The sequence below is a fragment of the Streptomyces sp. NPDC003943 genome (genome assembly GCF_053605265.1).
On the sequence record NZ_JBSGIW010000066.1, the window covers coordinates 1 to 46,047 of the forward strand.

Here is a 46,047-nt window from a genome sequence, read left to right on the forward strand (position 1 = left end):
TCCCCACCCGGGGGTCGCCGGGCCCGCGCCCCGCTTGTTGGGCGGGCCCCGTTTGGCCCGGCCGGCCGGCGCCGGCCCCGGCCGGGCGGGGCGGGGGGCCGGCTCCGGGTCAGGCGTACGAGAGTCCGTACCCCACCGGGTAGAGCACCCGCGTCGGGTCGTCCGCGCTCTGCACGGGCACGGGCAGCCGCCCGCGCGGCACGTCCTGGCCGGCCAGCACCCGTACGGCCGCGCGCAGTTCGACGTCGGTCCAGGAGTAGCCGGCGAGCGCGGCCCGCTGGCCCGTCGTCCGGGCCACGTCGTACGGGTTGCGGAGGGCGATCGTCACCACGGGCACCCCGGTCGCGACGAGCCGGGCCACGAGGGTGCGCTGGGTGCTGGTCGCGGAGACGTTGTACGTGCCGACGACGACCAGGTCCTGACCGGCGGCGGCCGTCACCGCCTCCTCGATCCTCGCGGCGGTCGGGGCGCTCCCGGTGGACAACGCCGTGGCGGAGAAGCCCAGTTCGGTGAGCGCGCCGACGATCGTGGTCGTCGGCGGGCCGGTGGTGCCGGACGGCGAGGCCGGGTCGGCGCCGACGACGAGCACCCTGGGGTGGCTGAGCCGGCTGACCGGCAGGAAGCCGCCCTCGTTGACGAGCAGGGTGGTGGTGGCCCCGGCGATCCGGTCGGCGTGCGCGAGGTGGGCGGCGGTGCCGACCACGCGGTCGACTCCGGCGTCGGTGACGAACGGTTCCCGGAACAGGCCCAGCTTCGCCTTGAGCCGCAGGATCCGCAGGATCGATTCGTCGAGCCGGGCCTCGGTCAGCTCGCCGTTCTTCACGGCGGCGAGCACCGCGTTCCAGGCCACGGCCAGGTCCGGCGGGTTGAGCAGCTGGTCCACGCCCGCCTTGAGCGCGAGGACGGGCACCCGCTCGTCGCCGTACTTCGTCCGCACGCCCTCCATGCTCAGCGAGTCCGTGACCACGACCCCGTCGTAGCCGAGCTCCTCGCGCAGGATCCCGGTGAGGATCGGCCGGGAGAGCGTCGCCGGATCGCCGTTCGGGTCGAGCGCCGGCACCACGATGTGCGCCGTCATGATCGCGTCGATGCCGGCGGCGATCGCCGCGCGGAACGGCGGCGCGTCGAGCTCGGACCACTGCTCGCGGGTGTGGTTGATGACCGGCAGGCCGGTGTGGCTGTCGACGGCCGTGTCGCCGTGCCCCGGGAAGTGCTTGGCGGTCGCCGCGATCCCGGCCTGCTGATAGCCCTTGACCTGGGCGGACACCAGGGCGGCCACCGCCGTCGGGTCGGCGCCGAAGGAGCGGACGCCGATGACCGGGTTGGCCGGGTTGACGTTGACGTCGGCGACCGGGGCGTAGTCCTGCCGGATGCCGATGGCGCCGAGCTCCGCGCCCGCGATCTGCCCCGCCTTGCGGGCGTCGGACAGCGAGCGGCCCGCGCCGAGCGCCATCGCGCCCGGCATCAGCGTGGCGGGCTTGCCGACCCGGGCGACGACGCCGTGCTCCTGGTCGACGGAGATCAGCAGCGGAATCGGGGTGGGCTGCGCGAGACCGGCCTGCTGGATGCCGTTGGAGAGCGCGGCGATCTGGTGCGGGTCGCGGGTGTTGTGCGCCCAGGCGAAGTAGATGATGCCGCCGACGTGGTAGCGCTCGATCAGCTCGGCGGCGGTGCGGACGCCGATGTCCTTGAGGTTGGCGTCGATGTCGGCCTGGTCGGGGGCGGTCGCGGAGTGGCCGTAGACCCGCATGACGAAGAGCTGGCCGACCTTCTCCTCCAGCGACATGCGGGAGAGGACGTCGGCGACCTTGACCTCGTCGGCGTGGGCGACCGGCACGGTCACACCGGTGACGGCGGCGGCCGCGGCCGCCGCCGTCACCGTGAGGACGGTGCGTCTGGAGGGGGTCGGTGCGCGGTGGTGCACTGGTGCTCCTTCCTTGAAGGAAACTTCCAAGGTGCCACCGATAGCCGGAAAGTAACTGCCAGGTCAAGGATCGGCGCAAGAATCGCGGCCCCCGGGCCCGCCGTCACCCGGTCGACGCGACCTCGGGCCACAGCTCCTGGAGCGTGCGCACGGTCTCCGTGATCGCCGGCCGGCGCGCCGCGCCCGTCCGCCACAGCGCCCGCAGCCGCCGCGTCGGGATCGGTTCGAGCCGCAGCGGCACCACCTCGGCCGGCAGCGTCCCGCGCCCGAGCCGCGGCACGAGCGCGATGCCGAGGCCGGCCGCGACCAGCGCGACCTGGGTGTGGTTCTCCTCGGCCTGATGGGCGATCAGCGGCTCGTCACCCGTCGCCCGCAGCGTGCGCATCAGCCAGTCGTGGCACACCGTCCCCGGCGGCTGCGTGATCCACCGCTCCCGCGTCAGCTCCTCCCGGCGCACCGCGGCCCGCTCCGCCAGCGGATGGCCGAGCGGCACGAGGATGTCGCACAGGTCGTCGCCGATCACCGCCTGCTCCACTCCCGGCGGTACGGGCAGCGGCGCGATGTCCCAGTCGTGCGCCACGGCCAGGTCGAGCACGCCCTGCGCCACCAGGTCCACCGACAGATGCGGGTCGACCTCCGTCAGGCGCGCGTCCAGCGACGGGTGGCGGCGGGCCAGGTCCGCGAGCACCCGGGGCATCAGACCGCGCGCCCCGCTCGCGAAACAGCCGATCCGCAGCCGCCCGGCCGGCAGCCCGCGCCGCTCCTCCAGGCGCACCTCCGCCTCCTCCACGAGGGCCAGCAACCGCTGTGCGGTGTCGGCGAGTTGACGGGCCTCGTCGGTGAGCCGGACGCCCCGGCCCTCGCGTTCCAGCAGGGTCGTGCGGGTCTCCCGCTCCAGCTTGGCGATCTGCTGCGAGACGGCGGACGGGGTGTAGCCGAGGGCGGTGGCGGCGGCGCCGACCGTACCGTGCACGGCGACGGCGTGCAGCGCCCGCAGACGTCCGAGATCGAGCACGTTCCCAGCCCCTTTCTGTAGCGGTGCTTCATCCAACCATGAAGGAATCCGTGCTGGTGCTACACAGTCCCGGCGGGCGATCCTCATCCACATGCGCCCCGCTCACATCGCCCTCGCCGCCCTGGTCGCCGCCGTCTGGGGAGTCAACTTCGTCGTCATCTCGATCGGCCTCGACCACTTCCCGCCGCTGCTCTTCTCCGCCCTCCGCTTCCTCGTCGCCGCCCTGCCCGCCGTCTTCTTCGTCGGCCGCCCGAAGGTGGCGTGGAAGTGGATCGTGGGGGTGGGCCTGGCGCTGGGCGTCGCCAAGTTCGGCCTGCTCTTCACCGGCATGAGCCTGGGCGCCCCGGCCGGCCTCTCCTCCCTGGTCCTCCAGGTCCAGGCGGTCTTCACCGCCCTCTTCGCCTTCCTCGCCCTCGGCGAGCGCCCCGGCCGGACCAAGCTGCTCGGCATGGGCGTCGCCCTCGCCGGCATCGCCGTCGCCGCCGTCGACGAGGGCGGATCGGGCTCCATGACCGGCTTCGCGCTCGTCATCGCCGCCGCCGTCTGCTGGGGCGTCTCCAACGTCCTCACCCGCAAGGCCGCCCCGCCCGACCCGCTCAACTTCATGGTCTGGGTCAGCACCGTCCCCGTACTGCCGCTGCTCGGCCTCTCCCTGCTCCTCGAAGGCCCGCGGCGGGACCTCGACGCCCTGCGCGGCCTCGACTGGACCGGCGCCGGCGTCATCGTCTACGTCGCCTGGATCACCACCGTCTTCGGCTTCGGCGCCTGGGGCTGGCTGCTGCGCCGCCACCCGGCCTCGTCCGTCGCCCCGTTCTCCCTCCTGGTCCCCGTCTTCGGCATGTCCTCGGCCGCGCTGTTCCTCGGCGAGCCGGTGAGCCCGCTGCGGTGGTGCGCGGCGGCGCTGCTGGTCGGGGGAGTGGCGCTGACGTCGGTCAATTTCCGGAGGCGGGAGCAGGGCGCAGCCGGTACGGTGCGGTCCGAACCCGTCCGCCTCGCAGTGAACGAGCGTGCATGACCTCCGAGAACCCCGAGACCTTCGAGACCTTCGCGAACATCGCCGTCGACAGCCCCGAACCAGCCCCCGGAACCGTCCTGTTGGCCGGCATCCCCGGCAGCGGCAAGTCCACCGTCGCGGCGGCCCTCGCGGCCCGGTTCGAGCGCTCCGCGCACATCGAGGTCGACCGGCTCCAGGAGCTGATCGTCCGGGGCGGCCACTGGCCGAGCCCGGACGGCGACCCGGAGGCGGACCGCCAGATCTTCCTGCGGGCCCGCAACGCCTGCCTCCTGGCGGGCAGTTTCGTCGCGGCCGGCTTCGTGCCGGTCGTGGACGACGTCGTGGTCCGCCGTTCCCATCTCGACTGGTACCGGTCGCAGATGAAGGCCGGACCGCTCCACGTGGTCTTCCTGGCGCCCGGCCCGGACAAGGCGTGGGAGCGCAACAACGCCCGCCACAAGCGCCTCACGACCAACTGGGCCTTCCTCGACGAGGCGATGCGCGACGAGCTGTCCGGGGAAGGCGTCTGGATCGACAACGCGGAGCAGACGGTCGAGGAGACCGTGGACGCGGTCCTGGCCGCGACGGGTCTGGCCTGAACCGGGAAGCCCGGATCGACGAGAGGGAGCACATGCGGGAGCAGCGGAACGACGGGATCGTGTCCCGGCCGGTCGCCCGGGTCGTCGGCGGCCGCGCCGACGTGCGCGACGACGAGTGGGGCGGGGTCACCGCCGTCATCCGGCTCAACGCCGAGAGCTTCGGCCCGGAGGCCCTCGCCGGGCTCGACGCCTTCTCGCACCTTGAGGTCGTCTACCACTTCGACCGGGTGCCGGAGGAGAAGATCGAGACCGGCGCCCGCCACCCGCGCGGCAACACCGACTGGCCGCTGGTCGGCATCTTCGCCCAGCGCGGCAAGAACCGCCCCAATCGCCTCGGCGTCTCCCGCTGCCGCCTCCTCCGCGTCGACGGCCTCGACGTCCACGTCCAGGGCCTCGACGCCGTCGACGGCACCCCGGTGCTCGACCTCAAGCCGTACCTCGCCGAGTTCGGCCCCCAGGGCCCGACCGAACAGCCGGCCTGGGCCACGGAGATCATGCGCAGCTACTACTGACCGCTGCCGGCCTCCGTGGCCCGGGGCGTCAGCCCACCCGTGTGCGGACGGTCACGGAGTTGTTGACCGGGTTCGGGTCGGCGGTGGTGCTGGTGACCTTCGCCCTGTCGGTGACCGTGGTGCCGGCGGCGGCCCGGACGGTGACGACGATCGTGGTGGCCCGGCTGGTGTTCGCGGCGAGGACGCCGAGCTTGCAGGTCACCGTGTCCGTCGAGCCGGTCGGCGGGACGACGCAGCTGCCCTGGCTCGGGCTCGCGCTGACGAACTCGCCTTCGGCGGGGAGGGTGTCGTCGAAGACGACGTTCTCGGCGGCCGAGGGGCCGTTGTTCCTGACCGTGACGGTGTAGGTGAGGTTGCCGTTCGGGGCGACGGGGTTGGGCGTGGCCCTGAGGGAGATGGCGACGTCGGCGCTGGGGTGGGTGGTGGCGACCGTGTGGAAGTCGCCCGCGTTGAGGAAGCCCACACCGTCGAGGAGGCGGGCACAGGGCGCGGTCTCGCCGGCGGCGCAGACCCGGACGGGTACCGTGCTGGAGGCCGTGGTGCCGTCGCCGAGCTGGCCGAGGCCGTTGGCTCCCCAGCTGCGTACGGTGCCGTCGGTGCGCAGCGCCACGCTGTGTCCGAAGCCGCCCGACACGGTCGCGATTCCGGTCAGGAAGGCGGTGCAAGGGGCGGTCTTGCCGGGCGCGCAGACCTGTGCGGGGGCGTTCTTGTCGACGTCGGTGCCGTCGCCGAGCTGGCCACGGTCGTTGGCTCCCCAGCTGCGGACGGTTCCGTCACTCTTCGCCGCCAGGCTGTGGGCGTAGCCGGCACCGACGGACGTCACCCCGGTGAGCCCGCTGACCTGGACCGGTGTGCTGCTGTCGGTGTTGCTGCCGTTGCCCAGTTGGCCGGCGGAGTTCGCGCCCCAGGCGACGACGGTGCTGTCGGTGCGCCGCGCCAGACTGTGCGTGCCGCCCCCGGCGAGGGCGGTCACGCCGCTCAGGACGCTGCCGCAGGGCGAGGTCGCGCCGGAGGCGCAGACGTACACGGGGACGTTCCTGTTGACGTTGGTGCCGTCCCCGAGCTGGCCGTGGCTGTTCAGGCCCCAGCTGCGGACGGTGCCGTCGGTCATCGCCGCCAGGCTGCTGCTGTCGCCGGCGGCGATCGAGGCCACGTTGAGGATGTCGCTGACGACGACGGGCACGCTGCTGCTGGTGTTGGTCCCGTTGCCCAGCTGGCCGACGCCGTTCGCGCCCCACGCGACGACCGTGCCGTTCGTGCGGAGGGCCAGGGTGTAGTGGAAGCCCGCGGCGACGGCGGAGACCCCGGTCAGGAAGCTGGTGCAGGGCGCGGTCTGTCCTACGGCGCACACCGGCACGGGCGTGGTGCTTCCGGTCGTGGTGCCGTCACCCAGCTCGCCGTAGATGTTGCTTCCCCAGGTCCAGACGCTTCCGTCGGACCGCAGCGCCACGTTGTGCTCGCCGTCGCCGTCGGCGGCGACCACCTGGTCGAAGGGCTTCGGGCACGGCGAGCCGCCGCACACCCCGACCGGCGTGGTGGACAGCTGTGTCGTGGCGCCGTCGCCGAGCTCACCGGCGGTGTTGGCGCCCCAGGCGACGGCGGCGCCGGGCTCGGCGGTCTGCCGGTCGGCGGCGCGTCCGACCGGTGTCCGTGCGGCCTGCGCCCCGGCCGCCGGGGCGAGACCGATCGCCAGCAGCGCCGCCGCGCAGACGGCCGCGAGCCGCTTGCGGACTGATCCGGATCTGCCCGGCGGCAGGGGGCTTCCTCCCATGGTCACCTCTCGGTTCGGGGGCCCTTGATTCGGGGCTTTCGAGAGGAAGCCTTCGGGCGCGCCGCCCGGTCTGCCAGTCGCGCAGGGCAACCGGCTGATCACTCGCCTGGCGCCCGCGTCACCCGCGCGGCGGCGCCGTCGACCCCCGTACCACCAGCTCCGCCGGAACCACCGCCGTACCGCCCGCCGGTGCCGCCTCCGCGCCGAGCGCGAGCCGCCCGGCGCGCGCCCCCGCCTCGTGCAGCGCCAGCCGTACGGTCGTCAGCGCGGGCACCACGTCCACCGAGAACGGCAGGTCGTCGAAGCCCGCCACCGAGACGTCCCCGGGGATGCTCAGGCCCTGTTCGCGCAGCGCCGCGCAGACGCCGAGGGCGACGGTGTCGTTGGCGGCGACGACGGCGGTCAGGTCCGGGGCGCGGCTGAGGAGTTCGACGGTCGCGGTGTGGCCGGAGGCGCGGTCGTACGGGCCGTGGACCGTCGGTCCCTCGGGCACCCCGGCCGCGGCGAGGGCCGCCCGGTGGCCCTCCAGGCGGTGCCGGGTGGTGGTGCGGTCGGCCGGCCCCGCCACGTAACCGATCCGCCGGTGGCCGAGGGCGAGCAGGTGCTCGGTGAGCAGGCGCGCCCCGGTGCGGTTGTCGAAGGCGAGCGTGGCGGCGGCGACGTCGGGTACGGGCGGCCGGCCGCACAGCACCACCCGGGTCCCGGCCTCGGCGAGCCGCGCCAGCTTGGCCGTGACCGCCGCCTGGTGCTCGTCCTCCTCCAGGGAGCCGCCGGTGAGGATGACGGCGGCGGCGCGCTGGCGCTGGAGCAGGGTGAGGTAGGTGAGTTCGCGCTCGGGGGAGCCGCCGGTGTTGCAGACGACCGCGAGCTTCTCGCCCCCGGCCGGTCCCGGGCCGCCGGCGCCCATCGCGCTCTGCGCCGCGCCCGCCATGATCCCGAAGAACGGGTCGGCGATGTCGTTGACCAGGATGCCGACGAGGTCGGAGGTGGCGGCGGCGAGCGAGCTCGCGGGGCCGTTCGGGACGTAGTCCAGCTCGTCGACCGCGTGCATCACCCGCTCGCGGGTGGCGGCGGCGACCGGGTAGTTGCCGTTCAGGACGCGGGAGACGGTCGCGGGGGAGACCCGTGCGCGGGCGGCCACGTCCGCCAGGGTGACGGTCATCGCGTACGTACCTCCGGGGGCCTTGTCGACGGTGATGTCGGCAGGCTAGCGTCACGCCCGACAGAAAGCGCTTTCTATCTTTCCTGGCCTTCGCCTTCCCTGTCTCCGCTGCCTTCCCTGCCTTACGTGTCTTCCTTGCCTTCCCTGGCTCCCCGGCTTCTTCGTACGAGAGGAACACCGCCGTGACCCGCAGGACAGTCCGCATCGCCATGAACGGCGTCACCGGACGCATGGGCTACCGCCAGCACCTCGTCCGCTCGATCCTCGCCCTGCGCGAGCAGGGCGGCCTCGACCTCGGCCACGGCGAGACCCTGTGGCCCGAGCCGGTCCTCGTCGGCCGCCGCGAGCACGCCCTGCGCGCCCTCGCCGAGCGGCACGGCCTGACCGAGTGGTCCACCGACCTCGACGCCGTCCTCGCCGACGACACCATCGACATCTACTTCGACGCCCAGGTCACCTCCGCCCGCGTCGACGCCCTCACCAGGGCCATCGCCGCCGGCAAGCACGTCTACACCGAGAAGCCGACGGCCGGCGACCTGGCCGGCGCCCTCGAACTCGCCCGCCTGGCCGAGGCGAAGGGCATCCGCCACGGCGTCGTCCAGGACAAGCTGTTCCTGCCGGGCCTGCGCAAGCTCAAGCGGCTCGTCGACGGCGGCTTCTTCGGCGAGATCCTGTCCGTGCGCGGGGAGTTCGGCTACTGGGTCTTCGAGGGCGACTGGCAGCAGGCCCAGCGCCCCAGCTGGAACTACCGCGCCGAGGACGGCGGCGGCATCGTCGTCGACATGTTCCCGCACTGGGAGTACGTGCTCCACGAGCTCTTCGGCCGGGTCACCTCCGTCACCGCCACAGTCGCCACCCACATCCCGCGCCGCTGGGACGAGCAGGGCAAGCCCTACGAGGCCACGGCCGACGACGCCGCCTACGGCATCTTCCAGCTGGCGGGCGGAGCCGTCGCGCAGATCAACTCCTCCTGGGCGGTACGGGTCCACCGCGACGAACTCGTCGAGTTCCAGGTCGACGGCACCCACGGCTCCGCCGTCGCCGGCCTGCGCGGCTGCCGCGTCCAGCACCGTTCCGCCACGCCGAAGCCGGTCTGGAACCCGGACCTGCCGCTCGGCGCGGGCCCGTCCTTCCGGGACCAGTGGCAGGAGGTGCCCGACAACGACGAGTTCGACAACGGCTTCAAGGCGCAGTGGGAGCTGTTCCTGCGCCATGTCGTCCTCGGCGAGCCGTACCACTGGGACCTGCTCGCGGGCGCGCGCGGAGTGCAGCTCGCCGAACTCGGGCTCCGGTCGGCGGCCGAGGGCCGCCGGTTCGAGGTCCCGGAGGTGACGCTGTGAGCCCCGACCCCGTGCGGGCGAACCGCGTACCCGTGAGCCCTGAACCTGTAAGCCCCGAATCCGTAAGCACCGAATCCGTAAGCACCGAATCCGTAGGCACCGGACCCATGAGGCCAGAACGCGTGCCCCCCGGACCCGTGGCCCCCGGACCCGTCAGCCCCCTACGCCTGAGCCCCACCGTCATCCGGCTGCCCCAAGTCGGCGGCGAGCTACGGGCGTACGAGCCGCGCGCCGAGCCCCTCGCCCTCGCCGCGACCGGCCCCCTGACCTCCCGTACCGTCTTCTCCGCCGCGCACGTCGTCGCCGACCCGTACGCCGACACCACCCCCGACGGTCCCGCCGCCGTCGACTGGGACGCCACCCTCGCCTTCCGCCGCCACCTGTGGTCGCACGGGCTCGGCGTCGCCGAGGCGATGGACACCGCGCAGCGCGGGATGGGCCTGGACTGGGCGGGTGCCGCCGAGCTGATCCGCCGCTCGGCCGCCGAGGCGAAGGCGGTGGGCGGCCGGATCGCGTGCGGGGTCGGCACCGACCAGCTGACGTCTCCCGCCGACCTGCCGACGATCCGGCGGGCCTACGAGGAGCAGCTCGCCGTCGTCGAGGAGTCGGGCGCCCAGGCGATCCTCATGGCCTCGCGCGCCCTCGCGGCGACGGCGACCGGCCCCGAGGACTACCTGGAGGTGTACGGGCAGCTGCTGCGCCAGGCGGCCGAGCCGGTGATCCTGCACTGGCTGGGCCCGATGTTCGACCCGGCCCTGGAGGGCTACTGGGGTTCGCCGGACCTCGACGTGGCGACGGACGTCTTCCTGGACGTGATCGCGGCCCACCCGGACAAGGTCGACGGCATCAAGGTGTCGCTGCTGGACGCGGGGCGGGAGATCGCGCTGCGGCGCAGGCTGCCCGACGGCGTCCGCTGCTACACGGGCGACGACTTCCACTACCCCGAGCTGATCGAAGGGGACGCCCGCGGTTTCAGCCACGCGCTGCTCGGCATCTTCGATCCGCTGGGCCCGCTGGCGGCGGAGGCGGTGCGGGTCCTCGACACGGGCGACAGGGCCGGCTTCCGCGCGCTCCTCGACCCGACCGTCGAGCTCTCCCGGCACCTCTTCGAGGCCCCGACCCGCTACTACAAGACCGGCGTGGTCCTCCTCGCCTGGCTCGCCGGCCACCAGGACCACTTCGCGATGGTCGGCGGCCTCCACTCCGCCCGCTCCCTCCCGCACCTCGCCCGCGCGTACGAACTCGCCGACGGGCTGGGCCTGTTCCCGGACCCGGCGCTTGCGGCGGCCCGGATGCGTTCCCTGCTCACGGTGTACGGAGTGCCCCGGTGAACCTCGACCGCTTCAGCATCAACCAGATGACCGTCCGCCAGCTCCCGCTGCCCGACCTGGTCGCCCAGTGCGTCCGGCTCGGCATCCCGGGTGTCGGCCTGTGGCGCGAGCCCGTGCGGGAGTACGGGCTCGACGCCGCCGCCGCGCTCGTCCGGGACGCCGGGCTGAGCGTCACCACCCTCTGCCGCGGCGGCTTCTTCACGAGCGAGGGGTGGGAGGCGGAGAACATCGCGGCGATCGACGAGGCCGTCGCCCTCGGCACCGACACCCTCGTCCTCGTCTCCGGCGGCCTCCCGGCCCGCGGCCCGGACGCCCGCGACCTCCCTGGCGCCCGCGACCTGTCCGCCGCCCGCGCCCGCATCGCCGACGCGATCGCCACCCTCGCCCCGTACGCGGCCGAGCGCGGCATCCGCCTCGCCATCGAGCCCCTCCACCCCATGTTCGCCGCCGACCGCTGCGCGGTCTCCACCCTGGACCAGGCCCTGGCCATCGCCGAGCGCTTCCCCGCCGACGAGGTGGGCGTCGTCGTCGACACCTACCACCTCTGGTGGGACGACCGCGCCCCGGCCGCGGTGTCCCGCGCAGGCGCCGCAGGCCGTATCCACTCCTTCCAACTGGCCGACTGGGTCACACCGTTGCCGGCGGGCGTGCTGAACGGCCGGGGGCAACTCGGGTCGGGAGCGATCGACCTGGCCGCGTGGTGCGAGCTGGTGGAGAAGGCGGGCTACACGGGCCCGGTGGAGGTCGAGCTCTTCAACGACGGGCTGTGGGCGCGGGACGGGGTGGAGGTACTGGAGGAGACGGTGGAGGCGTTCCTGGGAGTGTGAGCGGGCTTGGGGGCATGGGGGCTTGGGGGCCTGAGCGCCTGGGGGCGGGGGCGGGGCCGCCCCTCCCTCCCCGGTTTTCCACAGCCCCCGCCCCCGCTGTCCGACCCCTTCGCTACCGTCGCCTCATGTCCAATCCCGCAGTGGTCGAAGGGGTCCTGGAGCGGATCACCTACGCCAACGAGGAGAACGGGTACACGGTCGCCCGCGTCGACACCGGCCGTGGCGCCGGCGAGCTGCTCACCGTCGTCGGGTCGCTGCTCGGTGCCCAGCCGGGGGAGTCCCTGCGCATGGAGGGGCGCTGGGGCTCGCATCCGCAGTACGGGCGGCAGTTCACCGTGGAGAACTACACGACCGTGCTGCCGGCCACCGTCCAGGGCATACGCCGCTATCTGGGCTCGGGCCTGATCAAGGGCATCGGGCCCCGGATCGCCGAGCGGATCGTGGACCACTTCGGCACGGACACCCTCGACGTCATCGAGACCGAGCCGAAGCGGCTCATCGAGGTGCCCGGCCTCGGGCCCAAGCGGACGAAGCTGATCGGCGCGGCCTGGGAGGAGCAGAAGGCGATCAAGGAGGTGATGGTCTTCCTCCAGGGGGTCGGCGTGTCGACCTCCATCGCCGTGCGGATCTACAAGAAGTACGGGGACTCCTCCATCTCCGTCGTGAAGAACCAGCCCTATCGGCTCGCCGCCGACGTCTGGGGCATCGGCTTCCTCACCGCGGACCGGATCGCCCAGGCCGTCGGCATCCCGCACGACAGCCCGGACCGGGTGCGGGCCGGGCTGCAGTACGCGCTGTCGCAGTCGTCGGACCAGGGGCACTGCTTCCTGCCGGAGGAGCGGCTGATCTCGGACGCCGTGAAGCTGCTCCAGGTGGACACGGGCCTGGTCATCGACTGCCTGGGGGACCTCGCCGAGGATCCCGAGGGGGTCGTGCGGGAGAAGGTGCCGGGACCGGAGGGGCTGCCGATCACGGCCGTGTACCTGATCCCGTTCCACCGGGCCGAGCTGTCCCTCGCCGGCCAGGTCCGCCGTCTGCTCACCACCGACGAGGACCGGATGCCCGGCTTCCGGGACGTGGCCTGGGACAAGGCGCTCGCCTGGCTCGCGGACCGTACGGGCGCCTCGCTGGCGCCCGAGCAGGAGGAGGCGGTGCGGCTCGCCCTGACCCGTAAGGTCGCCGTGCTGACCGGCGGACCGGGCTGCGGCAAGTCGTTCACGGTGCGGTCGATCGTGGAGCTGGCCCGCGCCAAGCGGGCCAAGGTGGTGCTCGCCGCGCCCACCGGCCGGGCGGCGAAGCGGCTCGCGGAGCTCACCGGGGCGGAGGCGTCGACCGTGCACCGGCTCCTGGAGCTGAAGCCGGGCGGCGACGCGGCCTATGACCGGGACCGGCCGCTCGACGCCGATCTGGTCGTGGTCGACGAGGCCTCGATGCTGGACCTGCTGCTCGCGAACAAGCTGGTCAAGGCGGTGGCACCGGGTGCCCATCTGCTCCTGGTGGGGGACGTGGACCAGCTGCCGTCGGTCGGCGCCGGCGAGGTGCTCGGCGATCTGCTCGCCCCGGGCAGCCCGGTCCCGGCGGTCCGGCTGACCCGGATCTTCCGGCAGGCGCAGCAGTCCGGGGTGGTCACCAACGCGCACCGGATCAACGCGGGCGTCCCGCCCGTCACCACCGGCCTGCCGGACTTCTTCCTCTTCGCCGAGGAGGAGACCGAGGACGCCGCCCGGGTGGCCGTGGAGGTCGCCGCCCGCCGGATTCCCGCCAAATTCGGCCTCGACCCGCGCCGCGACATCCAGGTCCTCGCCCCCATGCACCGGGGCCCCGCAGGCGCCGGCTCGCTCAACGGGCTGCTCCAGCAGGCGATCACCCCGGCCCGCCCGGACCTGCCCGAGAAGCGTTTCGGCGGCCGGGTCTTCCGGGTCGGCGACAAGGTCACCCAGATCCGCAACAACTACGAGAAGGGCGCCAACGGCGTCTTCAACGGCACCGTGGGCGTCGTCACCTCCCTCGACGCCGTCGAGCAGCGGCTCGTCGTCCGCACGGAGGAGGACGAGGAGGTGCCGTACGACTTCGACGAGCTGGACGAGCTGGCCCATGCCTACGCTGTGACCATCCACCGCTCGCAGGGCAGCGAGTACCCGGCCGTGGTGATTCCGGTCACCACCAGCGCCTGGACGATGCTCCAGCGCAACCTGCTCTACACGGCCGTCACCCGCGCCCGGAAGCTCGTGGTCCTCGTCGGCTCACGCCGCGCGATCGCCCAGGCGGTACGCACGGTTTCGGCCGGGCGCCGCTTTACCTCACTGGCCCATCGGCTCACAGGGGCCACTCTGGTGTGAAAGATCACGGAGGACTACCGGAACCGGGGCGAAGGGGGCAGGATGAGCAGGTTGGCGGCACTGAGTGCCGCCAAATGGCCCAATGGTCGACCCCGAGTGCACTCTCCTGAGCCAAATGGGGGATGGTAGAGACAGTCAGGGCACCTCGAAGAAGAGGCACTACGTCGGTGAGGGATGACGTGAGCGACAACTCTGTAGTACTGCGGTACGCGGACGGTGAATACACCTACCCGGTGGTCGAGAGCACCGTCGGCGACCAGGGCTTCGACATCGGGAAGCTCCGAGCCCAGACCGGGCTGGTCACCCTGGACAGCGGATACGGCAACACCGCCGCCTATAAATCCGCCATCACCTACCTCGATGGTGAGCAGGGCATCCTGCGGTACCGCGGCTACCCCATCGAGCAGCTGGCCGAGCAGTCCACCTTCCTGGAGGTGGCGTACCTGCTGATCAACGGTGAGCTTCCGAAGGCGGACGAGCTCACCACGTTCCAGAACGAGATCACCCAGCACACGCTGGTCCACGAGGACGTCAAGAACTTCTTCCGCGGCTTCCCGCGGGACGCCCACCCGATGGCGATGCTGTCCTCCGTGGTCTCCGCGCTGTCCACCTTCTACCAGGACAGCCACAACCCGTTCGACGAGAAGCAGCGCCACCTCTCCACGATCCGGCTGCTCGCGAAGCTGCCGACGATCGCGGCGTACGCGTACAAGAAGTCGATCGGTCACCCGTTCGTCTACCCGCGTAACGACCTCGGCTACGTCGAGAACTTCCTGCGCATGACCTTCTCGGTGCCGGCCCAGGAGTACGACCTGGACCCGGTCGTGGTCTCGGCGCTCGACAAGCTGCTGATCCTGCACGCGGACCACGAGCAGAACTGCTCGACGTCCACCGTCCGTCTGGTCGGCTCCTCGCAGGCGAACATGTTCGCCTCGATCTCCGCCGGCATCTCGGCCCTGTGGGGCCCGCTGCACGGTGGCGCCAACCAGTCCGTCCTGGAGATGCTCGAGGGCATCCAGGCCAACGGCGGCGACGTCGACTCCTTCATCCGCAAGGTGAAGAACAAGGAGGACGGCGTCCGCCTGATGGGCTTCGGCCACCGGGTGTACAAGTCCTTCGACCCGCGCGCCAAGATCATCAAGGCGGCGGCGCACGACGTCCTGTCGGCCCTCGGCAAGTCCGACGAGCTGCTCGACATCGCGCTCAAGCTGGAGGAGCACGCGCTCTCCGACGACTACTTCGTCTCGCGCAACCTCTACCCGAACGTGGACTTCTACACGGGTCTGATCTACCGCGCGATGGGCTTCCCGACCGAGATGTTCACGGTCCTCTTCGCCCTCGGCCGCCTCCCGGGCTGGATCGCCCAGTGGCACGAGATGATCAAGGAGCCGGGCTCCCGCATCGGCCGCCCGCGCCAGATCTACACCGGCGTCGTCGAGCGCGACTTCGTCCCGGTCGAGGCCCGCTGACCCGAGGCCACCGCCCGGTCGTGAGGCCGGCTGCGCCGTGAAGCGGAAGCGCCCCGCCGTCGATCCCCCCACGGGTCGACGGACGGGGCGCTTCCCATATCCCCGGTGCGGATTCCCCCCACGGGATCCGGGCCGGGCGCCGTGCGGCGCGGTCTGCCGGGGTACGCGTACGGGAGGGCCGCTCAAAGCTCCCCGGTGCACGTGCCCCGGCCGCGCTTGCCTGGGACGTCCCCCAAGACATCCCATGAACGTCCCCCAAGACGTTCTTGGCATCGCCCACTTAGACTCGCGAACGGCCCAGATGGTTACCCCCAAATATCTGTGATCTAGATCTCTTTGTGAAGGTCCTGTGAGTCACGTGTAGGTCAATTCACGAGAACCGGCGCAGCCGCAGGCTGTTCGTGACGACGAACACGGACGAAAAGGCCATCGCGGCGCCGGCGATCATGGGGTTGAGCAGTCCGGCCGCCGCCAGCGGCAGCGCGGCCAGGTTGTAGCCGAAGGCCCAGCCCAGGTTTCCCTTGATCGTCGCGAGGGTCCGCCGGGACAGCCGGATCGCGTCCGCGGCGACCCGCAGGTCCCCGCGCACCAGCGTGAGGTCGCTCGCCTCGATGGCCGCGTCGGTGCCGGTGCCCATCGCCAGGCCCAGATCGGCGGTGGCCAGGGCCGCGGCGTCGTTCACCCCGTCGCCGACCATCGCGACCGTGCGCCCCTCGGCCTGGAGCCGCCTGACCACGTCCACCTTGTCCTGCGGCAGCACCTCGGCGATCACCTCGTCGATGCCGACCTCCGCCGCCACCCGCTCGGCCACCGGCCGGGCGTCCCCGGTGAGCAGCACCGGCCGCAGCCCGAGGCCGCGCAGCCGGGCCACCGCCTCGGCGCTGGTCTCCTTGACCGCGTCGGCGACCGTCAGGGTCCCGCGCGCCCGCCCGTCCCAGGCCACGTGCACGACGCCGGGAGCGGCCTCCCCGGGCACGTCGACGCCCTCGGCCGTGAGCAGCCCGGCGCGTCCGACGAGCACCAGATGTCCGTCGACCGAGCCGCGCACCCCGAGGCCGGGCACGTTCTCGAAGGTCTTCGGTACGGGCAGTTCGCCGACCTTCGCGGCGGCGCCGGCCGCGATGGCCCGGGCCACCGGGTGCTCGGAGGAGTGCTCCAGGGCGCCCGCGAGCCGCAGCAGCTCCGCCTCGTCGGTGCCGCCGGAGCCGTACGCGCCCCCGTACACGTGTACGCCGGTCAGCTCCATCCGGCCGGTGGTGACGGTGCCGGTCTTGTCGAGGACGACGGTGTCGACGCGGCGGGTGGACTCCAGGACCTCGGGGCCCTTGATCAGGATGCCGAGCTGGGCGCCGCGGCCGGTGCCGACCATGAGGGCGGTCGGGGTGGCGAGGCCGAGGGCGCAGGGGCAGGCGATGATCAGGACGGCGACGGCGGCCGTGAAGGCGGCCGTGGTGTCGCTCGTGGTGAGCAGCCAGGTGACGAGGGTGCCGAGCGCGATGAGGATCACGGCGGGCACGAAGACGGCCGAGATCCGGTCGGCGAGCCGCTGCACCTCGGCCTTGCCGTTCTGGGCGTCCTCGACGAGCCTGGCCATGCGGGCCAGCTGGGTGTCGGCGCCGACCCGGGTGGCCTCGACGACGAGGCGGCCGGAGGTGTTGACGCAGCCGCCGGTCACGGCGTCGCCGGGGAGCACGTCGACGGGCACGGACTCGCCGGTGAGCATGGACGCGTCGACGGCGGAGGCGCCCTCGGTGACGGTGCCGTCGGTGGCGATCTTCTCCCCGGGCCGTACGACGAAGCGGTCGCCGACCGCCAGTCCGCCGACCGGGATCCGTACCTCCGTGACCCTGCCGCCGGCCCCGTCGCGCAGGACGGCCACGTCCTTGGCGCCGAGCCGCATCAGGGCGCGCAGGGCGGCGCCGGCCTTCCGCTTGGCGCGGGCCTCCAGATAGCGGCCGAGCAGGATGAAGGTGACGACGCCGGCGGCGACCTCCAGGTAGATGGTGGAGGAGGCGTCGTCGCGGGAGACGGTGAGGTCGAAGGTGTGCTGCATGCCGGGCATGCCGGCGTCGCCGAGGAAGAGCGCCCACAGCGACCAGCCGAAGGCGGCGAGCGTGCCGACCGAGACGAGGGTGTCCATGGTGGCGGCGCCGTGCCTCAGGTTCGTCCAGGTGGCGCGGTGGAAGGGCAGGCCGCCCCAGACGACGACGGGCGCGGCGAGGGTGAGCGAGAGCCACTGCCAGTTGTCGAACTGGAGGGCGGGGACCATCGCGAGCAGGACGACGGGCAGGGCGAGGACGGCGGAGACGGTGAGCCGCTCGCGGAGCGAGGCGAGTTCGGGGTCCTGCTCTTCGGGGGCGGCCGCTTCGGGCTCGGGCTCGGGCTGGGGCGGAGGGGGTTCCTCGGCGGTGTAACCCGTCCTGACCACGGTGGCGATGAGTTCGCCGACCGGGACCTCCGCCGGGTGTTCGACCCGGGCCTTCTCCGTGGCGAAGTTGACGGTGGCCGTCACCCCGTCCATCCGGTTGAGCTTCTTCTCGACGCGGGCCGCGCAGGAGGCGCAGGTCATCCCGCCGATCGTCAGCTCGGTGATCGTGGAGGTCATCAGCGGTTCCAAACGGGAGCAGGGCCGTACGTAGTCACCGTACGGCCCTGCGGAAGTGCTGCGGGAACGTGCCCGCCGGCGGTCAGGCGAGGCCCACGAGCTCGTAGCCGGCCTCGTCGACGGCGGCGCGGACGGCCTCCTCGTCGAGCGGGGCGGCGGAGACGACGGTGACCTTGCCGGTCGCGGCGACGGCCGTGACCGAGGAGACACCGGCGATCTCGGAGATCTCGCTGGACACCGCGCCCTCGCAGTGGCCGCAGGTCATGCCCTTGACCTCGTAGACGGTGGTGAGTTCGGTCTTCGTCTCGGCGGTCATCGGATCTCCTCTTCGAGGCGTTCGGGGTGCGTGGTCCCGCGCGTCGCGGGTCCGTACGCCGTACTACCACCCATTGTACCCCCAGGGGGTATTGACCCGCCCTGTGACCCTCCTCGCGCCGATCCCGTGGACGAGTCGGGCCCTATGGTATTCACCCCATATGTCGCATTCGGGGACCACGCTGATCCTGATCATGACGGTCGCCGTCCTGGCACCGCTGCTCGCCTACGCGGCCGGCCGCCGGCTCCCCGTGCCGCTCGTCATCTTCGAGATCCTGCTCGGCATCGTCATCGGCCCCGACGTCCTCGGCTGGGCGAAGCCCGACGCGCTCGTCGACGGGCTCTCCCAGCTCGGCCTCACCATGCTGATCTTCCTGGCGGGGTACGAGATCGAGTTCGGCAAGGTCCGCGGCGACACCCTGCGCCGCTCGGTGTGGGCCTGGCTGGCCGCCCTGGCGCTCGGCCTCGTCGCCGGCGTGCTGCTCGGCGGCGGCTACGACAAGGGCGTCTTCATCGGGGTCGCCCTCACCAGCACCGCCCTCGGCACCGTCCTGCCCGTGCTGCGCGACGCCGGCGACCTGCACGGGCGCTTCGGCTCGGTGGTCATGGCCTTCGGCGCGGTCGGGGAGTTCGGACCGATCATCGCCATGGCGCTGCTCCTCAGCGGCCGCAAGCCGGCCGAGTCCACCGCGCTGCTCGCCGTCTTCGCCGCGCTGACGGCGGCGGCCGTCTACTGGGCGCTGCGGCCGCGCCCGCCCTGGTTCTCCCGGATCATCGCCCGGACCCTGCACACCAGCGCCCAGTTCGCCGTCCGCTTCGTCTTCCTGCTGCTCGCCCTGATGCTGGGTGCCTCGCAGGCGCTCGGGCTCGACGTGCTGCTCGGCGCGTTCGCCGCCGGGCTCATCACCCGGCTGCTGCTCACCGGGGCCGCGCCGGAGAGCGGGCCGCAGATCCTGGAGAAGGTGGAGGCCGTCGGCTTCGGCTTCCTCGTGCCCGTCTTCTTCGTCGTCACGGGCATCGAGTTCGACCTCGACTCGCTGCTCGGCGGCGGCCGCACGCTGCTGCTCCTGCCGCTGTTCCTGGTGCTGTTCCTCGTCGTGCGGGGCGGGCCGGTGTGGTTCCTGGCGCCGCGCGACCTCGGCGGGCGCGACCGGGGCGCGCTCGTCCTCTACGGCTCCACGGCGCTGCCGCTCGTCGTCGCCATCACCACCATCGGCGTCGACGACAAGGCGCTGACGGCGGGCGAGGCGGCGGCGCTGGTGGGGGCCGGGATGGTGTCGGTGCTCGCGTTCCCGCTGCTCGCGATGCGGCTGCGGGCGGGGGAGGGGGGTCTGGTGCCCGAGCGCGGGGAGGAGCGGGAGCAGGAGCGGGAGCGGGTCACCGGCTCGGAGTCGTGGTGAGTGCCCGGTCCGTCAGGAGCGGGCCGAGGTAGCGCAGCAGGACCGTCTTCAGCTCGGTGATCACCGCCTGCCGCTCCGGGCCCTCGGGTGCGGCGAGGACGAGTGCGAGTCCCGCCTTCACGATGGCGAAGATCATGTCGGAGATCCGGGTGCGCTCGGCGGCCTCGCTCGCGGGCAGGTAGTGGGCCATCAGCTCGCCGACCTGGGCCAGCATCGAGGCGTGCAGGGCGTCGTGTTCCTCGGCGATCCGGCCCGGGATCTCGGAGCCGTGCATGAGCGCGAGGAAGACCGGGTGCTGGCAGTTGAACTCGATCAGCGGGTCCAGGACGGCGTCGACGAGCTGGGGGAGCGGCAGGCCCAGATTCGCGGGAGTGAACGCCTGGCCGTGGGCGGCCCGCATCTCGGCGAGCAGGCGGTCGCCCAGTTCGAGGGCGATCGCCTCCTTGTTCGGGAAGTACTGGTAGAGCGTGCCGGGCGAGACGCTCGCCTCGCGCGCGATCGCGTTGGTGCTCGCCGCCGTGTAGCCCTTCGCGCAGAAGACGTTCGCGGCGGCCTGGAGCAGCTGCGCGATGCGGCGCTCGCCGCGGGCCTGGCGGCGGCGCGGCTTCGTTTCCTCGGGGGTCGTCCCGGGAGTCTCCTCGGACATGGCTGTCCCCAGCTCTCTGAACGCGATTGACAAACACGAGAGGTCGCTCGCATTCTTGAAAAACGCGAGTGATCACTCGTGTTTGCCAGTCTATGGGCAATGGACGGGCACTGGACGACCCCGCACGGTATGCGTGGGGTCACGGTGAAGGGGACACCGCGTCATGGCCGAAGTCAAGAAAGCGCTGCTCACGGAGGGTGGGCCCCGGCCGGTGGGCGACGGGCCGGGCGGCTGGACGAGGTTCGTCACGGCCCGGCCGCGCCTCTCGCTCCTCCTCGCGCTCGTGATCACCGCGCTCGCCGTGTTCGCCGGCAGCGGCGTCGCCGACCGGATGGGCAGCGGCGGCTGGGAGGACCCGGACGCCCAGTCCACGTACGCCCTCAAGGCCCTGGAGCGGGAGTTCCCCGCCTCCCAGCCCAATGTGCTGCTGCTCCTCGACGCCGGCCGGGCCGGGGTCGACTCCCCGGCCGTCGCCGCCGAGGCCCGGCGGCTCGCCGGGCGGCTCGACGCCGAGCCCGGCGTCTCCGGCGTCGGCTCCTACTGGCAGACCGGCTCCCCGGCCCTGCGCTCCAAGGACGGGCACCAGGCCGTCGTAGCCGCCCGGATCGACGGCGACGAGAAGGCCGCCGGCGCGGTCCTGGAGCGCATCGCCCCCGAGTTCCGCGGCACCCACGGACCCGTGCGGGTCTCCGTCGGCGGCCCGCTCGCCGTCCGCCACGAGATGCAGACCCTCATCCAGGAGGACCTGCTGCGGGCCGAGCTGATCGCCCTGCCGCTCACCCTCGTCCTGCTCGTCATGGTCTTCGGCAGCGCCGTCGCCGCCCTGCTGCCGCTCGGCATCGGCGTCGTCGCCATCCTCGGCACCAACGCCGTGCTGCGCGGCCTCACCGAGATCACCGACGTCTCCGTCTTCGCCCTGAACCTCACCACCGCCCTCGGCCTCGGCCTCGCCATCGACTACGCCCTGTTCGTGGTCCGGCGCTACCGCGAGGAACTCGCCGGCGGAGCCGCGCCGGCGACGGCCGTCGCCACCACCCTGCGCACCGCCGGGCGGACCGTGCTCTTCTCCGCCCTGACCGTCGCCGTCTCGCTCGCCGCCATGATGGTCTTCCCGCAGTACTTCCTGCGCTCCTTCGCGTACGCCGGCATCGCCGTCGTCCTGCTGGCCGCCGCGGCCGCCCTGATCCTGCTGCCGGCCGCGCTGCTGCTCCTCGGCGACCGGGTCAACGCGCTCGACCTGCGCCGGCTCTTCCGCCGGAAGGCCGCCCGGGGCGCGGAGAGCGCCGGGGACGGGGCCGGCTGGGGGCGGGTGGCGGCCCTCGTGATGCGGCGCGCGCCCTGGTTCGCCGCCGCCACCGCCACCGGGCTCGTGCTGCTCGGACTGCCCTTCCTCGGCGTCACGTTCGGCACCGCCGACGACCGCCAGCTCCCGGCCACCAGCGAGTCCCGCGTCGTCCAGGACCAGCTCCGCGACGGCTTCCCCGGCAACCCCGGCGGCGCCCTCACCGTGCTCGCCGAGGGCCGGGCCACTCCCGGCCAGTACGCCGACTACCGGGACCGGATCGCCCGGCTCGACGGGGTCGCCCGCGTCGACGGACCGGTGACCTCCCCGGCCGGCGGGCGGGCCCGCGCCTACTTCACGGTCGTCCCCGACGGCGAGAGCGTCGGCGCCGGGGCCCAGCGGGTGGTCGGCGAACTGCGCACCGAGAAGGCCCCGTTCGACACCTCCGTCACCGGCGCCGCCGCCGTCCTCGTCGACTCCAAGCACGCGATAGGCGAGCGGCTGCCCTGGGCGGCCGGCATCATCGCCGTCGTCACCCTCGTCCTGGTCTTCCTGCTCACCGGCAGCGCCCTCATACCGATCCAGGCGGTCGTGCTCAACGCGCTCAGCCTCACCGCCATGTTCGGCGCCGTCGTCTGGGTCTTCCAGGACGGCCACCTCTCCGGACTGCTCGGCTTCACCCCGAGCGGGAACATCGAGACCACCCTGCCCGTCCTGATGTTCTGCGTGGCCTTCGGACTCTCCATGGACTACGGGGTGTTCCTGCTCTCCCGCATCAAGGAGGAGTACGACGCCACCGGCGACCACGAGCACGCCGTCCGCTTCGGACTGCGCCGCACCGGCGGTCTCATCACCGCGGCCGCCGTCATCCTGGCCGTCGTGATGGTCGCGATCGGCACCTCCCGGGTCACCAACACCAAGATGCTCGGCCTCGGGGTCGCCCTCGCCGTCCTCATGGACGCCATGGTGGTGCGCAGCCTGCTCGTCCCGGCCGTCATGAAGCTGACCGGCCGCCTCACCTGGTGGGCCCCCGGGCCGCTGCGCCGCCTCCACGACCGCTTCGGCATCAGCGAGAGCGGCGCCGGCGCCGGCGAGGGCGGCGGAATGCCGGAGGCGCCCAGGCCCGAGGGGGACCGGGCGCCCGAGCCCGTCGGTTAGGGCCTGTCCGGCGGATCGGGGCCGGACAGACCCTAGGGCCTGCGGTTCCCTGGCCGGCTGGCGACCCAGGCGTGGATGGTGTCCGCGTACCAGTAGGGCTTGCCCGACTCGACGTGGTCGGGCGCCGGGAGCAGCCCGTGCTTCCGGTAGGAGCGGACCGTGTCCGGCTGCACCCTGATGTGCGCGGCGATGTCCTTGTACGACCAGAGCCTTCTGTCCGTCATGCGTGGCACCTCTCCTGCGTGTCCGGCGGCCTCGGCGCGGGGGCGCCGTCGGGGGAGTCGCCGGACGTCACTGGTGATCACTGAGCCTGTGCCCGCAGAACGGCCCCTGCCGACAGGAGGAGGGCGGCTGTTGAGCGCCTGTGACGGAAAACCCGCGTAATGGAGATATGTGTGACGAAGAGGGGACGGACGGAACGAAAGTGACGCACCGTCGGCAGGCGGAGCCGGGCGGCATCGGCGGGGCGTCAGTAACCGCAGGAGCGGAGGAAGCGGCGGGTGCGCTCGGCGATCGGGTAGGGCCGGTCCGGGTCGCACGGGTACATGTCCTGCTCGACGATCGCGAACAGGTCGACGTCCAGTGCCCGCGCGGCGGCGAGGACCGGTTCGAGGTCCGGGATCCCGGCCGGCGGCTCGCACATCACCCCGCCGGCCACCGCCGGGCCGAACGGCACCCCGTCGGCGACGACCCGGGCCAGGACCTCCGGGTCGACCTGCTTGAGGTGGAGGTAGCCGATCCGCTCGCCGTAGGTCTCGATCAGCTTGACGCTGTCGCCGCCGCAGTAGGCGTAGTGCCCGGTGTCCAGGCAGAGCGAGACCAGGTCCGGGTCGGTGGCGTCGAGGAAGCGGGTGACGTTCTCCTCGCTGTCGAGATGGGTGTCGGCGTGCGGGTGGACGACGATCCGCAGGCCGTAGCGCTCCCGGACCTCGTGGCCGAGCCGCTCGGTCAGACCGGTCAGATGGCGCCACTGCTCGGCGCCGAGGACGCGGTCCTCCAGGACGGCACCGGTGCGGTCGTCCCGCCAGAAGGAGGGGATCACGACCAGGTGCTCGGCGCCCATCGCCTGGGCCAGGGCCGCGTTCTCGGCCACATGTCCCCAGGTCCGCTCCCACACGTCCTGGCCGTGGTGCAGCCCGGTGAACACGGTCGCGGCCGAGACCCTCAGCCCCCGGTGGGCGGTCTCCTCGGCGAGGACGCCCGGATCGGTGGGCAGATAGCCGTACGGGCCGAGCTCGATCCACGCGTATCCGGCGCCCGCCACCTCGTCGAGGAACCGCTGCCACGGCACCTGCCGGGGGTCGTCCGGGAACCACACCCCCCAGGAGTCGGGGGCGGAACCCACACGGATACGGGACGGCGGCGACGGGTTCGTCGGGTTCGTCATGAATGCCACCTTGGGACGGACCCGGAAAGGCGTCAAGACGTCGTCCGACGGGACGTCCGAATGTCAGGACATGTCGTTGACACCGCCGGGGGCCGTGGATAGACCTGGGGCGTGGGCCCGGGGGGCCGTGGCGAGAGGTGACGTGGCATGGCGGCGGAGCCGTACGACCTGATCACGATGGGCCGGCTCGGCGTGGACCTCTATCCGCTGCGGGTCGGGGTGGAGCTGGCCCGGGCCGAGACCTTCGGGAAGTTCCTCGGCGGCTCGCCGGCCAACGTCGCCGTCGCCGCCGCGCGCCTGGGCCGGCGCGTCGCACTCGTCAGCCGCACCGGCGCCGACCCGTTCGGCACGTACCTGCACCGCGAGCTGCGGGCGTTCGGGGTGGACGACCGCTGGGTGACCGAGGTCGCGGCCTACCCCACGCCGCTCACCTTCTGCGAGATCTTCCCGCCCGACCACTTCCCCCTCCACTTCTACCGCCACCCCAAGGCCCCCGACCTGGAGATCCACCCCGGTGAGCTGGACCTGCCGGCCCTGCGGACCGCGCGCGCCTTCTGGATGACCGGCACCGGCCTGAGCGCCGAGCCCAGCCGCTCCGCCACCCTCGCCGCGCTGCGCGAGCGCGCCGCGCACGCCGGCCCCGCCGCGCTGACCGTCTTCGACCTGGACTGGCGGCCCACCCTCTGGGACGGCGACACGCCCGCCGACGAGGCCCGGCCGCTCTACCGGGAGGCGCTGCGGCACGCCACGGTCGCCGTCGGCAATGCCGAGGAGTGCGAGATCGCGACCGGTGAGCGCGAGCCGCACGCCGCCGCCCGCGCCCTGCTCGCCGCGGGCGTGCGGCTCGCCGTCGTCAAACAGGGCCCCAAGGGCGTGCTCGCCCTCGCCGCCGACGGCACCGGCGCCGAGGTCCCGCCGCTGCCGGTCGACGTCGTCAACGGCCTCGGCGCGGGCGACGCGTTCGGCGGCGCGCTCGTCCACGGCCTGCTCGCCGGCTGGGATCTGGAACGGGTGCTGCGCCACGCCAACGCGGCCGGCGCGATCGTCGCGGGCCGGCTCGCGTGTTCCTCCGCGATGCCGTACGACGCCGAGATCGCCCTCGCGCTGGAGCACGGCACCGGCTCGATCCCCGAGAACCCCGAGAACCCCGACCCCGGTCCCGGGAACTCCGAGAACCCCGGTCCCGAAGACCCCGAGAACCCCGGGAGTCCCGGCGCCGTGGACCCCGAGAACCCCGAGCCCGGGGACCCCGAGATCACCCGGAACTCCCGGCGCGGCCGGTGAGGCCGCCGGACAACGGGTAGGCACAGATCATGGAAGTCACACCGCACCTGCACCTCCCGTCCGGGGCCGCCGCCCGCGGGCCGTACGCCGTCGACATCGAGCCCTCGCTGGCCGGCTGGACGCACAGTTCGCTGCGCGTGCTCGACCTGCCGCCCGGCGGGACCCACGAGTTCGAGGCAGGGAACAGTGAATGGGTGGTGCTTCCGCTGTCCGGGGGCGGTACGGTGCGCGCAGACGGGGAAGTCCTCGAACTCGTGGGGCGCGCGAGCGTGTTCGACGCGGTCTCGGACTTCGCCTATGTGCCCAGGGACGCCCACGCCCAGATCGCCTCCGGTGCGGGAGGCCGCTTCGCTTTGGCAGGAGCGAAGTGCGAGCGACGACTCCCCGCCCGCTACGGCCCCGCGCCGGAGGTTCCCGTGGAGACCCGCGGGAGCGGAAACCGCACCCGCCAGGTGCGGAACTTCGCCGCGGCCGGCGCGTTTCCCTGCGACCGGCTGATCGCCGTCGAGGTGCTCACCCCCGGCGGCAACTGGTCCTCCTATCCGCCGCACAAGCACGACGAGCACCGCCCGGGCGAGGAGTCCGTCCTGGAGGAGATCTACTACTACGAGGTCCAGGGCCCGCACGGCTACGGCTACCAGCGGATCACCCCGTCCCGCCCCGGCGGCGCCGAGCTGCTCGCCGAGGTGCGCACCGGCGACGCCGTCCTCGTCCCCGACGGCTGGCACGGACCGTCGATCGCCCAGCCCGGCCACGACCTCTACTACCTGAACGTCATGGCGGGCCCCGGCGCCGAGCGGGAGTGGCGGATCAGCTTCCACCCCGACCACACGGAGGGATACGCATGAGCGTCCGGCTGACCGTCGCCCAGGCCCTGGTGCGCTTCCTCGCCGCGCAGCACACCGAGCGCGACGGAGTGCGGCGCCGTCTGATCACCGCCACCTGGGGCATCTTCGGCCACGGCAACGTCGCCGGGATCGGCCAGGCGCTCGTCGAGTACGGCGCGCTCATGCCGTACCACCAGGGCCGCAACGAACAGGCCATGGTGCACGCGGCCGTCGGCTACGCCCGCCAGTCCCGCCGGCTCCAGGCGCACGCCGTCACCACCTCCATCGGCCCCGGCGCCACCAACCTCGTCACCGGCGCGGCCCTCGCCACGATCAACCGGATCCCCGTCCTCCTGCTGCCCGGCGACACCTTCGCCACCCGCCCCGCCGACCCCGTCCTCCAGCAGCTCGAAGTGCCGTACGCGGGCGAGGTGTCCGTCAACGACTGCCTGCGCCCGGTGTCGAGGTACTTCGACCGGATCACCCGGCCCGAAGCCCTGATCCCGGCCGCGCTCGCCGCCGTACGGGTGCTCACGGACCCCGCGGACACGGGTGCCGTCACCCTGGCGCTGCCGCAGGACGTGCAGGCGGAGGCGTACGACTGGCCGGAGGAGTTCCTCGCCGAGCGGACCTGGACCGTGCGCCGGCCCCGGCCCGACGCTGCCGAGCTCGACGCGGCCGTGCGGGCGGTGAGGGCGGCCAGGCGGCCGATGGTCGTCGCGGGCGGCGGAGTGAAGCACAGCGCCGCCGAGGACGCCCTGCGCACCCTCGCCGAGCGGGCCGACCTGCCCGTCGCCACCACCCAGGCCGGCAAGGGCGTCCTGCCCTGGGACCACCACTGCGACGTCGGCGGCATCGGCCACACCGGCACCGGCACCGCCAACGCCCTGGCCCGCACCAGCGACCTCGTCATCGGCGTCGGCACCCGCTACACCGACTTCACCACCGCGTCCGGCACCCTCTTCCGCCCCGACACCCGCTTCCTCAACCTCAACGTCACCGGCTTCGACGCCCACAAACAGGCCGCCGCCCTGCCACTGGTCGCCGACGCCAGAGAGGGGCTCACCGCGCTCGCCGACGCGCTGGGGGACCACCGCCAGGACCTGGTCCAGTGGATCTTCTCCAAGCGGGACTGGCAGGAGCGGACCGACGCCGCCTATGCCGCACCCGACCCGCGGGCCCGCCCCACCCAGGTCCAGGTGCTCGGCGCACTCGACACTCTGATCACCGCCGACGACATCCTGATCAACGCGGCCGGCTCGCTCCCCGGCGACCTCCACAAGCTGTGGCGGGCCCGCTCCTCCGACCAGTACCACGTCGAGTACGGCTACTCCTGCATGGGCTACGAGATCCCGGCGGCCGTCGGCGTCGCCCTCGCCGCACCCGGCCGACCCGTCTGGGCGCTCGTCGGCGACGGTACGTATCTGATGAACCCCACCGAAATCGTCACCGCCGTGCAGGAGCGCCTGCCGATCAAGGTGGTCGTCCTGCAGAACCACGGCTACGCGTCGATCGGCGGCCTGTCGGAGGCCGTGGGAGCCGAGCGGTACGGCACCGACTACCGCTTCCGGGACGAGGACGGCGGCTTCACCGGGCCGCCCCTGCCCGTCGACCTCGCCGCCAACGCCGCCTCCCTCGGGATGCGGGTGCTGTGCGCCCGCACCGTACGTGACCTGCGGGAAGCGCTCGCGGACGCGCGCGAGGCGACGGTTCCCACATGTGTCTACGTCGAGACCGAAACGGCAGACAGTGTGTCGGGCGCGCCCCCCGCCCAGGCGTGGTGGGATGTGCCCGTGGCCGAGATTTCGACCCGCCCGTCGGCGGTCAAGGCCCGCGAGGAGTACGACCGGCACGTCACCGCCCGACGCCGCCATCTCTGAAGGAGTAACTCGTCATGACGAAGACCGTCCACCACTGGATCGGTGGCAAGACCGTCGAGGGCACGTCGGGCAACTGGGGCCCGGTCACCGACCCGGCCACCGGCGCCGTCACCACGCAGGTGGCGCTCGCGTCCGTCGAGGAGGTCGACGCGGCCGTCGCCGCCGCCAAGGCCGCCTTCGAGACCTGGGGCACCTCCTCGCTGGCCCAGCGCACCACGATCCTGTTCCGCTTCCGGGCGCTGCTCGACGCCAACCGCGACGCCATCGCCGAGCTGATCGTCGCCGAGCACGGCAAGGTGCACTCGGACGCGCTCGGCGAGGTCGCCCGCGGTCTGGAGATCGTCGACCTGGCCTGCGGCATCACCACCCAGCTCAAGGGCGAGCTGTCCACCCAGGTGTCCAACCGCGTGGACGTGGCCTCGATCCGCCAGCCGGTGGGCGTCGTGGCCGGCATCACCCCGTTCAACTTCCCGGCGATGGTGCCGATGTGGATGTTCCCCATCGCCATCGCCTGCGGCAACACCTTCGTCCTCAAGCCCAGCGAGAAGGACCCGTCGCCGTCCCTGAAGATCGCCGAGCTGCTCGCCGAGGCGGGCCTGCCGGACGGCGTCTTCAACGTCGTGCACGGCGACAAGGTGGCCGTGGACCGGCTCCTGGAGCACCCGGACGTCTCCGCGGTCTCCTTCGTCGGCTCGACCCCGATCGCCCGCTACATCCACACCACCGCCTCCGCCAACGGCAAGCGCGTCCAGGCGCTCGGCGGCGCCAAGAACCACATGCTGGTGCTGCCCGACGCCGACCTGGACGCGGCCGCCGACGCGGCGGTCTCGGCGGCGTACGGCTCGGCCGGCGAGCGCTGCATGGCGATCTCCGCGGTCGTCGCGGTCGGCGCGATCGGCGACGAGCTGGTCCAGAAGATCCGCGAGCGCGCCGAGAAGATCAAGATCGGCCCCGGCAACGACCCGACCTCCGAGATGGGCCCGCTCATCACGGCCGTCCACCGCGACAAGGTCGCCTCCTACGTGCACGGCGCGGCGGACGAGGGCTGCGAGGTCGTCCTCGACGGCACCGGCTACACGGTCGACGGCCACGAGGACGGCCACTGGATCGGCCTGTCCCTCCTGGACCACGTCCCGACCACCGCCAAGGCGTACCAGGACGAGATCTTCGGCCCGGTCCTGTGCGTGCTGCGCGCCGAGACGTACGAGGAGGGCGTGGCCCTCATCAACGCCTCGCCGTTCGGCAACGGCACCGCCATCTTCACCCGCGACGGCGGCGCCGCCCGCCGCTTCCAGCTGGAGATCCAGGCGGGCATGGTCGGCGTGAACGTGCCGATCCCGGTGCCGGTGGGCTACCACTCCTTCGGTGGCTGGAAGGACTCGCTCTTCGGCGACCACCACATCTACGGCAACGACGGCGTCCACTTCTACACCCGCGGCAAGGTCGTCACCACCCGCTGGCCCGACCCGTCCGAGGCCCCGGCGGGCGTGGACCTGGGCTTCCCGCGCAACCACTGACAGCCCACTGACGGGCGGTAATCCGGTGGCCCCCGGGGTGCGTTCCGGCGCACCCTGGGGGCCATGAACGTTCCGCCGAAACACCAGATCAGGGCCGTCCACACCGACACGACGGTGACCGTCTACCAGGCGTACTCCCCGGTCCTCGGCCTCCCGGCCGCCCGCGACGGCCGCTTCCCGGCCGCGTGGAAGCGGGACCGGATGACCTGGATCAAACCCTCCTTCCTGTGGATGGCCTACCGCTGCGGCTGGGGCCTGAAGGAGGGCCAGGAGACCGTCCTCGCCGTCGAGATCACCCGCGAGGGCTTCGAATGGGCCCTGCGGAACGCCTGCCTCTCCCACTACGTGCGCGGTTTCCACCCCGACCGGACCGGCTGGCAGCGGGAGTTGAAGCGCTCACCCGCCCGCGTCCAGTGGGACCCCGAGCGGGACCTGCACCTCCGTGCGCTGCCGCATCGCTCGCTCCAGCTCGGCCTGGCCGGCGAGGCGTCGCGACGGTACGCGGACGAGTGGACGGTCGGGATCCGCGACGTGACGCCGCTGGCCCGCGAGATCCACGGACTCGTACGGGAGGGGCGACTGACGGAGGCGCGGGAGTTGCTGCCCGAGGAGCGGCCGTACCCGGCGGGCGAGGAGCTCCTGGGGCACCTGGTGCCGTGAGGACCGCGTCGTCGCGGCCCCCCCCCGGGCCCCCGGCTCCCGGGCCGCCGGCTTTTCAGCGCCCTGAACAATCAGCCGGCGTCGAACGTCCAGACGCGCATCGCGAAGACCCCTTCGTCCGCCGCGCCCGCCGACCGATAGGTGCGCAGGGCCGGCTCGTTGTCGTTGTCCACGCCGACCCACATGTCGTAGCAGCCGCGCGAGCGTGCCTCCGCCGCCAGGGCCTCCGTCAGGGCCCGGCCGACGCCCCGCCGCCGGTGCGCCTCGTCCACGGACAGCTCGTACAGGCACATCTCCAAGCCCTTGTCGGGGTGGCGCATCTCGATCCCCGACACGAAGCCGGCGGGGGAGCCGTCGGCCGCGTACGCGATCAGCAGCACGTGGCCCGGCGCGGCCAGGAAGTCCGCCGCCCAGTCCTCGCGGGGCGGCGCGTCGTACAGGTGGGCCGCCGCGAGCAGTTCCGCGACCGTCGTCGCCCGCCGGATCTCCACCCGTACCTCCCGTTGCGCATACCGCGGCTGGTGTACGACGACCGTAGCGGCTACGCCCTGAGAAGGCCGCCGACCTCCGCCCCTGGGCAGCCGAGCCCGCCCCGTCCGGCACCTAGGCTCGACCCATGAAGCTGCGACTCCCCAGGAGGGGCCTGCCGCGGTGGGCCGCGGCCGCCGCCGCCCTCGCCGTCCTCGCCGGCACCTGGAGCGCCGTCGCCTCCGACGGACCGGTGCCCGTCCGGCGCGCCGACCGGACGCTCGCCCTCGACGGAGTACGGCTCGACACCTCGTACTTCACCGCCGGAGAGCCCGGCCGCCGGCGCCCCGCCGTCCTCCTCGGGCACGGCTTCGGCGGCTCCAAGGACGACGTCCGCGCCCAGGCCGAGCAACTCGCCCGCGACGGCTACGCCGTCCTCACCTGGTCCGCCCGCGGCTTCGGCGCCTCCACCGGGCAGATCGGCCTCAACGATCCGCAACGCGAGGTCAAGGACGTGCGCGGCCTCGTCGACTGGCTGGCCCGCCGCCCCGAGGTGCTGCTCGACCGGCCGGGCGACCCGCGCGTCGGGATCACCGGAGCCTCGTACGGCGGCGCGGTCGCGCTGCTCGCCGCCGGGTACGACCCGCGCGTGGACGCGATCGCCCCGCAGATCACGTACTGGAACCTCGCCGACGCCCTGTTCCCGAACGGCGTCTTCAAGAAGCTCTGGTCCGGCATCTTCTTCACGACGGGATCCGGGGCCGGCAAGGGCTCCTGCGGGCGGTTCAGCCCCGAGGTGTGCGCCCTCTACCAGCGCGTCGCCGTCTCCGGCCGCCCCGACGCCGCCGCCCGCGCGCTCCTGGCGGCCCGCAGCCCGTCCGCCGTCGGCGCCCGCATCAAGGTGCCCGCGCTGATCGTCCAGGGCCAGGCCGACTCGCTCTTCCCGCTCGGCCAGGCGGACGCCATGGCCCGCACCATCGCCGCCAACGGCGCGCCCGTCGCCGTCGACTGGACGGCCGGCGGTCACGACGGCGGCGACCGCGAGACCGGGCGGATCGAGGCCCGCGTCACCGCCTGGTTCGACCGTCACCTCAAGCGGGACACGTCCGTCGACACCGGGCCCGCCTTCCGCGTCAGCCGTACCGGAGGTGTCGACTCCACCGACGGCCGGGCCACCCTGCGCGGCGCCACCGCCGACCGCTACCCCGGCCTCGCCGCCGGCCCCGTCCACGTCGTCCTGTCGGGCCGCCCGCAGTCCTTCGCCAACCCGGCCGGCGCGAACCCGCCCGCCGTGTCCGCCGTGCCCGGCCTCGGCGGCGGCCTGACCCAGCTGTCCTCGCTCGGCGTGGGCGGTCTCTCCCTCGACTTCCCCGGTCAGTTCGCCGCCTTCGACGCCCGGCCGCAGACCCGCCCGATCCGCGTCACCGGCAGCCCGACCGTCCGGATCCGGGTCACCTCGACCGCGCCCGACGGCTCGGCGGTGCTCTTCGCCAAGGTGTACGACGTGGGGCCGGACGGCCGGCAGCAGGTGCTGCCCGCGCAACTCGTCACGCCGGTACGGGTGGAGCACGCGGCCCTCGGCCAGGAGCTGGCGCTGACCCTGCCGGCCGTGGACCACGAGGTCCCGACCGGCCACCGGCTGCGGCTCGTGCTCGCCGCGACGGACCTCGGCTACGCCTCGCCGGCCGCGCCCGCCACGTACACCGTCTCCGTCGCGAGCCCCCTCACCGTCCCGACCGCCCCGGCCGTGACCGGCCGGGCGGCGGGCCTGCCGTGGTGGGTGTGGGGCCTGCCGCTCGCCGGCGCGCTCGTCGCCGCCGCACTCCTGCTGACCGCCCGGCGCCGCACCGCCGCACCGCCGCCGGACCCGACGCTCGCCGACGTGCCGCTGCAGATCACCGGTCTGACCAAGAAGTACGCGGGCGGCGACAGGTACAGCGTCCGCGACCTCTCCTTCCGCGTCGAACGCGGCCAGGTCCTCGGCCTGCTCGGGCCCAACGGCGCCGGCAAGACCACCACCCTGCGCATGCTCATGGGCCTCATCACCCCCGACCAGGGCGAGATCCGGGTCTTCGGCCACGCGATCCGCCCCGGCGCCCCGGTGCTCTCCCGGGTCGGCGCGTTCGTCGAGGGCGCGGGCTTCCTGCCGCACCTGTCCGGGCGGGAGAACCTGGAGCTGTACTGGCGCGCCACCGGCCGCCCCGCCGAGGACGCCCACCTCGACGAGGCGCTGCGGATCGCCAACCTGGGCGGTGCCCTGGAGCGTTCGGTACGCACCTACTCGCAGGGCATGCGGCAGCGGCTCGCCATCGCCCAGGCCATGCTGGGCCTGCCCGACCTGCTGATCCTCGACGAGCCGACGAACGGGCTCGACCCGCCGCAGATCCGCGAGATGCGTGAGGTGATGATCCGGTACGCGGCCGGCGGCCGCACCGTCATCGTCTCCAGCCACCTCCTCGCCGAGGTCGAACAGTCCTGCACCCACCTGGTGGTCATGGACCGCGGCGGCCTGGTCACGGCCGGCCCGGTCGGCGAGATCACCGGCTCCGGCGACACCCTCCTCGTCACCCTGGACGGCCCGGTGCCGGACGCGGTGGTGGAGAAGCTCGGCGCGGTACGGACGGAGACCGGCCTGCTGGTCCGGCTCGCGGACCGGACCGCCACGCAGCTGATCGGCGAACTGGTCCGGCTCGACGTGCCGGTGACGGGCGTGGGGCCGCACCGGCGCCTGGAGGACGCCTTCCTGACCCTGATCGGAGGAGAGACCGCATGACCGCCCCGGGCTACGCACCTCGCCGCACCCTGCGGTTCCGAGTGGAGGCGGTGCGCCAACTCGGCCGGCGCCGCACCCTCGTGATGGGCCTGATCCTGGCCGCCCTGCCGTTCGTCCTCATCGCCGCCTTCGCGATCGGCGGCGGCCCGGACGGCGCCGGCAACGGCCGCATCACCCTGATGGACACCGCCACCGCCTCCGGCGCCAACTTCGCGGCGACCTGCCTCTTCGTCTCCGCCGGCTTCCTCCTCGTCATCCCGGTCGCCCTGTTCTGCGGCGACACCGTCGCCGCCGAGGCCGGCTGGTCCTCCCTGCGCTATCTGCTCGCCGCGCCCGTGCCCCGGGCCCGCCTGCTGTGGTCCAAACTCGCCGTCGCCCTCGCCTTCAGCGCCGCCGCGATGCTCCTGCTCCCGCTGGTCGCCCTGGCCGCCGGCACCGTCGCCTACGGCTGGGGCCCGCTCGCCCTCCCCACCGGCGGCGCCCTCCCCGCCTCCACCGCCCTGCTCCGCCTCGCCCTCGTCGTCGCCTACCTCTTCGTCTCCCAACTCGTCACCGCCGCCCTCGCCTTCTGGCTCTCCACCCGCACCGACGCCCCCCTCGGCGCGGTCGGCGGCGCCGTCGGCCTCACCATCCTCGGCAACGTCCTCGACGCCGTCACCGCGCTCGGCGACTGGCGCGCCTTCCTGCCGGCGCACTGGCAGTTCGCGTGGATCGACGCGCTGCAGCCGCAGCTGGAGTGGGCGGGAATGGCGAAGGGGGCGGCGGTGTCGGTCACGTACTCCTTGATCTTTTTCGCGCTGGCGTTCCGGGGGTTCGGGAGGAAGGACATCGTCTCCTGAGGACCTTCACGACTTGACGAACTCGTGCGCGAGTCGGTTGCGGCGCGTCCATGAGGATTTCGTCGAGCGACTCGACGTTATGTCCCCTTGTCGATAATTCCACCTCTCTGACCTGCGTTTTCGACGGTGAGGGTGACGTTGTGCTCACGGAGGGTTGTAAGGGTGGTCACTGCACCTTTTTGCCGCATATTAAAACCGCGAGTCCGGTTTGTTTTGGAAAATCACCCCGTCACGAAGCCCTCACCGCGAGTAGCGTTCCCGGCCGATCGCGCAGACTCTGCGCTCATTCGAACAGCTCGAACAGGCTGGGGGGTCCATGGGGTGGGAAAGGCGTCGCCACAGAGCGGCGTACGGAGCCGTCATCGCGACGATGACGGTCATGATCGCGGGAGGCGCGGCGGTCCTGCCGGCCACCGCGCAACAGGCGCAGACCGCCGCTCTGGAGAACGCTGTCGCCGAGGCCGCCCAGGCCGGCGAGGCGCCCAGCGAGGCACTGGCCCAGGCCGCCGCCAAGAAGAGCGGCCACGCCGTGGAGGTCACCGGCCTCCGGCACGAGCGGCGTGACGTCTTCGCCAACGCCGACGGCTCGTTCACGTCCCGCGAGTACGTGCAGCCGGTGCGCACGCAGCGCGGCAACGGCTGGGTGCCGGTCGACGCGACGCTCGTCGCCAACGGCGACGGCACCTGGTCGCCGAAGGCCGCGACCGTGGACGTGGAGTTCTCCGACGGCGGCAAGGGGCCGTTCGCCCGGATGAACCGGGTCGGCCGCGAGTACGCCCTGACCTGGCCCGGCGGCACCCTGCCGAAGCCGACCGTGGCGGGCGACACCGCCACCTACGCCGAGGTGCTGCCCGGCGTCGACCTCGCCGTCCGCGCCGACGTCGAGGGCTTCTCCCACTACTTTGTCGTCAAGACGGCCGAGGCGGCCGCCAACCCGGCGCTCGACACGCTCGAACTCGGCCTCTCCACCAAGGGACTGAAGGTCACGGAGACCGCGGACGGCGCGGTCAAGGCCGTCGACTCCGCCGTCGGCGGCACCGTCTTCGAGTCGGGCCGCGCCGCCATGTGGGACTCGGCCGCGGCCGCCTCCCAAGGCGCCCTCGCCGCGGACCCGACGAAGGGCGTCAAGGCCGTCAAGCCCGCCCTCGACCCCGCCGACGGCGGCCGCAAGGCCAAGGTCGGCCTCGATGTCTCCAAGGGCAAGCTGACCCTCAAGCCCGACCTCACGCTGCTCCGCGGCAAGGCCACGGGCTACCCGGTCGTCATCGACCCGACCCCGCGCACCACCGGCACCACCGCCTGGACGTCGGTGATGTCGGGCATGCCGACCGAGCAGGACTGGAAGTACTCCGGCGACGCGGGCGTGGGCCGCTGCCCGTCCGACCTGACCCCCGCCTCGTGCTCGGGGATCGGCGTGCGGCGGCTGATGTTCAGCTTCCCGATGAGCTTCTACAAGGGCAAGCAGATCCTCAGCAGCACCTTCTCCGCGCGGCTCGCGAAGAACTACTGGAACGACAACAGCGCCGAGCCGCTCGACCTCTACCGGCTCGGCGGCGCGAACTACACGATCACCTCGGCCAGCAACTGGTCCAACACCTCGGCCGACTGGACCGACTACCTGCTGACCGTCGACAAGTCGATCACCCCGACCTCCTGCTCCAGCCAGGCCAACCTGCACTTCAGCAACGGTGAGCTGCTCACCGACACGCAGGCCGCCGCGACCGGCGGCTGGACCACCATGTCCCTCGGCCTGCGCGCCAAGGACGAGACGGCGTACTCGGGCTGGAAGCGCATCTGCGGCAACGCCTACCTGTCGATCACGTACAACACCCCGCCGTTGCAGGTATCGAACGCGCTGATGGCCTCGAACCCCGGCGGCAAGTGCGTGACGGACCCGGCCAAGGCCCCGTACATCGATGTCCTGCCCCAGCTCAGCGGCGAGGCCCGGGACCCCGACCAGACGTCGACCTCCAGCGACCCGGTGAAGATGCAGTACCAGGTCTTCTACCGTGACGGCGGCGGCACCGAGCGGAACTACTTGGCCGAGACCGGCTACAAGTCGCCGAACGCGGGCACCCTGTTCACCCACCAGGTGACCTCGCCGCCGGCGGTCACCGGCATCGGGATGTACTCCGCGAGCCGGAAGACGGTGTTCCAGCGCAATACGCCGGACACCGGCGTCAACACCGCCGAGATCCCGTTCGACATGGGGAACAAGACGGTCCTCGTCGGTGACTGGAACGGCGACGGCGTCGACACGCTCGGCACCTTCGACCCGGCAACCCGTCTGTTCTCGCTGCGGGACAACAACGCCGGCCCGGACAACGTCAAGCTCTACTTCGGAAGCCCCGGTGACCTGCCGGTCGTCGGCGACTGGAACGGCGACGGCAAGGACACCATCGGTGTGTGGCGCCCGGGCAACCACACCTTCTACCTGAACAACGAGCACACCAACAACATCACCGACATCCAGTTCGTGTACGGCAACGACGGCATGATCCCGCTCGTCGGCGACTGGAACGGTGACGGTGTCGACACCATCGGCATGTACTACGGGCCGAACATCACGTTCTACCTGCGCGACTACAACAGCAAGGGTGGCAACCAGCACGAGTTCCGGTACGGCAGCGTCGGCGACCAGCCGGTCGTCGGCGACTGGGACGGGAACAGGACCGACACCATCGGTGTGTGGCGCGAGAGCAACCACTACTACTACCTGAACAACCAGAACACCGACAGCTACGCGGACCTCTCCTTCGTGTACGGCGACACCGGCATGGTCGCGCTCTCCGGCACCTGGACGCCCGGCATCCCAGCCAACAGTCTGATCTCCTGGCAGGCCCGCGCCTTCGACGGCGACGCCTGGGGCCCGTGGAGCTCGGCGAACGGCGCGGGGCGCTGCTACGTCCAGCGTGACTCGACCACGCCCGCCGCGCCGGTCGTGACGGCCGACCCGTACAAGGCCGACAACGAGTGGCGCGACGGCATCGGCACGCCGGGCACCTTCACCTTCGACGCCGTCGACACGGACGTGACCGGGTACCGGTACACCTTCGACGACGAGACGACCAAGACCGTCGCCACCACGTCCGGCAATCCGGTCAACGTGACGTGGACTCCGACCACCTCGGGGCGCCACACGGTGGAGGTCGTGGCCTACGACGCCGCCGGGAAGTCGAGCGCGCTGGCGCGCCACAGCTTCCTGGTCGCCAGCGGGCGGATCGCCCAGTGGAACCTCGGCGACGCCGCGGGCAGCACCGACGCGCTCGACGAGATGGGCAACTACCCGGCCTACCCCGGCACCGGAGTGACCTTCGAGACGCCCGGCAAGGGCGGTCAGGCCGACCTGGTCGCGCACCTCGACGGTACGGCCGAGGCCTACCTGACGACGGCCGACCCGGGCGCCCCGACCGAGGTCAACTCCGTCGTCGACACCCTGTCGAGCTTCTCGGTGAGCGCGTGGGTCAAGCCCGCGGCCCTCGACCGTGACATGGCGGTCGTGAGTCAGGACGGCACCGACGAGGCCGGCTTCGTGCTCGGCTACGACGCGACCGCGAAGTCCTGGAGCTTCGGCACGCCCGACGCGGACGGCGGCGCGACGACCCGCTACGCCGCCAAGATCCCCACCGACCCCACCACCGCGGTGGGCAAGTGGGCCCACCTGACGGGTGTGTTCGACGCCAAGGCGACGGGCGGACCGCAGCTGCGGCTGTACGTCGACGACGGCGACCCGGCCACCCCCACCGGCACGGCCACGGCCGCGCGGCTCACGACCTGGGACGCCGGCCGGAACTTCCAGATCGGCCGGGCGATCGGCCAGGGCGTGTACGGCGCCAACCTCGCGGGTGACCTGTCGCAGGTCCGGGTCTACAACCGGCCCGTGACGACGACCGAGATCGCCGCGTTCCAGACCGTCGCGCCCGCCCGCAAGGCGTACTGGAACTTCGAGTCCGCCAACACCGACGGCACGCTGCCGAACATCGAGACCACGGGCACCCCGCTCTCCCTGTTCGAGGCGACGCTCTACCACCGGGCCGGCGTGCGGGACCCCGCCGCGCTCTCCGGCGACGGCCACGCGGTCCTCGACGGCGTCAACGACTACGCGTACACCAGTGCGCCGGTCGTCGGCGGCGACAAGAGCTTCACCGTGGCGGCGCGAGTGCGGCTGACCAACGTCTCGTCGACCACCTCGCAGACCGTGCTCTCCCTGCCCGGGACCAACGCCGACAGGGTCGCCGTCCGCTACGACGGCGCCACCCAGCGGTGGAAGCTCGTGCTGACCGAGAGCGACAGCGCCACGGCCAAGGCCACCGAGCTGACCGACTACGACACGCTGCCGTCCGCGGACGGCGCCGGCAGCCACCTCGCGGTCGTGTACGACGCGGTCGCCCGTGAGCTGCGGCTCTACGTCGACGGCGGCGAGCCGGTCACGGCCAAGCTCGAGAACGGCGCCGCGTGGGTCTCCACCGGCGGCCTCCAGGTGGGCCGTTCCCTGAAGGCCGGCCAGTACCTGTCCGGTGCCGTGGACGAGGTGCGCGCCTACGCGGGCGCCCTCACCCCGACCGCCGTCTCCATGGTGGAGAACCAGGCGCCGAACCCGAACCTGTAAGCCACGCTGCCCGGCCGGGCGGTCTCCCTCGCGGAGCCGCCCGGCCGGGCCTTCTTCTCTCGTCAACCGTTGCAATCCACCCCGGAGTTCTCATGCCTCCACGCGGTAGACCACTGGCCGCGCGCATATCCACCGGCGCGCTGTCCGGCCTGGTCCTCGCCCTGACGCTGTCCCTCTCGGGCAGCGGCGTCGCCCAGGCCGTCGCACCCCAGTCCAAGGCGCCCGGCCTGCCCGGGTTCGCCGACAACCCCGCCCCGATCCAGGGCAAGAAGGCCGGCAAGGCCAAGCCGGCGCCCGCCGACGCGGCCAAGAAGGCCGCGGTACGCACCCTCGGCAAGGTCACCTGGCCGACCGCGGCCAGCGCCGAGCTCAGCCCCACCGCCGCCGCGCGCACCAGGGCCCGCGTCGGCGGCCTCCCGGTGACCGTCGCCCCGGCCGCCGCGCAGTCGCGTATCGCGGGCAAGGCCAAGGCCACCACCGCCCCCGTGGCCCCGGCCAGGGTCCGCGTGACCTCCCTCGGCCACGACAAGGCCGCCCGCTGGGGCGGCGCCGCGCTCTTCACCGTCCAGCGCGCCGACACCGGGACGAGCGCCGCGCCGGTGCGCGTCTCGCTCGACTACTCGGCGTTCGCCGACGGCGCCGGCGGTGCTTACGGTTCCCGGCTCACCCTGGTCCAGCTGCCGGCCTGCGCCGTCACCAAGGCACCGGGCAGCAAGGACTGCACGGCCACGCCGAAGACGGTGAAGAACCTCACGGCCGTCAACGACACCGAGAAGCGCACCGTCAGCGCCGACCTCACCGCCACCGCGGCCGGCGCCGACACGGCCGTCTACGCGCTGACCGCCACCGCCTCCTCGGCGAAGGGCAACTACCAGGCCACGCCGCTCGCGCCCTCCGCGAGCTGGTCCGTGGCCGCCCAGTCCGGCGGCTTCTCCTGGAACTACCCGCTGCGCACGGTGCCGGTGCCCGGCGACATCGCGCCCAGGATCGAGCTGGGCTACTCCTCCCAGTCCGCCGACGGCCGCACCGCCGCCACCAACAACCAGGGCTCCTGGATCGGCGAGGGCTTCTCCTACGAGCCGGACTACATCGAGCGCTCGTACAAGCCCTGCTCCGACGACGGGCACGCCGGTTCCGGCGAGCAGTGCTGGGCGTTCGACAACGCCACCGTGATGCTGAACGGCCAGTCGTCCACCCTGGTCAAGGGCGACAGCGACGGCAAGTGGCACTTCGCCAACGACAACGGCGCCAAGATCGAGCAGCTCACCAACACCACGTACACGACCGGCAACGGCGACAACGACGGTGAGCACTGGAAGATCACCACGACGGACGGCACGGAGTACTACTTCGGCCTGAACCGGCTCCCGGGCTGGACCACCGGCAAGGAGGAGACCCAGTCCACCTGGACGGCTCCCGTCTTCGGCGACGACTCCGGCGAGCCCTGCTACAACGCCACCTTCACCAGTGCCTACTGCAAGCAGGCGTGGCGCTGGAACCTCGACTACGTGAAGGACCGGCACGGTGACGTCCGGGCGTACTTCTACGCGCCCGAGACCAACTACTACGCGCTGAACGCCAAGACCGACGTCAACGGCACCGCGTACCACCGGGCCGGCACCGTCAAGCACATCGACTACGGGCAGCACGACGGCGCCGTCTACTCCACCAAGGCCCCGGCCCGCGTCGTCTTCACCACCGCCGAGCGCTGCCTCCCCGACGCCACCTTCGACTGCGCCCCGTCCAAGTTCACGACGGCCAACGCCTCGCACTGGCCCGACACCCCGGTCGACCGCAACTGCCCCGCCAACACCAAGTGCACGCTGGCGCAGAGCACCCAGACCTTCTGGACGACCAGGCGGCTCACCGGCATCACCACGCAGATGAGCACCAGCTCCGTCGCCGGCGAGTACGAGGACGTCGACGCCTGGACGCTCACCCACCTGTTCACCGACAACGGCGACGCCACCAGGTCGCTGTGGCTGTCGAGGATCGACCACGAGGGCCGGGCCGGCACCGGCACCGCCGCCCTGCCGTCGGTCGACCTCGGCGGCGTGGCCCTGATGAACCGGGTCGACAGCGACACCGACAACATCGACCCGTTCTACCGCTTCCGGCTCACCACCGTGACCAGCGAGACCGGCGCCCAGCTCGACATCACGTACGCGCCGCGCGAGTGCACGCCGACCACGCTGCCGCAGCCCGGGTCCTCGACCAAGCGCTGCTACCCGGTCGTCTGGACCCCGCCGGGCGCCTCGTCGCCGCAGACGGACTGGTTCCACAAGTACGTCGTCCAGCAGATCACCGACACCGACCGCACCGGCAAGAGCGACGACCTCGTCACCCGCTACGACTACCAGGGCGACGCCGGCTGGCGGTACGCCGAGCCGAACGGCATCACCGACCCCAAGTACCTGACCTGGAGCCAGTGGCAGGGCTACGGCAAGGTGAGCGTCACCGGCGGCAACGGCCAGACCATGTCCTCGCGCGTCGACTACACGTACCTGCAGGGCCTCGACGGCGACAAGCAGCCCGGCACCACCACCCCGCGCAGCGAGAAGGTCACGGACTCCACCGGCGTCACGTACACCGGCAGCAAGGAGTTCACCGGCTTCGAGATCGAGCAGCAGGCGTACGACACGGCCGTCGGCGGCAAGGTCGTCTCGAAGACGGTCAACGAGCCGTGGAAGGCGGACACCGCCACCCAGACGAAGAGCTGGGGCACGAGCAAGGCCACCGTCGTCCGCCCGGGCGCGACCCGCGAGTACCAGGTGCAGTCCGACAACACCTGGACCCAGACCAAGTCGGTCTCCACGTACGACACCACCGTGCCGGGCACCCGGCTGAAGTACACCGACGACCTCGGCGACGTCACGACCGCCACCGACGACAAGTGCGTCCGGCCGTCCTACACCGACGTCCCCGCCCAGAACGTCTACGACCAGGTCTCCCGCAAGGAGACGGTCTCGGTGAACTGCGCCACCACCCCGGACCGCAGGACCCAGGTCGTCAGCGACGAGAAGAGCACGTACAACGCCGCCGGTGACGTCACCCTGACCGAGCGGCTGACCGCCCACGACGGCACCACGCCCACCTACAAGCCCGTCAGCACCACCGACTACGACGGCCACGGCCGCCCGACCCAGGTCAAGGACGCGCTGGGCAACGCGACGAAGACCGCGTACACCGACACCAACGGCCTGCTGACGAAGACCACCGTCACCAACGCGCTCAGCCAGGTCACCGCCACCGACTTCGCCCCGGCCTGGGGCGTGTCGAGCGGCGTCACCGACGTCAACAAGAAGCGCACCGACCTGGCCTACGACCCGCTCGGCCGGCTCACCTCGGTCTGGCTGGCCAACCGGGCCAAGACGTCGACCCCGAGCATCAAGTACACCTACAACGTGCGCCGCGACAAGCCGGTCGCGGTGAAGACCGAGACGCTGAAGAACGACGGCACCTACGAGGCGTCGTACCAGCTCTACGACAGCCTGCTGCGCCTGCGGCAGACCCAGAGCCCCGGCGCCGGCGGCACCAGTCTGGTCAGCGACACCTGGTACGACGGCACCGGCAAGACGAAGAAGACCAACGCCACCTACAACACGGCCGGCGCCCCGTCCGACGAGCTGATCACCGTCCTCAACGGGCAGGTCGGCGCGCAGACCGCGTACGAGTACGACGGCCTCGGCCGCACCACCGCCGAGATCTCCCTCATCGCCGGCGACGAGCAGTGGCGCACCACCACCGCCTACGACGGCAGCGCCGTCCACGTCGACCCGCCGGTCGGCGGCGTGCCCACGACGACGCTCAACGACGTCCACGGGCGCGTCAAGGAGCTGCGCAGCTACCACACGGCGTCCCCGGAGCCGACCGGCCCCGGCACGCAGTACGACTCGGTCAGGTACACGTACACCAACCGCGGCCAGCTGGAGACGGTCACCGACTCCCAGAACAACGTCTGGCGCTACGGCTACGACCAGCTCGGCCGCAGGACCACGGCCGTGGACCCCGACGCCGGCACCACGACCACCGAGTACGACGACCTCGACCGGGTGAAGTCGACCACCGACGCCCGGCTGAAGAAGATCTCGACCACCTACGACGCGCTCGGCCGTGAGACCGGCACGTGGGAGGGCGACGCCGGCACCGGCAAGCGCCTGACCGAGAACCTGTACGACAACACCGGCTACCTGGGCCAGCTCTGGGCCTCCATCCGGTACGTCGACGGCGTCGAGGCGTACTCCAGCTACGTCCAGACCCGTGACGCGCTGTACCGGCCCGAGCGGACCGACTACTACGTGGCCGGCAGCCTGGACGCGAAGCTCCAGGGCACGTACACCTTCACCACCCAGTACGGCCTCGACGGCAACCCCACCAGCACGGCCATGCCGGCGGCGGGCAAGCTGCCCGTCGAGACCTTCGCCTACACGTACGACGAGCTGCGCCGGCCCGACACCATGACCAGCTCGCTCTCCACGTACGTCAAGGACACGCTGTACACGGGCACCTCGCAGCTCAAGGGCCTCGTCATGGCCTCGGGCAGCGGACGCCAGGTCCAGCAGTCCTTCGACTACGAGAAGGGCACGCAGCGACTGATCGGCTCGACGGTCGACGTCGAGGGCGCCACCTCGCCCGCGAAGGCCACGGCCTACTCGTACGACCAGTCCGGCAACGTCCTGTCCGTCACGGACACGTCCGAGGCCGTCGCCGACGTGCAGTGCTTCGCCTACGACGCGGGCCAGCGCCTCACCGAGGCGTGGACCCCGGCCGCCGGCGCGACCGAGGCGGCCGGCTCCGGCACCGTCGGCGGCACGCAGGGCGGCAAGACCCCGACGGCCTGCGCGGGTGCCCCCGGCGCGAATCCGCTGGGCGGTCCCGCCGCCTACTGGAAGTCCTACGTCACCGACTCCATCGGCAACCGCACGAAGGACGTCACGCACGACACCGGGCTCGACGCGACGAAGGACGTCACCCGCACCTTCACGTACGGCGAGAACTCCGCGGGTCCGCACGCCGTCACCAAGGTCGACGAGAGTGCGCCTTCCGGTCCTCGCACCGCCACGTACCACTACGACGCGAGCGGCAACACCGACACGCGGACCGTGGGCACGCAGGCGCCGCAGGGCATCGAGTGGAACTCCGAGGGCAAGCCGGCGAAGATCACCGAGCCGGACGGCAAGGTCTCGTCGTACGTGTACGACGCCGACGGCAACCGTGCCGTACGCAAGGACGCCATGAGCACCACGCTCTACCTGCCCGGCATGGAGCTGAAGCTCCCCACCACCACCGGCGCGGCGGTCGAGGCCACCCGCTACTACTCCTTCGCCGGCCAGACCGTCGCCGTCCGCCAGGACGCGGGCGACCTGTCCTTCCTCGGCGCCGACCAGCAGGGCACCGGCCTCGTCGCCATCGCCGCCGCCACCGGCCTCGTCACCCGCCGCCGCCAGGACCCCTACGGCAACCCCCGCGGCGCGGCCCCGACCGCCTGGCCCGGCGAAAAGGGCTTCGTCGGCGGCACGCTCGACACCCAGTCGGGCCTGACCTACATAGGCGCCCGCGCCTACGACCCGGCCCTGGGCCGCTTCCTCTCGGTCGACCCGGTCATGGACCCCCAGGACCCGGCCCAGATGAACGCCTACAGCTACGCCCACAACTCGCCGATCACCCAGTCGGACCCGACAGGCCTCCGGCCTGACGGCCCGGCGGGTGGCGCGTCGTACAACGACGAGAGGTGGGCCGACGACCGGGGCATGTCGATCCACTACGACTACGGGAAGGGCGACTTCGACATCAAGCCGAGGTCGGACCGTGCGTCGTACCGCAAGTACCGGCACTACCGGGCGAACCCGGCGAACTACAAGGTGTACCACTACGACGCGAAGGTGGTGGAGGCGCAGCGGAAGGCCGCGGACAAGGCAGCCGCTGATCGTCGAGCCAGGGAACAAGCGCTGACGCAGGAGAAGGAGAAGAGCTTCTGGGACCGGGCCGGTGACTTCTGGGACGACCACAAGGAGATGATCGTCCACGAGGCCATCAACATCGGTGTCGGTTTCGGCGCCGGTCTGGCGGCCGCGGCCATTTGTGCCGGTACGGCTGGGCTCGGCTGTGTCATCATCGCCGGAGCGGCTGTCGGGGCATTGGCGGGAACGCCTGCGCACTTGCTGGCCGACAAGGCCATGGGCCACGAAACGACGGGTCAGGACGCGGCGAAGTACGTGCTTGGCTCGGCGTGGTCCGGTGGGTTCCAGGGCGGACTCCGGGGCAAGTATGGCGCCGGGTCCGCGGGCCTGCTGTGGCGAGGCGCGAAGACGGTTGCACCAAAGGTTGGTCGGGCCCTGCAGTCGGCTGGAACGGCGGTTGCGTCCAAGGCTGGTCAGGGTCTCGCAGCGATGGGAAGGGGGCAGGCCGAGGCATGGGGGTACTGGTACTGAGGAAGGACGCGTCCCGCGATTGGCGGGCGCCGGCCTCTCGTACAGCGGTGTACGCGACGGGCACGACTCCTCTGGGGAGCGTCGCCTTGACGCGTAGGCCGGGAGCTCGCACGAGCGCCGAAGCGGCGGCAGAGGGCTGGGAGGACTGGGTCCTGTCCCTCCGGGACGAGGAGAGGCTGACTGTCCGTGGGCTCGCCGCGCCTGGATATGTATCCCGCAAGGTGATCAAGAAGGGGGTGGACGGGGACCTCGACGGCGCTGGTGTTCGCATCACCGCCTCGTCCGCTCTCGCCCAGTCCAAGCGATCGGTCCGGGTGCAGGGAGCTGCCATCGACGTGGTGTTCATGTCGAAAGGGCTGAGTGTCCACCTTCTGGAGTCCGACGTTTCGCGCGGTTCGAGAAGTCCGAGCGGGTGGCAGTTCTCGCACCCGACGGACACGGCTGTTCTCGCCGCCTGCCTTTTCGAGTGGGCTGAGTTGGAGTACTTCCTGAGGACGCCTGGCCTGCGGTCCTTGTAGCAAGCCTGCAGGGGTATCCGAACCTGGGATGCCCCTCACACCCACCCCCTTCGAGGCCCCGGGGCCGCCCCCCCGCCCCGGGGCGGGGGGGGCGCGGGGGCCGCCCCCCCACGACGGGGTGTCGGCGGTGTTCCTGCCGGACCCGCACCCGGAGTTCGGCCAGTG

The 46,047-nt window shown here is 72.3% G+C and carries 30 protein-coding genes; 20 read left to right on the forward strand and 10 right to left on the reverse strand.

The features are described from left to right. Positions 1 to 109: 109 nt before the first annotated feature. Positions 110 to 1,924 (reverse strand): glycoside hydrolase family 3 protein, encoded by a 1,815-nt coding sequence (locus ACWEV0_RS24805; protein WP_453151633.1) that lies wholly within the window; start codon positions 1,922 to 1,924, stop codon positions 110 to 112. A 103-nt stretch (positions 1,925 to 2,027) separates the two neighbouring features. Further along, positions 2,028 to 2,939, reverse strand: coding sequence for a LysR family transcriptional regulator (locus tag ACWEV0_RS24810; RefSeq protein ID WP_453151634.1), 912 nt, complete (start codon positions 2,937 to 2,939; stop codon positions 2,028 to 2,030). Between the two features lie 91 nt (positions 2,940 to 3,030). Between ACWEV0_RS24810 and ACWEV0_RS24815 the strand changes: the two genes are divergently transcribed. The 3 genes from ACWEV0_RS24815 to ACWEV0_RS24825 are packed head-to-tail and all read left to right on the forward strand — an operon-like array spanning position 3,031 to position 5,044. Beyond that, positions 3,031 to 3,954 carry an EamA family transporter gene (locus ACWEV0_RS24815; RefSeq protein WP_453151635.1) on the forward strand — a complete coding sequence of 308 codons (924 nt, stop codon included), beginning with the start codon at positions 3,031 to 3,033 and terminating at the stop codon, positions 3,952 to 3,954. Next, positions 3,951 to 4,532, forward strand: a complete 582-nt coding sequence (locus tag ACWEV0_RS24820; RefSeq protein WP_453151637.1) for an AAA family ATPase — start codon at positions 3,951 to 3,953, stop codon at positions 4,530 to 4,532. The genes ACWEV0_RS24815 and ACWEV0_RS24820 overlap by 4 nt, the downstream gene beginning before the upstream one ends. 32 nt (positions 4,533 to 4,564) lie before the next feature. Further along, positions 4,565 to 5,044: an SAM-dependent methyltransferase gene (locus ACWEV0_RS24825; RefSeq protein WP_453151638.1), complete on the forward strand. Its 480-nt coding sequence runs from the start codon at positions 4,565 to 4,567 to the stop codon at positions 5,042 to 5,044. 28 nt (positions 5,045 to 5,072) lie between these two features. Here ACWEV0_RS24825 and ACWEV0_RS24830 read toward each other — a convergent pair whose 3' ends face one another. Both ACWEV0_RS24830 and ACWEV0_RS24835 read right to left on the reverse strand, forming a co-directional pair. After that, positions 5,073 to 6,815 carry an RCC1 domain-containing protein gene (locus tag ACWEV0_RS24830; protein ID WP_453151640.1) on the reverse strand — a complete coding sequence of 581 codons (1,743 nt, stop codon included), beginning with the start codon at positions 6,813 to 6,815 and terminating at the stop codon, positions 5,073 to 5,075. 118 nt (positions 6,816 to 6,933) lie between these two features. Then, positions 6,934 to 7,977 carry a LacI family DNA-binding transcriptional regulator gene (locus ACWEV0_RS24835; RefSeq protein WP_453151642.1) on the reverse strand — a complete coding sequence of 348 codons (1,044 nt, stop codon included), beginning with the start codon at positions 7,975 to 7,977 and terminating at the stop codon, positions 6,934 to 6,936. Between the two features lie 182 nt (positions 7,978 to 8,159). On the opposite strand from ACWEV0_RS24835, the gene ACWEV0_RS24840 reads away from it, so the two are divergent. The 5 genes from ACWEV0_RS24840 (at position 8,160) to ACWEV0_RS24860 (ending at position 15,283) form a co-directional block, all read left to right on the forward strand. Beyond that, positions 8,160 to 9,317 carry a Gfo/Idh/MocA family protein gene (locus ACWEV0_RS24840; RefSeq protein ID WP_453151643.1) on the forward strand — a complete coding sequence of 386 codons (1,158 nt, stop codon included), beginning with the start codon at positions 8,160 to 8,162 and terminating at the stop codon, positions 9,315 to 9,317. Positions 9,318 to 9,499: 182 nt separating this feature from the next. Then, on the forward strand, positions 9,500 to 10,648 hold the full coding sequence (locus ACWEV0_RS24845; RefSeq protein ID WP_453151671.1) for a dihydrodipicolinate synthase family protein: 1,149 nt from the start codon (positions 9,500 to 9,502) through the stop codon (positions 10,646 to 10,648). Positions 10,649 to 10,674: 26 nt separating this feature from the next. Further along, positions 10,675 to 11,475: a sugar phosphate isomerase/epimerase family protein gene (locus ACWEV0_RS24850; protein ID WP_453151672.1), complete on the forward strand. Its 801-nt coding sequence runs from the start codon at positions 10,675 to 10,677 to the stop codon at positions 11,473 to 11,475. Positions 11,476 to 11,600: 125 nt separating this feature from the next. Next, positions 11,601 to 13,814, forward strand: coding sequence for an SF1B family DNA helicase RecD2 (recD2, locus tag ACWEV0_RS24855; RefSeq protein WP_453151644.1), 2,214 nt, complete (start codon positions 11,601 to 11,603; stop codon positions 13,812 to 13,814). 179 nt (positions 13,815 to 13,993) lie between these two features. Further along, the gene (locus tag ACWEV0_RS24860; protein WP_453151645.1) at positions 13,994 to 15,283 is read left to right on the forward strand and encodes a citrate synthase; all 1,290 of its coding nucleotides are present in this window, start codon (positions 13,994 to 13,996) and stop codon (positions 15,281 to 15,283) included. A 370-nt stretch (positions 15,284 to 15,653) separates the two neighbouring features. On the opposite strand, the gene ACWEV0_RS24865 is transcribed toward ACWEV0_RS24860, so the two are convergent. After that, on the reverse strand, positions 15,654 to 17,888 hold the full coding sequence (locus ACWEV0_RS24865) for a heavy metal translocating P-type ATPase (RefSeq protein WP_453151646.1): 2,235 nt from the start codon (positions 17,886 to 17,888) through the stop codon (positions 15,654 to 15,656). Positions 17,889 to 17,970: 82 nt separating this feature from the next. Next, positions 17,971 to 18,204 carry a heavy-metal-associated domain-containing protein gene (locus tag ACWEV0_RS24870; RefSeq protein WP_453151647.1) on the reverse strand — a complete coding sequence of 78 codons (234 nt, stop codon included), beginning with the start codon at positions 18,202 to 18,204 and terminating at the stop codon, positions 17,971 to 17,973. A gap of 160 nt (positions 18,205 to 18,364) precedes the next feature. On the opposite strand from ACWEV0_RS24870, the gene ACWEV0_RS24875 reads away from it, so the two are divergent. Further along, positions 18,365 to 19,603, forward strand: a complete 1,239-nt coding sequence (locus tag ACWEV0_RS24875) for a cation:proton antiporter (RefSeq protein WP_453151649.1) — start codon at positions 18,365 to 18,367, stop codon at positions 19,601 to 19,603. On the opposite strand, the gene ACWEV0_RS24880 is transcribed toward ACWEV0_RS24875, so the two are convergent. After that, positions 19,581 to 20,249 carry a TetR/AcrR family transcriptional regulator gene (locus ACWEV0_RS24880; RefSeq protein WP_453151651.1) on the reverse strand — a complete coding sequence of 223 codons (669 nt, stop codon included), beginning with the start codon at positions 20,247 to 20,249 and terminating at the stop codon, positions 19,581 to 19,583. The two genes, ACWEV0_RS24875 and ACWEV0_RS24880, sit on opposite strands and share 23 nt — an antisense overlap. A 163-nt stretch (positions 20,250 to 20,412) precedes the next feature. On the opposite strand from ACWEV0_RS24880, the gene ACWEV0_RS24885 reads away from it, so the two are divergent. Next, on the forward strand, positions 20,413 to 22,689 hold the full coding sequence (locus tag ACWEV0_RS24885) for an MMPL family transporter (RefSeq protein ID WP_453151653.1): 2,277 nt from the start codon (positions 20,413 to 20,415) through the stop codon (positions 22,687 to 22,689). Between the two features lie 32 nt (positions 22,690 to 22,721). Here ACWEV0_RS24885 and ACWEV0_RS24890 read toward each other — a convergent pair whose 3' ends face one another. Continuing rightward, positions 22,722 to 22,913, reverse strand: a complete 192-nt coding sequence (locus ACWEV0_RS24890; protein ID WP_453151654.1) for a helix-turn-helix transcriptional regulator — start codon at positions 22,911 to 22,913, stop codon at positions 22,722 to 22,724. 245 nt (positions 22,914 to 23,158) lie between these two features. Further along, complete coding sequence (locus ACWEV0_RS24895) at positions 23,159 to 24,076, reverse strand: sugar phosphate isomerase/epimerase family protein (protein ID WP_453151655.1); 918 nt, start codon at positions 24,074 to 24,076, stop codon at positions 23,159 to 23,161. A gap of 147 nt (positions 24,077 to 24,223) precedes the next feature. Here ACWEV0_RS24895 and iolC point away from each other — a divergent pair, with 147 nt between their 5' ends. The 5 genes from iolC to ACWEV0_RS24920 all read left to right on the forward strand — a co-directional run bounded on the left by iolC (position 24,224) and on the right by ACWEV0_RS24920 (position 30,244). Then, entirely contained in the window at positions 24,224 to 25,360 is a 1,137-nt protein-coding gene (gene iolC, locus ACWEV0_RS24900; RefSeq protein ID WP_453151656.1) for a 5-dehydro-2-deoxygluconokinase, read from the forward strand. A 29-nt stretch (positions 25,361 to 25,389) separates the two neighbouring features. Next, positions 25,390 to 26,208: a 5-deoxy-glucuronate isomerase gene (gene iolB / locus ACWEV0_RS24905; RefSeq protein ID WP_453151658.1), complete on the forward strand. Its 819-nt coding sequence runs from the start codon at positions 25,390 to 25,392 to the stop codon at positions 26,206 to 26,208. Beyond that, positions 26,205 to 28,067, forward strand: coding sequence for a 3D-(3,5/4)-trihydroxycyclohexane-1,2-dione acylhydrolase (decyclizing) (iolD, locus tag ACWEV0_RS24910; RefSeq protein ID WP_453151659.1), 1,863 nt, complete (start codon positions 26,205 to 26,207; stop codon positions 28,065 to 28,067). The genes iolB and iolD overlap by 4 nt, the downstream gene beginning before the upstream one ends. 14 nt (positions 28,068 to 28,081) lie before the next feature. Next, entirely contained in the window at positions 28,082 to 29,584 is a 1,503-nt protein-coding gene (gene mmsA / locus ACWEV0_RS24915; RefSeq protein ID WP_453151660.1) for a CoA-acylating methylmalonate-semialdehyde dehydrogenase, read from the forward strand. A 63-nt stretch (positions 29,585 to 29,647) separates the two neighbouring features. Next, entirely contained in the window at positions 29,648 to 30,244 is a 597-nt protein-coding gene (locus ACWEV0_RS24920; protein WP_453151662.1) for a DUF4291 domain-containing protein, read from the forward strand. Between the two features lie 71 nt (positions 30,245 to 30,315). Here ACWEV0_RS24920 and ACWEV0_RS24925 read toward each other — a convergent pair whose 3' ends face one another. Further along, a complete protein-coding gene (locus ACWEV0_RS24925; protein WP_453151663.1) occupies positions 30,316 to 30,735 on the reverse strand; it encodes an N-acetyltransferase family protein in 420 nt (139 codons plus the stop codon). A 125-nt stretch (positions 30,736 to 30,860) separates the two neighbouring features. On the opposite strand from ACWEV0_RS24925, the gene ACWEV0_RS24930 reads away from it, so the two are divergent. From ACWEV0_RS24930 to ACWEV0_RS24950, 5 genes are all read left to right on the forward strand, one after another. Beyond that, positions 30,861 to 33,485, forward strand: a complete 2,625-nt coding sequence (locus ACWEV0_RS24930; protein ID WP_453151664.1) for an alpha/beta fold hydrolase — start codon at positions 30,861 to 30,863, stop codon at positions 33,483 to 33,485. After that, complete coding sequence (locus tag ACWEV0_RS24935) at positions 33,482 to 34,324, forward strand: ABC transporter permease (RefSeq protein ID WP_453151666.1); 843 nt, start codon at positions 33,482 to 33,484, stop codon at positions 34,322 to 34,324. The genes ACWEV0_RS24930 and ACWEV0_RS24935 overlap by 4 nt, the downstream gene beginning before the upstream one ends. Positions 34,325 to 34,703: 379 nt before the next feature. Then, positions 34,704 to 38,933 (forward strand): LamG-like jellyroll fold domain-containing protein, encoded by a 4,230-nt coding sequence (locus ACWEV0_RS24940; protein WP_453151667.1) that lies wholly within the window; start codon positions 34,704 to 34,706, stop codon positions 38,931 to 38,933. Between the two features lie 92 nt (positions 38,934 to 39,025). Then, positions 39,026 to 45,364, forward strand: a complete 6,339-nt coding sequence (locus tag ACWEV0_RS24945; protein WP_453151669.1) for an RHS repeat-associated core domain-containing protein — start codon at positions 39,026 to 39,028, stop codon at positions 45,362 to 45,364. After that, positions 45,346 to 45,882: a hypothetical protein gene (locus ACWEV0_RS24950; protein WP_453151670.1), complete on the forward strand. Its 537-nt coding sequence runs from the start codon at positions 45,346 to 45,348 to the stop codon at positions 45,880 to 45,882. Before ACWEV0_RS24945 ends, ACWEV0_RS24950 begins: the two co-directional genes overlap by 19 nt. Positions 45,883 to 46,047 lie beyond the last annotated feature (165 nt).

Coding starts and splice junctions, on each gene's coding strand:
- ACWEV0_RS24815 (WP_453151635.1), top strand. CDS start 3,031: ATGCGCCCCGCTCACATCGCCCTCGCCGCCCTGGTCGCCGCCGTCTGG.
- ACWEV0_RS24820 (WP_453151637.1), top strand. CDS start 3,951: ATGACCTCCGAGAACCCCGAGACCTTCGAGACCTTCGCGAACATCGCC.
- ACWEV0_RS24825 (WP_453151638.1), top strand. CDS start 4,565: ATGCGGGAGCAGCGGAACGACGGGATCGTGTCCCGGCCGGTCGCCCGG.
- ACWEV0_RS24830 (WP_453151640.1), bottom strand. CDS start 6,815: ATGGGAGGAAGCCCCCTGCCGCCGGGCAGATCCGGATCAGTCCGCAAG.
- ACWEV0_RS24835 (WP_453151642.1), bottom strand. CDS start 7,977: ATGACCGTCACCCTGGCGGACGTGGCCGCCCGCGCACGGGTCTCCCCC.
- ACWEV0_RS24850 (WP_453151672.1), top strand. CDS start 10,675: ATGACCGTCCGCCAGCTCCCGCTGCCCGACCTGGTCGCCCAGTGCGTC.
- recD2 (WP_453151644.1), top strand. CDS start 11,601: ATGTCCAATCCCGCAGTGGTCGAAGGGGTCCTGGAGCGGATCACCTAC.
- ACWEV0_RS24865 (WP_453151646.1), bottom strand. CDS start 17,888: ATGACCTCCACGATCACCGAGCTGACGATCGGCGGGATGACCTGCGCC.
- ACWEV0_RS24870 (WP_453151647.1), bottom strand. CDS start 18,204: ATGACCGCCGAGACGAAGACCGAACTCACCACCGTCTACGAGGTCAAG.
- ACWEV0_RS24875 (WP_453151649.1), top strand. CDS start 18,365: ATGTCGCATTCGGGGACCACGCTGATCCTGATCATGACGGTCGCCGTC.
- ACWEV0_RS24880 (WP_453151651.1), bottom strand. CDS start 20,249: ATGTCCGAGGAGACTCCCGGGACGACCCCCGAGGAAACGAAGCCGCGC.
- ACWEV0_RS24885 (WP_453151653.1), top strand. CDS start 20,413: ATGGCCGAAGTCAAGAAAGCGCTGCTCACGGAGGGTGGGCCCCGGCCG.
- ACWEV0_RS24890 (WP_453151654.1), bottom strand. CDS start 22,913: ATGACGGACAGAAGGCTCTGGTCGTACAAGGACATCGCCGCGCACATC.
- ACWEV0_RS24895 (WP_453151655.1), bottom strand. CDS start 24,076: ATGACGAACCCGACGAACCCGTCGCCGCCGTCCCGTATCCGTGTGGGT.
- iolC (WP_453151656.1), top strand. CDS start 24,224: ATGGCGGCGGAGCCGTACGACCTGATCACGATGGGCCGGCTCGGCGTG.
- iolB (WP_453151658.1), top strand. CDS start 25,390: ATGGAAGTCACACCGCACCTGCACCTCCCGTCCGGGGCCGCCGCCCGC.
- iolD (WP_453151659.1), top strand. CDS start 26,205: ATGAGCGTCCGGCTGACCGTCGCCCAGGCCCTGGTGCGCTTCCTCGCC.
- mmsA (WP_453151660.1), top strand. CDS start 28,082: ATGACGAAGACCGTCCACCACTGGATCGGTGGCAAGACCGTCGAGGGC.
- ACWEV0_RS24920 (WP_453151662.1), top strand. CDS start 29,648: ATGAACGTTCCGCCGAAACACCAGATCAGGGCCGTCCACACCGACACG.
- ACWEV0_RS24930 (WP_453151664.1), top strand. CDS start 30,861: ATGAAGCTGCGACTCCCCAGGAGGGGCCTGCCGCGGTGGGCCGCGGCC.
- ACWEV0_RS24935 (WP_453151666.1), top strand. CDS start 33,482: ATGACCGCCCCGGGCTACGCACCTCGCCGCACCCTGCGGTTCCGAGTG.
- ACWEV0_RS24940 (WP_453151667.1), top strand. CDS start 34,704: ATGATCGCGGGAGGCGCGGCGGTCCTGCCGGCCACCGCGCAACAGGCG.
- ACWEV0_RS24945 (WP_453151669.1), top strand. CDS start 39,026: ATGCCTCCACGCGGTAGACCACTGGCCGCGCGCATATCCACCGGCGCG.
- ACWEV0_RS24950 (WP_453151670.1), top strand. CDS start 45,346: ATGGGGGTACTGGTACTGAGGAAGGACGCGTCCCGCGATTGGCGGGCG.